Origin of the sequence: Croceibacterium xixiisoli (assembly GCF_009827305.1) — a bacterium.
GTDB classification, from domain to species: Bacteria; Pseudomonadota; Alphaproteobacteria; order Sphingomonadales; family Sphingomonadaceae; genus Croceibacterium_C; species Croceibacterium_C xixiisoli.
The window spans coordinates 455,296-512,966 of the sequence record NZ_WTYJ01000002.1 but is presented as its reverse complement, the minus strand read 5'-3'; the positions used below and the strand labels follow the sequence as shown (position 1 = coordinate 512,966).

The window sequence follows — 57,671 nt, the reverse complement described above, 5'->3', positions numbered from 1 at the left end:
CGTTTCGTCAGCCTGCGCGGCGCGCAGACCAGCTGGACCACGATTTCCTTCGATGGGATCAATGTGATCAGCCCGGCAGGCCGCACCACCCGTTTCGACACCATCCCTTCCGCGATCGCCAGCGCGGTGATCGTGCGCAAGGCCGTGACCGCCGACATGCCGGGTGAAACCGTGGCCGGCAATATCGACGTGCGCACGCGCGGCGCCTTCGATTACCCGGGCTTCAACCTGGCCGGCGATGTGGCGCTGGGCTACAATGATCTGGGCGGCGGGCTGCAGTACAATGGCGCCGCGCATATTTCCGACCGGTTCTTCGACGATACCTTCGGCGTGCTGCTGTCCGCTTCGCGTTACGAACGCGACATGGTGACGGACAATTATGAAGGTGGCTGGACCCTGCGCCCCGATGGCCAGGTGTGGAACAACAACAGCCAGAACAAGCTCTATCGCCTGACCCGCAGCAACATGGCCTTCAGTGGCCGGCTGGACTGGCGCCCGAGCCCGAACCATGAATTCTTCTTCAATTCGGTCCACACCGAATTCCGCGACGACGAAATGCGCAGCGCCTATGTGTTCGACGTGGACGACAGCCGCAACGGCCCCGGCTGGGCCAATTCGGCCACCGGCAACACGCCCTATGAAGGCACAATCTATGGCGTCGAAATCGATTCCACGCTGAACAGCAACTCTTCCCGCCAGCGCATCTTCACCAACACGCTGGGCGGCAACCACGATCTGAATGCCTGGGACGTGAAATGGCGGCTGAATTACACCCGCGCGCAGGACGACAGCCGCGGGCCGTTCGGTTCCACCTGGCGCAGCCCGACCAGCCAGTTGCTGCGCCCGTCGATCGTCTATGATCTGACCGATCGCACGATCAACAATCTGCGGCTGTATGAAACCATTCGCAATGCCGATGGCACCTACAGCCTGGGCAATGAACGCCCGTCGATCACCGGCACGGAACTCGATTACGTGACGATGACCCGCACGGTCAGCCGCGCCCAGACCGATGCCTATACGGCCAAGTTCGACGTGACGCGCGACCTGACCCTGTTCGGCAGCGACACCAAGCTGCAGTTCGGTGTGCAGTTCGACGACCGCACCAAGGAAGCCAATCGCCTGACGCTGGAGGCGCGCCCCGCCGATCTGGCAGCAGCCGGGATCACGGCCCCGACGATGGATGATTTCGCCATCAACGAGCCGTTCAAGGGCCGCATTCCGCTGCGCTACAACTTCCGCTACTTCTCCAGCGACGCCGGTGCCGCGCTGTTCGACAGCTTCATCGCCAATGGCGGCACGCGGGTGCAGCCGGGCACGACGGAGACCAATTTCTACAAGGTCAACGAACGGGTTCTGGCCGGCTATCTGATGGGCACCAGTTTCTTCGACTGGGGCAATATCGTTGCCGGGGCGCGGCTTGAAAACGTGCGCAACCAGTCCGACGCCTTCGTGCAGACGACGGTGGACGGGGCCACGGCCTTCCTGCCGGCAAGCGTATCGTCTTCGCAGACGATGGTGTTCCCGAGCATGCACATCAACTGGGACGTGACCCCGGACATGAAGATGCGCCTGTCGTTCAACACCGGCGCGGCGCGGCCCGATTACACGGATCTGCGCCCGAACCTGTCGATCGACGACATCAATGAAACGGTTTCGGGCGGCAATCCGCTGGCCAAGCCGGAAAAGGCCAAGGGCGTCGACCTGTATTATGAATGGTACATGCCGTCGCGCGGGTTCTTTTCGATCGGTGCCTTCTACAAGGACGTTACCGATGTGCTGTTCGACATCGAATACAACCAGTTCGGCCTGACCGATTTCGACACGCCGGAACTCAAGCGTTCGACCTATATCTATTCGACCATCGGCAATGGTGCGAGCGGATCGATCAAGGGCATCGAAGTGGCGTTTTCGCAGCCGCTCGAAGGACTGGCCCGCAGCCTGGGCCTGCCGGACTGGATGGGTGGCTTCGGCTTCCAGACCAATCTGACGCTCAACGACAGCGAAGCGACCACGCCCGACGGCCGCACGGTGGCGCTGCCGGGTGCATCCGATGTCGTCTATAACGTGTCCGGTTACTACGAGCGGGCCGGTTTTTCCGCCCGTGTCAGCTGGCAGGAACGGTCTTCCTGGATCGACTCGCTCGGTTCCAACGCCGTGGTGGGTGACAATTACTGGGATCGCGTCGGCCGGCTCGACGTGTCGATGCGCTATGCCATCAACGACAATGTTGAATTCTATTTCGACGCGAACAATCTGCTGGACGAACCCGGCGTGCGTTATGTCGGCGACCGTGCCCGCGTGATCGAACACGAAACCTTCGGTGCGCGCTACATGTGGGGTGCCCGCTTCAACTTCTGATCGATCCGAGGTTAACGCCGGGAGGGCGGGATATTCAGGGGATATCCCGCCCCTTCTTTATCTGCGGAGAGGGAGTTTCGGCGCGGTCCTCGATCTTGTCATCCGGAGCCCGCTCTGCCCGAAACTGGCGGAGCACCCGCTTTTCGAACACGCCGAGCAGGGTCAGCATGATCACCGCCACGATGGCGCCGAAGGCCACCAGCGGCCAGAGCCCCGCCCCGCAGGCAATGCCGATCACCGTGGCCAGCCAGACATGGGCGGCGGTGGTCAGATGCTTCACCTCCCCCTTGTTCACCACGATCAGCCCGGCGGCGATGATGCCGGTGAAGGCGGCGGTTCCTTCGATCACGCGCAGCGGATCGATATTCGATTCCAACCCACCCATCTGGTAATAGAGCGCCAGCGCCGCGACGGTGACGAAGGCGGCGGAAAAACAGATCAGCCCATGGGTGCGCATGCCCGCCGGCATGTCCCGCAATTCGCGATCCACGCCCAGCAGCAGACCAAGCACGGCGGCAGAACTGAGGCGCGCGAGCATATCCCAGTCCAGCATATGCAGCCCGGTTGGAGGGTTGAGTATCATGCCTGGTCCCACGAATACCCTGACCGCAGACCGGCCCGAGAGTGCGGAAACAACGGCGGCAGCCCCAATCTGTTCCGGAATCGTCACGCGTCGGCGCGCGCGGAACCCGGCCCCGAAAAGCACGTTCCCATCGGCATGATAGGCCCGTCAGAAGGAGCGTCTGTGCCGCAAAAGCCGCCGTCCGGTCAGGAGAGTGTTTTTCGTTCCCCCCTGTCTCAGGACCCGGATGATCCGGCAACGGATGACAAGGTAAAACCCCGCCCCCAATGGCGGGCCATCCTTGCGGCGACCCGCCGGATCAAAGGGCGGGCGCCGCTAATCCGCCGCCGCGATGGGTCAGGAAAAGACTGATGCCCGACGAACCCGCCCTTCCCCAAGGCATAGGTGAAAGCCATAGGCGGATCCGCCCCTGGCATCGCCATGCCAATCCGGCGATGCTGATTGCCCTGGCTACGCTGCTGGGCCTGGCCCTGGCCGGTACATTCGGTGGAGGGCCGCATCCTGTCCGCGTGGTGGAAACACCCGCCATGCGGCTGTCGGTGAATTTCCCCGAAAGGCTGCGCAATGGCGAATTTTTCGAAATGCGCGCCGAGCTGACCGCCAAGCAGGAGATCGGTGATGCCGGTCTGATCATCCCCGCCAGTTACTGGCGGGATCTGACCATCAACGCCATGATCCCCGCCCCGGCGGAAGAAAAGCCCGCGCCCGGAGGCTATCAGCTGAGCTGGGGCCCGCTGGAGGCTGGCGAGACCCTGATCATCAAGATCGATGGCCAGATCAACCCACCGCTGGTGGGCGGCACCGCCGGGGAGATTGCGGTGACCGACGGGGAGCGCGAACTGGCACGCTTCCCCGCACGGCTGAAGGTCTATCCCTGATGGATATCGTCATCCGCGCCGCCATCATGTTCGTGGTACTGTACGGCCTGCTGCGCCTGATGGGCAAACGCGAGCTGGGGCAGATGACCCCGTTCGAGCTGGTGATGATGATCACCATGGGCGATCTGATCCAGCAGGGCATAACCCATAATGATTTCAGCATGACCGGATCGCTGCTGGCGATCGGTACCTTTGCTTTCCTGGCGCTGTTGCTCAGCTGGATTTCCTATCTGTTCCCCCGCATCGAACGCGTGCTGGAGGGACAGCCGCGCGTGCTGATCAGCAATGGCGAGCTGATCCGCGCCAATCTGAAGCGTGACCGGATCACGGTTTCCGAAGTGGAAAGCGAGATGCGACTGGCGGGCATTGCATCGATCCAGGATGTCGCCTGGGCCATTCTGGAACCGCAGGGCAAGATCAGCTTCATCCGGCGCGATGATGCGGGAGAATAGTGACGCAACCCTTGGCGCGTGGCCTTCGACGAGCTCAGGCTGAGCGGGCGTGGGTGCGATTTGGTCGTGGGACTTGGGCCGAGTCGTTTCACCACATCCGCTCGTGCTGAGCTTGTCGAAGCACTGCCACGGGCTTGGCGCCCTTTGCAACCCTCGGCGCGTGGCCTTCGACGGGCTCAGGCTGAGCGGGCGTGGGTGCGATTTGGTCGTGGGACTTGGGCCGAGTCCTTTCACCACATCCGCTCGTGCTGAGCTTGTCGAAGCACTGCCACGGGCTTGGCGCCCTTTGCAACCCTCGGCGCGTGGCCTTCGACGGGCTCAGGCTGAGCGGGCGTGGGTGAGATTTGGTCGTGGGGCTTGGGCTATCCCCGCAACGCGATCAGCTCAGATGTGACAGCACATCGCCGATCGGCGCGGTCGCAAAGCCGATCGCGCTGTCGGAAATGCCATAGGGCATGAACAGCGTATCGCCGACCATCATCGCGCCGCAGGTGTAGACGACATTGGGGACATAGCCTTCGCGGTCATTGTCCTTCGCGGCCAAAATCGGGCGTTCGCTGCGGGCCAACACCTTGGTCGGATTGTCGCGATCCAGCAGCACGGCACCGATCGCATATTTGCGCATGGCACCGACGCCATGGGTCAGCACCAGCCAGCCCTCATCACACAGGATCGGCGCGCCGCAATTGCCGATCTGGATGAATTCCCAGGGGAATTTCGGTTCCAGCAGCAGCACGCCATCATCGTCCCAATGATCCATGGTGCGCGATGACAGCAGATAGAGGTTTTTCCCGTCCTGCCGGCCGATCATGTAATAGGATCCGCCGAATTTCTGCGGGAACAGGCCAAGCCCCTTGTTGCGACCGGCGCGCCCTTCGACCGGGGTCATGGTGAAATTGCGGAAATCGCGCGTGCGCAGGATTTCGGAGCGGATTTCGCGCCCGTCATAGGCCGTATATGTGCCGACCCATTCATAATCCTTGTTCCCATGATCGAAGCGGACCAACCGCAAATCTTCCAGCCCGTTGCGCTGGCGTTCGGTCATCGGGAAGACCACTGATCCGGACAGGGTGCATTCCGGGTGCCGCTGAAACCGCACCTCGCCATCGTCGCTGGGGGCGGCGTCGGATGACAATTGCGCGGCTGTGGCGACGCCGGGCTGGGGCCAGAGGCGGAAACTGCCATCGGGGTGCACGATCCCTTCGCGAAAGGCGATCGAGCTGATGTGCCCTTCCCCCACCGCGCGGACCGACATGATGAAGCGCATGGCGCCGCCGCGCAGCCCCGACTGATCAGGATGCGGAACCACGCTGGGGTTCATCAGCGCCGCCGCGGCATAGCTGTATTCGTGGCAGAAATAGGCGCCGATCAGCCGCTTGCGCGCCGGCGAGAGATCGAGCGGCAGGTTCAGCGTGTTGGCAACCTCGACGAAGCGTTCTTCGAACACGCGTTCCGTCTGCCAGTGACGTTCCGAAAAATCTTCGAGGATGGCGGCATATTCGCTTTCCACCACGATTTCCGGCAGCCCCATGACATCGGACACCAGCTTGCCGCCGCGCGACGAGCTGGTGTTGGTGCCCTGCCAGCCCAGATGGAACGGGCGGATCACCACCCGCGCCGGATTGGCGGACAGTCGCCGGGCGTGGATGGTGAAAACCTTGTCGGACAGCGGGGGGCCCGCGTAATCGGCAATCGGGGCGGCAAGCCCGTTATGAGCGTCAGTGTGGTTCGGCGCTGCCGATGACATGGCATGTTCCCCTGGATTGTTCGGCATGATCCCGCAAACCGGCATAGGCATAATGCGCCAGGTGATAGGCAAGCAGCGATTCCGCGCCGCAATTGCCATTGGCACCATGCCGGGTAACCCCGTCCAGACAGATGCCGGTGCGCGGATCGGCCAGCACGGCCTGGCGATCATTATCGCCCAGGAACCATTGCCAGGTCCGGGTCGCATAATCGAACCACGGCGCGCTCCTGTCCCCCAGGCGGATCGCCGTCACACAGGCATCGATGGTGGCCCAGGCTTCGAGCGGCTGCTGATCGAAGGGCAGAAATTCACCGGGCTTGCCAAAGCTGTCCGACCCGGCCGGGCGATACATGCCGCCGACAACCCCATCGGGGAATTGCCGTTCCATCAGCCAGCGCAGGCTGTCGAAACCCAGATCCACCCAGTCGCTGTGCCCCAGCACATGACTGCATTCGATCAGCGCCTGCGGCAGACGGGCATTGTCATAGGCAATGACATCTTCGAACCAGACCCATTCCGGGCGGCTGGCATCGGCCAGCAGACCGCTGAGCATGGCGCCACAACGCACTGCCAATTGGTGAGCCAGTTCATGATCTGGCCTGACACGCAGAACGGCGGCAGCGCCCAGGCCGGCAAAGCAGACGGCGCGGGGCGAGGTGAGATCACGGGCCATTTTGGCGTAGCTGTCGAACCCATGCAGGGCCCATTCCCGCAGGCCGGCAACGCGGGAGTTTTCGAATGTATCGCCCAGTGCCCAGATCGCACGGGCGTTGCTGTCCGGCGATCCTTCATCTTCGCACCAGCTGCGATCGTAATTCATGAAATTGCGGAACACCTGCCGCTCCGCATTCCAGGCATGCTGGAGGAAGGATGCGAAGGGGCTGGACATGCGCAAGGCGGCATTGTCATCCAGCCAGTACAGCCGGTTGACCAGCATCAGCGCCCGCACATTGTCGTCCAGGCAATAGCCATGGTTGCGATCGGGAATGATTCCCCGGCCATGCTGGAGCATGCCGGTGCCATCGCACAGCGCCTCGAACGCGGTCAGGCTGGGATGCGCCGGCGCGGGGCGAACGGGCAGGGAAGCCACTGCATGCGGGGCCGCCTGGTTGAGCAGGTTGCGCGCGCCATCGGCGAAATGCTGCCACACGGTCGATCGACCGCGCTGATATGTCCGCGTCTGGAGGTCGGCCAGCCGTTCGGGATCGTCGAGCAATTCGTTCACAGCAGCAGAAATGCCGACGGGGTCATGTGGTTCCACCAGCATCCCGCCAATATCGCCGAGCAGTTCCCTGGCGTGGGCGTAGGGAGTGGAGACCACCGCGCGCCCCAGCGCCACCGCATAGCTGAGCGTGCCGGAGGTGCTTTGCTGCAGATTGGGATAGGGGGTCAGATAGATGTCGCAGGCTTCGAGCATGTCGACCAGGTCCGGCGTATCCACGAACCGATCCACCCATTCGATATGATGGGCCACGCCCAGCCTGTCCGCCAGAGCGCGCAGGCTGTCGCGATAGGCTTCGCCATTGTGGCGCACTTCATTGGGATGGGTAACACCCACGATGCGATAGATGACTTCGGGATGACGGGCGACGATCGCCGGCAATGCCTCAATCGCGGTTTCCAGCCCCTTGCCCGGCGACAGCAGGCCAAAGGTCATGAGGATCCGCGGCGTGCCCGGCACCGCCTGGGTGCTGAGGCGGAGCGGATGATCGGGCGCGCCATGTTCGATCACGCTGACACGCGCCGGATCCTGGCCATATTTCTCGATCAGCAAATCGCGGCCACCCCGGTTCATGACCATCACCTGCGACGCGCAGGCCACCAGCCGGCGCATGATCCGTTCCTGCCCCGGCGAGGGATCGCGCAGGATCGTGTGGAGCGTCAGGACCAGCGGCGCGGCAATGCGATCAACCAGATCGAGCACATATTCGCCGTCGGGGCCGCCGAAGATGCCATATTCGTGCTGCAGCCAGACCATATCCGGCTGGTCCCGGTTGATCGCCTGCGCCAGATCGGCATAGGCGGCCCGGTCATCCTTCAGCAGTTCGGCAAACATCGCGTCATGCGCGACGGGATCCGTGCTGTTCTGGATAGCACAATTGCGCAGCGTAACCTCTGGATGATACCGGGCCAGGGTTTGCACAATGTCGTCGGTAAAGGTGGCAATCCCGCATTTGCGCGGCGGAAAATTGCCGATGAGAGCAACGGTCAGCGGCGCATTTGCCGCTGTGACCGGCACCATTGGCATGGCTGCAATGCCCTTTACAGCCGCACGGGCGGCCCTGGACGCACCAGAATGATCGCGAAGAGCCAGCCCGTCATCATTGACGGGCTGAGGGTTCGGGAAATGAAAAGCGTTGTTGCTGGACACTTCGAGCATGATGGATCGCCGCCTGAATAGTTCGAGTTATCCGGCCGCAGATCACCTCCCCACCGCGACGTGGCGGCAGGCGAAACTGCTTTTCATGACCGGTTTGCCTGCAGCTTGATCCCGTCGCAGGACTGCCGCAGATGCTGCCTTAACGTGGGCTGCACGCCTCGGTTCCGAACGATTAACAAAAGTAACAAAGTTTGTCTGGAACTGGCGTGGAGCGATTTCCAGGCGGGTGGATCAACTGCCGACCTGGAACTCGCAAAAACACGTCGCGCTAGAGCAGCTGCGGTGGTGTTTCCGGAATATGGGGCGATGGCTGATCGTAATCCGGGCCGACGGGAATAACCTCGGGCGGTTCCTGCAGAGGTGCTTCACCCGGCGCAGGATCATCCGGGGATTCGGGGGGCGACTGCGGCTCGATGATGTCAGGCTGGGGGGCCGGCGCCGGATCGGGCGCAGGCGTGGTCACGGGTTCATCGGGCGTGGTGGCGGATGCTGCTGGCATGGTCGCTCTCCTCGAACATTGTCGGTTGATTTCCGTCGCCATTGCGATGGCGGATCGTCAATCCAGGTTCGGGATCAAAACCGTTCGCAAAGGCATCTGTTCCAGCAGTGACACCGCCTGGCTGCGGCTGACGATCAGTCGCGGTGAAAGAATGGGGGCCGCCCGTTCAGCACATTGCGGGCCATTTCGCCGTGATCGTGCCGAGCCAGTGCGCCACCGGGCCAATCGTCATCCCAGAAATCCGCCTCTGCATATTGGCGCAGGGCCGCCTCATAGCGGGTGAGAACATCGCCCAGCCCGCGCAGGGCGGCCGCCGCGCTGCGTACCTCGGGAAAATCATCCCCTTCCCCCGCAGCGACCAGCGCGGCGAGATCATCGCGCCCGGTGGCGCGCAAATAGACGATGGCACCATCGCGGGCGATCTGGCGCGTGACATCCGAAGCGCAGTCCATGGACGGGGCGACCTTTCAGGCGAGCCGTTCAGATTTTTGGTTCGTCATCCTGGCCATGCAGCTTTTCCCACAGATGCTCTGTCCCTGCTTCCTGCGCGCGATGGACATATTGCGATGCCACCAGCCAGGCCTTGATCGGTTGAAGCGGCAGAACACAACCGATCAGCATCAGCGGAAACGAGGTGAGCAGATGCACCCAGAAGGGCGGTTCGTGCACAACTTCGAGCCAGACGACGAAGAACATCAGCGGAAAGGCGACGATGCAGAGGGAAAAGAACGCCGGCCCGTCATCGGGCGAAGCGAAGCGATAGTTGAGCCCGCAACTGGGGCAGACATCGCGCAGTTTCAGGAAAGACTGGAACATGCTGGCCTTGCCGCAGCGCGGGCACAGCCCCTTCCACGCGGTGCGCAGGATCCAGCGGTTCTTTTCCTTCCCGCCAGCCTGCTGCGGGCCCGGCTGCGCCCGGCTGGGCGGGCGGGCGCCGGTGGACAGTTCTGCCGGCGCATCATCCGTCTTCGCGACGACGGGCCTGCCGGTTTCCGGACCGGGCGTTTCGTCAGGCGGGGTGTTGGACATCGAAGCAGAACCTCATGCTGCGGTCATGCCGACAAAGGCATGGCCCGGACGCCCTGCATATAGCTCTTGTATGCATACATAATCAATGCAAAATGCAGACAATAAAGAAGGGAAGGCAGATCCGACGCATGCCAATGTGGGTGCCCGAAATCCATGACGTGGCCGGGCCGCGATATCTGGCCATCAGCGCCGCGCTGGCGCGCGATATCGCCGCCGGTCGGTTGCGTGCGGGGGACCGCCTGCCGGCGCAGCGCGATCTGGCGGAGGCGCTGGCGCTGGATCTGGGCACCATCACCCGTGCCTATGCCGAGGCGCGACGGACCGGGTTGATCGATGCCGATGGCCGGCGCGGCAGTTTCGTGCGCGCGCCGGTGGCCGGTGCCACGCAGCCTGCATCGGGCGCAGGCCTGTCAGCCGAAATCGCGCCCTTCGACACTGGCATGAACCTGCCCCCGCTGCCGGCCGACAGCACTCTGGGCGCGCGTTATGCCGCATCGCTGCAGGCCATTCTGGATGGGCCCGCCGCCGCGAACCGGCTGCAGTATCAGCCGGCGGGCGGTGCGCAGGTGGATCGGGTGGCCGGGGCACGATGGCTGGGGCTGCGCGGCATTCCCGCCGATGCGGACACTGTGCTAGTCACCAGTGGCGGGCAGAATGCGCTGCATGCGATTGCAACCGCCCTGCTCAAGCCCGGTGATGCGGTGGGTACGGGCTGCGTGACCTATCCCGGCTGGCTGGCGATCGCCCGGCGGCGCGGGCAGCGCGTGGTGCCATTGGCGATGGATGAGGAAGGAATCTGCCCCGATGCGCTGGACCGGGCCTGCGCGGCGGAGGGCTTGCGCGCGCTCTATCTGGTGCCGGGGAATGACAACCCGACCACCGCCACCATGGGCGCTGAGCGGCGGGCGGGGATCGTGGAGGTGGCCCGGCGGCATGACATCGCCGTGATCGAGGATGATGCCTATGGCTGGCTGAGCGCCGCCCCGACCGTGCCGCTGGCGGCGCTGGCACCCGAACGGGTGTGGCATGTGGCAAGCCTGGCCAAGATCATCTCCCCCGCCTTGCGCATCGCCTATCTGCGGGCGCCGGATCTGGGGCATGGCTGGCGGCTGGGCGCCGATATGCATGAAACCGCGATCATGCCCCCGCCGCTGAACAGCGCGATCGCCACCCAATGGCTGGAGGACGGCAGCTGGGCCCGGCTGGTGGAAGAGGTGCGGCAGGAATGCCATGCGCGCCAGCAGATCGTGCGCGAGATCCTGCCGCCGGGTAGCTATCGCGCGGCGAAGGATGGCTATCATCTGTGGGTGCCCCTGCCCCCCGCCATGCCCGCCCATGCGGTGATGGCGGCGCTGGCGCCCACGGGGCTTTCCGTGGTGAGCGGGGAAGGTTTTGCTGCCGGGCCCGATGTGGCGGCGGCGCTGCGGGTGTCGATCGGCGGGAGCTTGAGCCGCGAGCAGCTGGCGCGGGCGCTGGCGCTGCTCGATACGCTGTTGCACCATAGCGGGCCGAGGCTGGCGCCGCTGGTGTGAGGGTGGGCGGCCCGGCAAGCAAAACCATGGCCACCCCGACCCCGAATTCAAATCCAGCACAACATTGCCAAGCAAACGGGTGCCATTTATTTGGCCGCGTTGGCGTCTGTAGTTGACCGCTCCATGATCGGCGTGGCATGTTTCACCCAACAGGGGGAAATAAAATGCGCAAGTTCATGCTGGTCGCAAGCACGGCCGCTATTGCCATGTTGAGCGCATGCGGGGGATCGGGCGGCCCGAGCAGTACCCCGGCGCCCCCGCCAACTCCTGCGCCCACCTCTCCGGCGCCGTCCCCTGCCCCAACTCCGGTGCCTACGCCGGCTCCCACTCCGGTTCCTACGCCTGCGCCCACTCCGGCGCCCACCCCCACACCGGTAAACAGCGTGCTGTATCCAGACCGGGACCGCAGTTTCACGACCCGCAGCGCGAACAGTGATCTGACGTTCGATCTGACGGCTGGCACCGCCACCGGCGGCACCACACGACATTCATCCCTTGCCATCAGTTATAATGCCGACAGCCAAAGCTACACTGTGGCCAAGGGTGAGGTGAGCTCCAGCTTTGGCCAGGCGGATATTGTCGCCGACAACGCCGACGAGCTGGTCTTCTATCGGCAGATGGGCGACATCAGGGAGTATCTGACGCTGGTTCGCCGACCGTACAGCGGATTACCGGAACGCAAACATGTCGCGCTCGGCTATTGGCAGAGGAATATTGTCTCTTCTGATCGGCAATCCATGGATCTGGCCACATTCGTCTATGGCCTGCCGACTTCGACCGGCAGCATGCCGCGCAGTGGCAGCGCCGGATACAATATCGATGCCTTCGGCGTGGTATCCCAGCCGGGCAAGGAGCCACGGACCCTGTTCGGCCTGGGCACGTTCAACGCCGATTTCCTGACGGGTGACTTTACCACGAAGGCCGATGTGTTCGAACAGTCGCTGGCATCCGAAGAGCACAGTTCAGGCGTCAATTTCCATATGTCGGGTGCGGGGCAGATTTCTGCCACCAACTCCACCTTTGCTGGCACGCTGCGCTACGATGGGCTGTATGGCACCGCCGTTGGGGCGCTGGAGGGGCGGTTCTACGGCCCAGGCGCGGTTGAGCTGGGCGCGGCCTTTTCCGCCAGCAATGCCGATGGGATGACCGTTTCGGGTGCTCTGACCGGGCAGCGCGACGACGCCGTGCCGATACGCAATCTGGCATTGACCAATCTGCAGCCCGGCGTGGCGGTGGACATTCTCGGCACGGTTTACCCCGAAGGCAGCATCAGCCTGAATACCGATGGCAGCATCAGCTTTCGGGCAACCGAATGGGACTATCTTGGCGGCACCTTCACCGACAGGGACCGGGTTGCCGCGCGCAACGTCAATTTTGACGCTTGGCGCATCAGCAATGGCGGAAGGGGGCTGGCACGCGAAGATTTGACGGTAGAGCTGTACCGACCTGGCGCAGACAATACCGAACTTGCGCTCACCTATGCCAGTTTCGGCGAATGGCAGCTGACCTATTATGATGCAGCGCGCGATGAACATTTTCCGCAGCAATTCATCTATGGCATCGAAACCCCGGCCGGCCTGATCGCAGCGCGAACCGGAACCGCCCGCTATGATGGCGTGGTGCTGGGTACGGCCAGCAACGCAGGACAAGCCTATCAAGCGAACGGGACATCGCGCTTCGACATCAATTTTTCGGACCAGTCCTTCGCCGGGCAGCTCGCCATTGCGGCTACACACGGTAGCGACCGCATCGATTTCGGCAGTTTCGATCTTTCCGGCCGGCTCAATGCCCTTGGGGCCGACAGCGAGGCATCCATCAACATGGCCGGTGTGGACCATGGTCTCGGCACGCTCATGTTCCGCTTCTATGGCCCATCAGCACAGGAAATCGGCGGTCGCTTCACCATTGGCCTGCCTGAGGGAACCGCCAATGCAGGTTGGGGAATTACCGGCGTAACCGTGGCCAAGGAACGATAAACGCCGGCCCTTCTCGGAAATCTGCCATTTGCAACGGGCGACGAGCTTGGGCACCATGGGCCTGACAGCTTGCAACCAAGCGTAGCATTACGAGAGGATATCCCATGCGCCTGCCCACCCGTTCGCCAATGATGCGCCTTTCCTGCGTTGCGGTCATCGCCATCGCGCTGGCGGCCTGTTCAGAGCAGGCGGAGGAGCAGCCCGAGGCGGAGAATACGGCGGCGGCGCTGCGGTCGGTCGATCTGCCGGGGGATCGGCTGTTCCCCGAAAGCCTGGCCATTGGCCCGGACAACACGGTGTTCGTTTCCGGCATGAACGGGCAGATCCTGCGCGTGAATATGGCCGATGGCACGGTGGCGGAATGGGTTGCGCCGGGCAAGTATGGCAACGGGCCGCTGTTCGGTGTGCTGGCAGACACCCGTAACGCCATGCTCTGGGCCTGCAGCAATGATTTCAGCGCGCGCGGCGTCAGCGTGGCGGGGGGCGATGCCGGCAGCTGGCTGAAGGGCTTCGATCTGGCCAGCGGCGAAGGCAAGGTGAGCCTGAAGCTGCCGGGCGGGAGCGCGGTGTGCAATGACATGGCGGTGGGGCCGGATGGGGCGCTCTATGTCACCGACACGGTCAAGCCGCGCGTGCTGCGCTGGAAGCCGGGCGCGACGGCGCTGGAAGTCTGGAAGGAAGATGTCAACATGGGCAAGGAAGGCGGGGTGGATGGCATCGCCTTCGGCAGCGATGGCCAGGCCTATGTCAACAATGTCCGCACTGGGCAGCTGTTCCGCATTCCACTGGGCCAGGATGGCGCAGCGGGCGCCACTGTCGAGATCACCCCTTCGCGCCCGCTGGTCGAGCCTGATGGCATGCGCCCGATCGACGACATGCGCTTTGCCCTGGCCGAAGGTGGCGGATCGATTTCCGTGCTGGAGATTGCCGGCGACAAGGCCGAAGTCACCACCCTGGCCGAGGGTGTGGCCCAGCCCACCGCCGTCGATGTGCGGGACGGCACGGTATGGTATGTGCAGGGCCAGCTGACCGCGATGTTCAACCCGGACAAGCCGCAGCCGAGCCTGCCCTTCAAGCTGAGTTCGGTGTCGTTGACGGCGACGCCGGGTGCTGGGGCTGCGGGGCAGTAAGGGCTTCGTGAACCTTGGCGCGTGGCCTTCGACGGGCTCAGGCTGAGCAGATGTGGAGCGGGGTTTGGAAAAGAGGTTGATGGCCGTCCTTTGTTGAAAACCATCTGCAACACCCGCTCGTGCTGAGCTCGTCGAAGCACAGCCACCAGTCTGTGTCTTTTACAAGGTCAGGCGCTGAGCGGGCGGGTGTGGAGCTGTGATGGTGCTTCAGCCGCTCTGAACCTCTTCCAGCACTTCGCCGGCCAGTGCCACATCGGCCAGCATCGCCTGCCAAGCGGTTGAGCCGGGTTCGCCGCCGGATCGGAGCAGATAGCTGGGATGGGTGGTGACGATCAGGCGGCTGCCGTCGGCCAGCGTGCTCACCTGGCCGCGTTCGCGCTGGATGCTGGGGGTGCGGCCGAGCACGGCGCGGGCGGCGCTGGCGCCCAGGGCGAGGATGACGCCCGGGGTAACGAGGCGGCGTTCGTGATCGAGCCACCAGCGGCACATGTCGATTTCGCCCGCCGTGGGGCTCTGGTGCAGGCGCCGCTTGCCGACCTGTTCGAATTTGAAATGCTTGACCGCATTGGTCAGCCAGGCACGGCCCCGGTCGATGCCGGTCTCCCCCAGCATGGTGTCCAGCACCTGGCCGGCGGGGCCCACGAAGGGCCGGCCGGCCAGTTCTTCATTGTCGCCCGGCTGTTCGCCCAGGATCATCAGGCCTGATCCGCCCATGGATGCCCCCTCCCCCGTGACCGCTGTCGTGCCGTTGCAGCCGATCGCGCATCGACGACATTGGCTGACCCGCTGCGCCAGTTCGGCCAGCGATTGTGGCGCGGGTTCGTCGAAACGGTCGGCGCCGGCATCGACCATCGCCGCCTCCCGCGCCTGGGCGCCGGCGATCAGATCGGGGATCAGCCGCGCTTCGGGCAGGTTCTTCCAGTAACGGCGCGGCATTTCGCGCACCATCATCTTGGTCTTCAGCCGGGCGGGATTGAAGATCGCCGCGTAATAGGCATTCCACAGCGCCTCGCCGCTGGTTTCGCTGTCCGAACCGCTGACCAGATCGCTCATCGTATCTTCAGCCGGGGCGTCTTCCTTGCGCGCGCCGGGCTCTTCGCGCAGTTCACCATCCTGCCACACCAGCGTCAGATCGGGGGTCAGGATCGCCCAGTCATGCGCGCCGAAGCGGTTGATGAAGAATTTCGCATTGTGCCGCAGGGTGAAATAATCGGGTTCGAACCAGGCGACATAGAAGGGCGCACCATTGCCGCCCGCATCGGGCCGCCGGGTCAGGCGAAAGCGGACGAAAGCGCGCATCTTGTGAATGTCGCGCCGCACCTGCCGCAGCAGGGCGGCAAGCGCGTGAACATCGGGATCGGCGGCATTGGCGAGCAGACGGGGCTGCGCGCGGCTGCGCCAGAGCAGGCGATAGAGCAGCGCAAAGCGGTTGGGATCGCGATGCAGGATCGCGAGCTTCGCCTGAGCGATGAATTCGCGGCTGACGCGGATTTCGCCCTCAGGTTCAGGAGAAGCCGGCGCCGGAACAGCGAACAGATCGCCGGCGAACAGGTCACCGCCCTGCCCCAGTCCCTGGTCCGCCTCACCGGCGGTCCAGAGCACGCGATCCGGCGCCACCCCATCGCGCAGCAGATCGCGCGCACGGTCACGCCATTCGGCAAAATCATCCGCGCGCTGCAGATGCACGGCGATCATCCGATCCGCGTGAGATGCGCGCGTGGCCATCAGCCGAACAGTTCCAGCTGCTTGACCGGCGGGGCCAGCCGGCTGCGCAGATCGGCGCGATCGATCAGCCCGGTGGGGCGCCATCCTTCGGCAATGATGAAAGGCCGCAGCTTGTCGATCGAGCGGGTCAGCCGGGCCAGATCTTCCAGCCGCAGCCGCTGCAGCCGCCGGCTCTGCACGATCTTGTCGACCGCCTTGGTGCCCAGCCCCGGCACGCGCAGCAGCATATCCTTCGATGCGCGGTTGATGTCGACGGGGAAGCGTTCGCGGAAACGCAGCGCCCAGGCAAGCTTGGGATCAATATCGAGCGGCAGCATGCCGCCATCATCCATCGCTCCCTGCACTTCCGTCGGCTGGAAGCCGTAGAAGCGGATCAGCCAGTCGCTCTGATACAGGCGATGTTCGCGGATCAACGGCGGGCGCGACAGCGGCAGCACGGCGCTGGCGTCAGGAATGGGGCTGAAAGCGGAGTAATACACCCGCCGGAGCCGGTGCTTGTTGTAGAGCCCGCTCGCGCGCTGGACGATGGTCGCATCGCTCGCCCCGTCCGCGCCGACGATCATCTGGGTCGATTGGCCGGCCGGGGCGAATTTGGGCGCGTGGCGGAAATGCTTCTGCGCGTCCTTGTTCTCGGTGATGCGATCCCCAATCATGCCGATCGTGTTTTCGATCTGCCCGGCCTGCTTGTCCGGCGCCAACCGGTCCAGCCCTTCGCTGGTCGGCAGTTCGACATTGATCGAAATGCGATCGGCCCAGAGCCCGGCCTCGGCGACGAGTTCGGGATCCGCCTCCGGAATGGTCTTGAGGTGAATATAGCCGCGAAACCCGTGATCGCGCCGCAGCCGCCGGGCGACATCGACCATCTGTTCCATCGTGGCAGAGGGAGACCGGACGATGCCGGAGGAGAGAAACAGCCCCTCGATATAATTGCGGCGATAGAAGCCGAGCGTCAGATCAACGACCTCCTGCACGGTGAACTTGGCCCGCGCGACATTGGAGCTCTTGCGGTTGACGCAATAATGGCAGTCGAAAATGCAGTGGTTGGTCAAGAGGATCTTGAGCAGCGAAATACAGCGCCCGTCCGGCGCATAGGAATGGCAGATGCCCATCCCCTCGGTCGAGCCCAGCCCCTTGCGATCCTTGCTGTTGCGCTTTTCGGTGCCCGATGAGGCGCAGGAGGCATCGTATTTCGCCGCATCGGCAAGAATCGATAAACGCTCTGTAAGACTGGCAGCGGGCATATGTTCACCATATGTTTCAATCGTCACCAGCGCAAGCGCCGCCTGGTCCCGCGCCAAACGGGGACAACACCCTGCAGACAATTGTTGCAAGTTCACGGCAAACGCGAGATATTCCATCGCGTTCCGGGCTGATCCCGAGCGAATATGCGGCATATCGATAGAAGCTATCGATGTCCGTCCCAAAAAATCCCGTGCCCGCCGGGGGCGCCCACCCTATTGTCAACTGATCCAGTAGATAAACCCCGGCAGCCAATCTGGGCGGCGGGGCACGATAGGCGGGACGGTTGATGACGAAACTTGGTTTGGCAGCGGGGACAAGCCTGCTGGCCTTGATGGTGTTCACGGGCCAGGCGGCAGCGCAGGATGCGGCGCCGGAGGAAAGCGGCGAGATCATCGTGACCGGAACCCGCCTGCGCGGCGTGCGTGCGGCCGACAGCGCCGCCCCGATCCAGATCGTCGGCGCCTCCACCTTCGAAAAGGTCGGCCAGCCCGATCTGACCCAGGGGCTGCAGCAGAACCTGCCCTCTTTCTCGGCCCAGTCGATGGGTGGGGATGCCGGCAATTTCACCCTGTCGGCGGCGCTGCGCGGACTCAGCCCCAATCACACGCTGATCCTGGTCAATGGCAAGCGACGGCACCCCACCGCCAATCTGCAGGCATCGCCGGGCTCGGGGCTGTATCAGGGATCTTCCAGCGCCGATCTCAACCTGATCCCGGTCAGCGCGATTGCGCGGGTGGAGGTGCTGCAGGATGGCGCCGCCGCGCAATATGGCACCGATGCCATCGCCGGGGTGATCAACATCATCCTGAAGGACGATATCAGCGGCGGCAGCTTCACCGCCACGGCCGGGCAATATTATCGCGGCGATGGCGAAACCGCCAATGCGCAGCTCAACTATGGCTTCAAGCTGGGCGAGAACGGATTTCTGAATCTGACCGGCGAAGCGCGGTTCCATGATTACAGCCAGGTCGGCGGGATCGATTACCGCGCCTTCAACCCCGATGGCACGATCCGTTCCGGGCTGAGCCCGCTCGACAGCGCCGGTCTCGCCAATGCCGATGGCGCGCCCTATGTGAACAAGGCCATGGGTGACGCGCGTTATGCGCTCTACAATGTGCTGTTCAACGCCGGATATGATCTGGGCGGCACCCAGCTTTATGCATCGGGCACCTACAGCAATCGCAATGCCTCCGCCTTCCAGAACTTCCGCCTGCCGAGCGCGGTGACGAAGGTGGAGAATGGCCAGACCATTGCGCTCTATCCCAATGGCTTCAGCCCGCGCCAGGCGTTCTATGAGGAAGATTTCGGCTTCACCGCCGGGATCAAGGGCGAAGTGTCCGGCTGGGCATGGGATCTGTCCACCACATATGGTCGCAACAGTTCGGATATCTGGACGCGCGATTCCGCCAATGCATCGCTCTATGTCGATACCGGATCGACCCCGACCGATTTCTATGACGGCCGTTTTGCTGCGACGCAGTGGACAAACAATATCGATATCAGCCGGGAGGTCGAGGTCGGCCTCGCCAGCCCGCTGAACATCGCCTTTGGCGGGGAATACCGCCGCGATACCTATGCCATCACCCAGGGCGATCCCGCATCGATCTACAAGGAAGGTGGCCAGGGCTTCCCCGGCTTCCAGCCAAGCGACGCGGCATCCCATTCGCGCAGCAATGTCGCCGGCTATGTCGATCTGGCGGCCGATATCGTCAGCGGGTTGCATCTGGATCTGGCCGCGCGGGTGGAAGACTACAGCGATTTCGGCTCCGCCGCCGTGTGGAAAGCCACGGCGCGTTATGATGTGAGCCCGGCAATCGCCTTCCGTGGCACGGTCAGCACCGGGTTCCGCGCACCGACGCTGGCGGAACAATATTATTCCTCCACCACGCTGACGCCCAATTATGCCATCGTGCAGCTGCCGGTGAATTCGGCGGCGGCGGCATCGGCCGGTTTCAGCCCGCTTAACCCGGAAAAATCGCGCAACTTCAGCCTGGGCACGGTGCTGCACCCGGCCGACGGGCTCTCCATCACGGTCGATGCCTATCAGACGACCATTCGTGACCGGATCATGGCCACCGGCTATCTGCTGGGCCAGGTCGGCCCCAATGTGGTTTCCCAGGGCGTGCTCGACGCGATCAGCGACCATGGCAATGTGCTGGGCCCGGGCATGGGCTATGTCGCGATGATGCTGTTCACCAATGCCGCCGACACGCGCACGCGCGGCGTGGATGTAACGGTGAATTACGATCAGGCACTGGGTGACTGGGGCCGTGCGGCCTGGTCACTGGGCTTCAACGCCAATCAGACCAAGGTGCTGAGCCAGGCGCCCCTGCCCGAACAGGTAACCTCCGAGCCCTTCGGCCAGGTCGCCCTGCTGGGCCCGGGCGCGCTGAGCACGATCACCGATTCCACCCCGCGCTGGCGCCTGACCCCGGCGGTGACGATCACCCATGGGCCGCTGGGCGTGAATTTGCGCGGCAACATCTATGGCAAGGTGTCCGGCCTCGCCAGCCTGGATGGCACGGGCATCGGCGGGATGGTGCTGGAAATGCCGGTGACCGCGATTGCCGATCTGGATGTCAGCTACAAGGTCAGCCCGGCGCTGACGCTGAGCGCCGGGGCGAACAATCTGTTCAACCGCAAAGCGCCATCGGTGCCCAATGTGACCGACAGCGACGGCGTGGTCCGCCCCGCGACCGGCACCTACAACTATGGCGCGCCGCTGCTGTTTTCGCCCTATGGCATCAATGGCGGTTATTATTACGCCCGGGTGAAGGTCAGTTTCTGATCCGGCCTCTCACCCCTGTACGGAATACCCCCAGGCACGGCGTTGCGGTTATCCGCAGCGCCGTGTCCGGCCGTTTGCCATCCGATGATTTTCCCCGCGACTGATGGGAACCTTCATGCCGCAGAACCTTGATAAACCGCAGGCCGAGCCCGAAGCCGGGGGATGGACCACCCTGTCCATCTACACGCTGGCGATGCTGACCATCACCTATGCGTTCAACTATTTCGATCGCCTGCTGATATCGCTTCTGTTCCCGCTGATGCAGCCGGATCTTGGGCTGACGGATACCGAGTTCGGACTGGTGACGGGGGTCGCCTTCGTGCTGATCTATGCCACCATGGGCATCCCCGTGGCCCGGCTGGCCGACCGGGGCAGCCGCAAGCTGATCATCGGGATCGGCTTTTCATTCTGGAGCGTGATGACGTTCCTGACCGGCTTCGTCACCAATTTCTGGCAGCTGGCGGCCACGCGGTTCCTGATGGGCATGGGGGAATCCACCGCCAACCCCTCATCCTCTTCCCTGCTGACCGATCTGTTCGAAAAGCGTCGCCGTGCGATCGCCTTTTCGATCATGGTTTCGGGCACGTCGATATCCTCTCTGGTGCTGACTCCGGCCGCCGGCTGGATTGCCCAGACGCAGGGCTGGCGCACCGCCTATCTGCTGGCGGGCGGGATCGGGCTGTTCTTCGGCCTGCTGCTGATGTTCACGGTGAAGGAACCGCAGCGCGGTCGGTTCGACCCGCCGAAGGAAAAGCCGGTCGAAAAGACGCCATTCCTGGAAGCGTTTTTCTATCTGATCAGTCGGCGGACCTATATCTACACCACGCTGGCCGCATCGCTGCTGATCATATCCTTCTACGCCTATATTGTCTGGAGCACGACCTTCCTGGTGCGCGTGCACCAGATCGATGTGGCGCAAAGCGCCGCCCTGTTTGGCCCGATCCGTGGCATCGCCGGGCTGGCCGGCGGGCTATCATCCGGCCTGGTGCTCAACTGGCTGTTGAAGCGTGACGAGCGCTGGCAGTTCTGGCTGCCGGCACTGTGCTTCGTGGTGGTGGGCGTGGCGCAGTACATTTTCATCTTCGCCTCCAGCATCTGGATGCTGGCGGTGGGTTCGGCGATCGACAGCTTCGCCGTGACCATGGCCGTGCCGCTGATCAGCATCCTGCTGGTGCAGATCATGCCATCATCGATCCGCACGCTGGGCATGGCGTCGTACTTCCTGATCAATTCCCTGCTGGGCGACATCCTGGGCCCGCTGGGCGTGGGCCTGCTGAACGATCAGTTCAATGCGATCTGGGGCGATGAAGCGATCCGCTATTCCATGGCAATCACCGCCTGCTTCGCGCTGCTGTCCGGCCCGGTGCTGTTGCTGGCCGGCAAGCACTTCAAGGCCGACCGTGAGGCGGCGGGGCGCTGGGTGCCGGTGGACCAGCGGGGGTGATGTGTGTCTGCTTGCGCCATCTGCCAGGTAACATTTGGCAGATGGCGCAGGGTATGAAACGAGCTCTGCCATTGGCCTGGGTGAAGCACTGATTTTCGCCATTGCCGATGTGCTCGGGGCAGGCAGTCGGAACTGGCCAAGCACCACTCGGCCCACCCCACGCGCCATGCCGATCGGCCGCAAAAGCCGTCACGGCGGGATCAATTCACTCCTTCCCCGTTGTAGGCGTGCAGGACACCGGGCTCGCGTCTCATGCCTCTTTACGAGCCCCCATCGGTCCGCAGGAGATGATGATGGCAGACTGGCTCGAGCACCTTGTTGGCGAATGGACCTGTGACGCGGACTCGATCCCGTCCGATCCGCAAGGCCAGACCACCGGCACGGAAACCGTCGAGCGACGAGGCAAATGGGTCGTGATCGAGAGCGATGATCACGCGCGCTTCCAGCTGGTTTTCAACCCGCAGACGGGCCGCGTCTTAGGTGATTTCCTGAATTGGCACCACCCCGGTCTCTGGATTTATGACGGCGCGCCGGATGGCGACCGCCTGGTTCTCGACAACCGAGGCCCCCGTATGGACGGTGGTGAGGGAGAAACCGATTACCAGGATATCTGGACGATTTCCTCCGCCGACGAGCGAACGACAATCGGTCGCTTCCGCGACGACAGCGGGGAATGGCGCGATTTCAACGTCACCCGCTATCGCCGAAAGGTTTGATAGTGGCCACCGGCCGTACGAGGTTCGGATCGGATTGCTCACGCGCCAACTTCCGCCAACATTGAAATTTTGCCACATCTATGTATATGCGCATAAGCATATAGATGGAGAGCATGATGTCTTCGGTACGCTGGAATGTCGTCGTGTCACCCGATACCGATCAGGCTGTACGGATGTTTCTGGCCGGGCAAGGCGGGGGCCGCAAAGGGGATCTTTCGCGCTTCATAGAGCAGGCAGTGCGCACCTATCTGTTTGAGCAGGCTGTGGAACAGGCCAAGGATACGACCGCCAATATCGACGAGGCAGACCTCTCCGATCTGATCGAAGATGCGGTTCAATGGGCGCGCCATAACTGATGCGCGTGATCCTGGACACCAATGTCCTGATCGCTGCCCTGATCTCCAGACACAGCCCGCCAGAGGCGATCTATCGCGCATGGCGCAGCGGGCGCTTTGAATTGGTGACAAGTCGCCAGCAGATCGATGAGTTGCGACGCGTCAGTCGCTACCCCAAGTTGAAAGAAATCCTGCCCAATCATCGGATTGCCGCCATGATCAACAACCTGGATCGCGCGGTGATACTGGATCAGCTACCGGATCTGCCCGAAGGCATGGGATCAGCAGATCCCGACGACGATTTCCTGCTGAGCATGGTTGCCGCCAGCAATGCGGATTTTCTGGTCACCGGAGACAGGCGCGCAGGGATTCTGCAACGTGGCAGTTTCCAGCGCGCCCGCATTCTCAACCCTAGCGCTTTCTGCGATGCATTGGGTTTAGCTGGCAAGCAGCCGCTACGCTGAGGCGCTTTCCTGCATCACCCCGGCCATGCGCTCCACAATCTCCGTCAGGATCGGCAGCGGCGTTGCCAGGATCACCCGCACGAAGCCTTCATAGCCGGCGCCGCAGCTGGCGCCGTCGGTCAAATGGACGCCGGCCTGCGCCTTGAACAGGGCGGCCGGGTTCACCGGTGCGGCGGTGCCCCGGAAATCGAGCCAGGCGATGTAGCTGCCTTCGGGGCGGGCGAAGCGGACGCCGGGCAGTTTGTCAGCCACCATGGCCGCCAGCGCCTCGGCATTGCGTTGCAGATAGGCCAGCACCTGGTCCAGCCAGGGAAAGCCGTCGCGATAGGCGGCGATGTTGGCGGTGACGCCCAGATTGCTGGTGCCGTGGCCGGCGAAGAAGCCGATCTTCTGCCACAATTCCTGATCCGCCATATTGCTGGTGATCACCTGTGCGCATTTCAGGCCGGGCAAGTTCCACGCCTTGGAGGCGGAGATGGCGGTGATGGTGTGGCCGGCGGCGGCTTCGCTGACGCTGGCATAGGGCACATATTTGTGGCCGGGGAAGACCAGCGGCGCCCAGATCTCATCCGCAAAAACGCGGCCCTGATGCCGCTCCACCACCTGCGCCACGGCGGCCAGTTCTTCCTGCGTGAACACCCGGCCGGTGGGATTGTGCGGGTTGCACATCAGCAGCAGATTGCCACCATCGGCAAAGGCGCGGTCGAGCGCGTCCAGATCATAGCTATAATGGCCGCCGTCATCCAGCATCGGCACCTGGATCACCTCCCGTTGGTGGAACGGAGGGATCAGCAGGAAGGGCATATAGGCCGGGGTCGGCACGATCACCTTGCTGCCCGGTGCGGAATGGTGGGTGATCGCCAGTTCCAGCGCCTTGATCACATCGGGCACGGGCCAGACCTGGGCGGGCGGCACATCCCAGCCATGGCGCGCCTGCAGCATGGCGGCGGTGGCCTGGCGCAGATCTTCGGTCAGCCGGGCGGGCAGATAGCCAAACGCGCCCTCATCCACGGCAGCATGCAGCGCCGCCGTGATCGGCGGGGCGATGCCGAAATCCATTTCCGCCACGAAGGCGCCGATGGAGCCATCCTCCGCCGCCCATTTGGTGGCGCCGGTGGCGCGCAGGGTGTCGAGGCTGATGGCGTCGAAGGCCTGGGTAAAGTCCATGCCGATCAGCCCTGCACCACGAAGGGTGCGGGATCGCCGTCACGCAATTGCAGGCCGAAGATCGGGTTGAGGCCGGGATGGCGCCCCAGCCCGCCAAACAGATCGAAGCCGCGCTCAATCCAGTCACGCAGCGGATCGTCATCGGTCAGCCCCGGCGTGCGCGCGACCGAGGCGAGCCAGAGGAAAACCGAGAGGGCCGAATAATCGGCGAAGTTGGGCGTATCGCCGCCCAGCCAGGCGCTTTCCCGCAGCTGTTCGCGCAGCGGCTCCAGCGCCGGCGGCACCAGCGGCAGGCGGTCTTCGCGCCCGGCCTGCACCTCTTCCAGTGTGGCGCCGCCGAGGAAATCGCGTTCCCGGCTTTCGCGCACGGAGGGGCGGTCTTCGGGCAGACAACGGTCGTGATAATCGAGGATGTAGCAGCTGAACCACGGCTTGATCGACGCCGCCCAGAGCCAGTTGTCGAGGAACTTCACATAGTTGCGCTGATCGGCATTGGCGAAGAGACGCGGGCGATCCGGGTAGGCCGCATCGAGATAATCGGCAACGAGGAATTCGCCGCTGCGCAGGCTTTCGAACACCCAGTGATCGCCATCGCGAATGCCCGGGCGGTGTTGCGAGCGGCCGTCCGTGCGCGCGGGCAGGCTGGTGAAGCCACCGGGAATGATCTCCGCCTCGATCTGCTTGTGCGCCAGGGCATATTTGGCCTGCCAGACGAAGGGGCTGATCGTGCAGCCCGCTTCGAGCTGGAGATCGAGCACGGCAATTTTCGGAGTATCGGTCATGGGAAACTTTCAGGCCGGAACAGGGGGATGGACGGGATGCGGCGCCCGGTCAGGCGGCACCGCGGGCCTTGGGCAGCGCAGGGTCGGCGCCCCATTCTGTCCAGCTGCCGTCATACAACGCCACATCGTGCTTCCCGATCCGGTCCAGCGCCAGGGCCAGGGCGCAGGCGACCACGCCGCTGCCGCAGCTGGTGACGATCGGCCGGTCGAGATCGACCCCTGCCCCGACGAAGGCCGCGCGCAGGGCATCATCATCCTTGAAGGTGCCATCCGCCTCGAACAGATCCCAGAACGGCACGTTGAAGGCGCCGGGCACATGGCCGGCCGCGACCACGGGGTTGGGATCATCATCCTGCCCGGTGAAATGCGCCGCGCCGCGCCCGTCGACCAGCTGCTCGGCCTGGCTGTCGATATTGGCCAGCACATCTTCCTTGCTGCGGAAGAACACCGGATAGGCGGCGGCGGTGAAGCTGCCCGGGGTGACCTGCGGCAGGCCCGCAGCGAGCGGCAGGCCATCGGCCTTCCACTTGCCCAGCCCGCCATCCAGCACGGCGACATTCTGCCAGCCGAAGGCGCGGAACAGGAACCAGGCGCGGGTGGCGGTCTTTACGATGCTGTCGTCATACAGCACGATCCGTTCATTCCCGTTCAGGCCCAGATCGCGCATGCGTTCGGCAAATTGCTGCGCCGTGGGGGCGGTGTTTTCAATTTGCGAGGCCGGATCGACCAGCGTGACCATGTCGAGGAACAGCGCACCGGGAATATGCCCGGCTTCGAATTCCGCAGAAGAGCTGCGTTCCGGTTCGAAATGGTGGCGCGTCGCATCCACGGTACGCAGATCGGCAGCGTCCAGATTGTCGGCCAGCCATTGCGTTGAAACGAGACTTTCCATGCCAGTCCTTTCCCATCGGGCGACAGCTGCGCAGCGCACAGCACCTATTGTCTACCTGATAACATGAGAAAGGAGGTTGCCCCAGCGGGCGGGGCCAATAGCGCCTATCGATCCCGTTCATAGGCAGATAGCCTCTATGAGTGATGGAAGATTTTGTTCGTATGAGCAAGACCGTATTGCAGGTATGAATCGTGCACATATCCGGTGCGAGGACCCTGCGCGTGGCGAAAGAAAAACTCCGCGATCTCGATCTCAACCTGCTGATCGTGTTCGATGCCCTGCTCCGGTGCGAGAATGTGTCGCGCGCGGCGGATGAGCTGGACATGTCGCAGAGCGCGGTCAGCCATGCGTTGAAGCGCCTGCGCGACCAGTTCGACGATCCGCTGTTCATCCGCGCGCGCGATCGCATGGTGCCCACGCCCAAGACGCTCGCGATTTCGGACTATATTTTGGAAATCATGCGGCTGACGCGCAGCACCTTGTTGCCGTCATCTTCCTTCGATCCGGACAATGCCGACTGGACGCTGACCGTGGCGCTGGGGGACGTGGGCGATATGGTGATCCTGCCCGCACTGGCGCGGCATCTGCGTGCGCATCAGGCACAGGGCCGGCTGGTATCGGTGCCCGCCACGTCGGACGAAGCGGTGGACCTGCTCGCGACGGGCAAGCTGGATATCTATGTCGGGATCATGGATGCCTCTTCATCCGATATCCTGTGCCAGAAGCTGTATGACGATCATCTGGTCTTCATCTGCGCGCAGGATTGCCCGCTGCAGGAAGAGATCAGCTTCGAACAATATGAGGAGATGGATCATATCCTGCTCCAGTCCCGATCATCGCCCAAATCGGGGCAGTTCATTTCCCAGGCGCTGCAGCGCAACCACTCCCCCCGTCCGCCGAAAATCGAAACGCCCTATATCTCTTCGGTGCCGATGATCGTGGAGGGGGACAAGGATATCGTGGCCGTGGTGCCCCACTCGCTGGCGCAATATTTCTGCCGCACGGCCAAGGTGCGCATCCTGACGCCGAAATTCTATCTGCCGCCGATCGCGATCAACCAATATTGGCACAAACGGTTCGACAAGGATCCCTTCATCGTCTGGGCGCGGCAGACGCTGCGCAAGATCCTGAGCAGCAGCGAAATCTCGCTGCATTGAGTGGGGTTGCTCCCTCACCGGCGCTGGAAGAATTCCACCGGTGTCATCCCACGCAATTGCATGAGCACAGCTGGCGGCAAGCCAACCACACACCCCGAGCCCCTCACCCCAATTCGCGCTGCAGAAACGCCAGCAGTTCCGCCTTCGCATCCTCATTCATCAGCCCGCCCATATAGCGATGGCTGGCGCCCCTGATGATGCGCAGTTCCGCATGGTCCTTCACCGCTTCATACAGCCGGCGGGTTTCTTCGGGCGGGGTTGAGACATCGTCTTCGCCGCCCATCACCAGTACGGGCGCGGTCACCTGTTTCACCGCCGTCACGGGGGACAGATCCGATGGCCAGGCGCCGTAACGGGGCATGGTCTGGAAACTCAGCAGCGGTTCCATCAGCCCCGCGCCCCAGGGGTTCAGCTGCGCGGCCAGGCGATTGTGGATGGCGTGGCGGATGTCGGGATAGACGGCGAGCAGCGCCAGCGCATCGGCGCGCACCGGGCCGTGATCGCCCAGCACGCTGGCCGCGCCGCCCAGCGAATAGCCGACCACGCCGATCTTCGCCCCGGGTTGCCGCTGCCGCAGCCAGGCGAAGGCGGCATGGGCATCGTCCGCCTCCGCCAGGCCGAAGCTCTTGGCCGCAGGGGTGGATTCGCCATGGCCGCGAAAATCCACCGTCAGCACGCCAAAGCCATGGCCGTTCAGCCAGCGGGCCAGCCGGAACATGGAATCGCGGGTGTTGTTGTTGCCGTGGAGCAGCAGCACGGCGGGATCGCTGGGCCGTTTGCTGGGCCAATAGGTGCCGGCCAGGGTGATGCCGTCGGTGCTGGCGATGGCAATGGTTTGCGCCGGAGCCTGCACCGCATCGACCGTGCGGTTGGTGGCGGCGGTCAGCCGGTCCCCCACCTGCCACGCGCCGCCCATTCCGCCCAGTGCACCGGCGGCCAGGACCAGGGACAGCAGTGTGCGCTTGCGGGGCATGGCGGCGGTTGTGGCCGCGCGCGAATGTATCGCGCTTGAATGGGCGGGGATGGTCGGCACCCCCGCCCATATTGTCAGAACCAGGCCCGCAGCCCGATCAGGAAGGACCAGCCCCGATCGCCATCCCCGGCCGCCCGCCGCAGCCGCGCCGTTTCTCCGAAGCTGTGTTCATACTGCACCCCCACATAGGGGGCGAATTCGCGCTGGAATTCATAACGCAGACGCAACCCCGCCTCGGCCGAGGTCACGCCCGATCCCAGCCCCAGCTCGGGGATTGCCTGGGCTGAAAGTTTCAGGCCCACCGCCGGTTGCAGGATCAGCCGCTGGGTCAGCCGCTGATCATATTCCGCCTCCGCATGGGCGGTCAGTTCACCTTGGGTGGACAGGAACAGCGCCCCTTCCACTTCGAAGAAATAGGGCGCCAGGCCATTGATGGCGACCACCGCATGGGTCCGTTCGGGGCCGGATCGCAGATCCTGCCGCGCGCCGGCCTGCAGGTTGAACCAGGGGCCGATCGCATGGCTCCAGAGCGCCTGCAATTCCACGCTGTCCAGCTGGCCGCCAAAGGCGCCCTCCCCATTGGCCTTGATCCACAGCCGATCGATATCGCCGCCGAACCAGGCATCGGCTTCGAAGCTGTAGCCTTCGCGACCCTTGCGCAGCTGCGCCTCCAGCCGATCGATCATCACCACCCCCATGGCCATGCCGCCATGTTCGCGCCGCAGGACATCGCGCGCGCGCTGCATCTGCGCCGGGTCGAAATCGGCATCGGCGGCATATTGCGGCCCGGCAAAGGCGCCGGGCGGCGGCGGGGCCACCGGCGGATTGGGCGGGGCGGCGGCATGGCCCATGCTGGAATGATCCATGCCGGAGTGATCCATCTGGCTATGGTCCATCTCGCCATGATCCATCTGGCCGTGGTCCATCTCACCATGATCCATGGTGCTGTGATCCATGGCATGACCGGAATGATCCTGCGGCGTCGCCTCCTCGGCTTCGGGGGGCGTCATGCGGTGCCCGGCATGGGCATCGCCCGCCTGGCCCAGCGCCGGTTGAGCAAGCACGATCAGCGGCAGCGCCGAAAGGCAGAGCAGCCGTCTCATGCGCCTTCTCCTGCCATCGGGCGGACGGAAACGACGCGGAACATTCCGGCATGCATGTGCAATTGCAGATGGCAGTGAAATGCCCAATCGCCCGGCGCATCGGCGGTCAGGTCGAAGGTCACCTTGCCCCCCGGGAGCACGTTGACCGTGTGCTTGCGCGGATGGCTGCCGGTATGGCCGTTCACCAGTTCGAAGAAATGGCCGTGCAGATGCACCGGATGGGTCATCATGGTGTTGTTGATCAGCACCACCCGCACCCGCTCGTCCCGTTCGAAGCGGATCGGCTCCACCCCTTCGCTGTATTTCTCCCCATCGAAGGACCACATGAAGCGTTCCATATTGCCCGTCAGATGCACCTCCACCGTGCGGGTGGGATCGCGCGGATCCGGATTGGGCGTCAGCGCCATCAGATCGCGATAGGTCAGCACGCGGTGGCCGACATTGTCGAGCCCCAGCCCCGGTTCGCCTGTGCGATCGACCGGGTTCATCGCCACCATATCCACGCCGGGTCCGGCGCGGACATGATCCGGCAGCAGCGATGTGTCGCGCATTTTCATGCCTGCCATCGAATGGCCGCTGTCGGTTGCGGCTCCATGATCCATGGAGCCGTGATCCATGGAGCCATGATCCATATTGCCGTGATCCATTCCGGCCATCCCGCCATGATCCATGCCCATATCGCGCATGGTCAGCGTTGGGCGCGGACGCAGCGGAGGAACTTCACCCACCATGCCCATGCGCGGGGCCAGCGTGGCTCGGGTCAGGCCCGAACGGTCGATCCCTTCCGCCACGAAGCTGTAGGCACGATCTTCCGTGGGGCGGATGATCACATCATAGGTTTCGGCATTGCCGATCTGGAATTCATCCACCGCCACCGGGTGCACGGGCAGGCCGTCGGCCGCGACCACGCTCATCTCCAGCCCCGGAATGCGGATGTTGAAGATCGTCATCGCCGCCGCATTGATGATGCGCAGCCGCACCCGCTCGCCCGGCTGGAACAGCCCGGTCCAGTTTTCCGCCGGGCCATGGCCGTTGATCAGATAGGTATAGGTTTCCGCCGTCACATCGCTGATGTCGGTCGGGTCCATCCGCATCGCGCCCCACATGGCGCGATCGGCGGCAGACATCGCCTCTTCCGGATTGCCGCCCGCCTGCAATTGCCCCAGCAGCGTCTGCCGCTGGCGGTTGTAGTATCCGCCCTGCGCCTTCAACCGGTTCAGCAGCATATGCGGATGCATGAAGGTCCAGTCGGACAGCACGATCACATGTTCGCGGTCATAAGGCGCCGGTTCGGCATCGGCCGGATCGATCACCAGCGGGCCGTAATGGCCCATCTGCTCCTGCATCCCCGAATGGCTGTGATACCAATAGGTGCCGCTCTGGATCACCGGGAATTCATAGGTGAACGAACTGCGCGCGCGGATCCCGGGGAAGGACAGGCCCGGCACGCCATCCATCGTATGCGGCACCAGCAGCCCGTGCCAGTGAATGCTGGTGTCTTCATCCAGCGTGTTTTCCACATGCAGCCGCACCTGCTGCCCTTCGCGCAGGCGGATCAGCGGCGCGGGCACCGTGCCGTTGATCGCCACCGCATGGCCGGTTCGCCCGCCGGTGTGGAACGGCGCATGGCCGACCCGCAGGTGAATATCCTCGCCCGACAGCGTGCCCGTCACGGCGGCGGGTACCTGATGGGTGCCATGGTGACCCAGCCCATGGGTGCCGCTCTGCGCCCAGGCGGGAAACATTCGGCCCAGACCCAGGCTGGCCAGACCGGCCGCCCCGCCGCTCAACAGCATGCGGCGGTTCAATATCGCTTGCATCACATGATCCTCCGGCCCCTGCACGTGCAGGCGGCCGATCAGCGGGCACTCAGGCCCGGATTATACCTGCCCCAGGCATGCCGGGGCCGTGCAGGGAAATCAGGCGCGGCTTCGCGGCGGGCGGGCTTCGGGCAGGCTGGTGATGCCGGTCAGTTCCGGCATGGACGCCGCATGCGGCACGGCATCCAGCCGCGCCGGCGCATGGATCGCCAGTTCCATCGAAGGCGCCACCGCCGCGCAGGCCAGCGCGCAGATCAGCTGCTGCATGGCCGAACGCGGATGGGACGGTTCGCCCTGCCCGGCATCCGGTGATCCCGCCTGTGCGTGACAATCGGCCATCTCGCCGCCGTCATGCGGCATGCTCGCCTGCTGCATGCCATGCGCTGGCATCGGCATCATCGCCAGCGGCACCAGCGCAAAACCCAGCGCACACAGCAGCATCAGCACCAGCCGAACAGGCAGGCGCTTTTGCAGGCGTGGGGATGCGGGCTTGGTGGCCATAGGGCGATCATAGCGGATCGGCGCCACGGTTGCAGCCGGAAACTGCCATTCGCGCCGGATCGCTACTCTGCGGCGGGCAGGATCAGTTCCACCACCAGCCCGCTCCCATCCCTATCGCCCAGCGCGATATCGCCGCCGTGCCAGCGGGCCACGGCGGCGGCCATCGGCAGGCCCAGGCCGGATCCCGGGCGGGTGCGGCTGCGGTCCATGCGATAGAACCGGCGCAGCACCTTTTCCCGCTCTTCTGCCGGAATGCCGGGGCCATTGTCGGCCACGGTGAGCACAATATCGTCACCCCGCCGCTGCACCCGCAGGGCGATCGCGGGGGCGCCGGCAGCACCGGCGTGGTTGAGCGCATTGTCGAGCAGATTGGCCAGAGCCTGCGTCAGCAAGGCCGCATCGCCGGTTATGCGCAGGCCTGCGTCGGCCGACGCATCCAGCGCCAGCGTGCCGCCTGCATCCTCTATCACCGGACGATAGATTTCCCCCAGCGAGGCGGCCAGCGCGCCGGCATCGAGCGGCACCGGCTGCGCCGCTGCCCGGCCGCCTTCGACCTGGGACAGGGTCAGCAGAGCTTCGAACAATTCGGTGATGCGGGTGATATCGAGCACGGCAGCATCGATTTCCGCCTGGCGCCGGGCGGGATCATCGCCGACCTGTTCGAGATCTTCCAGCCGGTTGCGCAGGCGGCCGAGCGGCGTGCGCAGATCATGCGCGATCCCTTCGGATACGGTCTTGAGCGCTTCCATCGCCGCTTCCTGCCGGGCAAGCATGCGGTTGAGATTGCGGGCCAGATCGTCGAATTCGCGGCCGAAGCCGATCGCCGGCAGACGTTCGGCCGTGTGGCCGGAAATGATCCGTTCGACCGTGTTGTTCACCCCTTCCAGCCGGCGCAGGAACAGCCAGCCGATGGCCAGGCCTGCAGTCAGCGCCAGGGTGATCAGGCCCAGCCCGCTCCACAAGGCGAAGCTGCGCATGCCGCCGCGCAGTTCTTCCAGATGCTGGGTGTCACGCCCGATGGCGAGGAAGGTCCCGTCATTGGCCGTCTGGCTGAGCACCAGCATATTGGGTTTCTGGTCCGGCCAGCGCGCGGCGCGCGGCTTGTCACCAATGTTGCGGCGGAACCCTTCGGCATTGGCGGCGGCGCGGGTAAGACCGTTGGAGAAGGTGCGCCCATCGGGGGTGATGACGAGGAAGAGATAGCGCCGGCCATCGCGGTTGCGGGCCTGCGATTCGAGCATTTCGACCACATGATCGCCGCCCATGCCGGCCACATCGGTACGCATGATCGCCATCTGATGCTGCAGCCCTTCGCGCACCTCCGCCTCTGCAAAGCGGACGAAGCCGAAATCGACGATCGTCACCATGGCCGCACCGCCCAGGCCGAACAGGGCGGCAAACAGCAAGGCAAACCGCAGGCTGGCGGTGGACCAGAGGGCGCGCAGGTTCATGGGATGATCAGCCGACCAAGCCCTGTCGCAATCCGTTGCGGCTGTGCTTCGACAGGCTCAGCACGAGCGGATGTGGTGCAGCATCCAGCATGAGCATCCACCTTTGCCAAGTCGACACGATCACCAACCCCGCTCACCCTGAGCTTGTCGAAGGGTAGCCACCACCGCCCCGCCATCAGCGCGGCTCCTGCAACACATAGCCAACCCCGCGCACGGTGCGGATCAGTTCCGTATCGAACGCCTTGTCCACCTTGGACCGCAGCCGGCTGATATGCGCGTCGACGATGTTGGTCTTGGGATCGAAGTGGAATCCCCACAGGGCTTCGAGCAGCATGGTCCGCGTCACCACCTGGCCGGTGCGGCGGGCGAGGAATTCCAGCAGCTTGAATTCATGCGATGTCAGGTCGATCAGTTGGCCAGCGCGCGTCACCCGGTGTGCGCCGGGATCGACCGCCAGATCGCCCACCAGCAGCACATCGGCCTGGCGCGATGCCAGCGGCGGGCGGCGTTCGAGCGCCTGCAGGCGGGCGAGCAATTCGCTGAAGGCAAAGGGTTTGACCAGATAATCATCCGCCCCGGCATTCAGCCCTTCGACCCGATCTTCTACCGCCCCCAGCGCGGTCAGGATCAGGCAGGGCGATGCCACGCCGGCTTCGCGCACGGCGCGCAGAATATCCAGCCCGGCCATGGCCGGCAGCATGCGGTCGAGAATCAGCACGTCATAGGTGCCGTCCAGCGCCAGATCGAGCCCGGCATCGCCGCTGGCCGCCTCATCCACCACATGCCCCGCCTGGCGCAGCCCGCGCACGATGAAGCTGCGGGTCTTTTCATCGTCTTCAACGACCAGCGCCTTCACCGGAATGCCTCCTGCACGGGCCACTGTCCCATGCCGGGGTCATATCCGCGCGGCATAAGGCCCATCCACCGGCGATTTAATGTTCTCGTCATCTTGCGCGAATGTTTCCCGGTCTAATGACCTTAGCAAGTTAAGAATGCGAACCATTCTCATCGATCGGACGGTCGATAGTAAAAAGGACGGCCAATGCAAGCGCCTGCTTCCCCTGCCGGTTCCGATTTCCGGAACAGCTCCGCCCAGCGGGGCGCCCTCGGCGGGGAATGGGCTGGCATGGTTGCAGGCAGGATCGGGACCTTCCGGTGAAGATGATGATGAGAGACTATGCCTCAGGCGAAGCGAATGCCAACAGCCTTGATGCCCATGGCTTTGCCTCCGGCAGCATCGACGTGGTGAGCGATCCCCTCCCTGTGCCTGCAACGCCGACGGCAGACGCTGCCCTGCCCTGGGTCTTCGCCCTTTCGGCTGTGGAACGCCGGCTGTTCGCCACCGGATTGCAGCGGCGCCTGACCGCCGGCCCGGCCGCCACGCTGGGAGATCGGGTGCGCGCCTTCTTCGCCGCCCTGCCTGCGGACAGCCAGGCGCCGCAGGTGCTGGTCGGCGCCTTGCCCTTCGATCGCACGGCCGATGATCTGTTTTTCCAGCCGCAATCGCTGTCGGCCACGCCATGGAATGTCGCCGGGCAATGGCGCGCGGATGATCGCCACTGGCGCGTGCGCGGCGAACCCGACCGCAATGGCTATCAGGCTGCCGTCACCAAAGCCCTGGCCACCCTCGCCCAGGCGCGGGAAACCGCCGCCCCCGGCGAAAGTGTCATGACCAAGCTGGTCCTGTCGCGCAGCCTGCTGCTGGCCGCCGACCAGCCGATCGATCCGCTGGCCCTGTCCGTGCGGCTCACCGGCGATCCGGGCGCGGTGCGCTTCATCACCCCCACACTGAAAAGCCAGGCCCATCCGCAGACCGATGCCGATATCCGCCATCTGGTCGGCGCCACGCCCGAACTGCTGCTGCACAAACAGGGCGCCCAGATCCTGTCCCACCCGCTGGCCGGATCATCGCGCCGCAGCGCCGATCCCCGCGCGGACCACGCCGCCGCCGATGCGCTGCTGCATTCGCGCAAGGATCACCGCGAACATGGCTGGGTGGTGGAAGCCATTCTGGACGGGCTCGCCCCCTTCTGCTCCACGCTGTCCGCCCCCAGGGAGCCGGAACTCGTTTCAACGGAAACCATGTGGCATCTCGGCACAAGGATCGCGGGCACGCTGCGCCATCCGGACGATACCAATGCTGCCGAACTTGCCGCCGTGCTCCACCCCACCCCCGCCGTCGGCGGCACCCCGCGCGATACAGCGGTCAAGCTGATCGGCGAACTGGAAGGCTATGATCGTGGCTTCTACGCCGGGGCCGTCGGCTGGACCGACGCCAGCGGCGACGGCGCATTCTACGTCTCGCTCCGCTGCGCCGAAATCCACGGTCAGACCGCGCGCGTCTATGCCGGGGCCGGCATCGTCGAAGGATCCGATCCGGTGGCGGAAGCAGAGGAAACCTCCGCCAAGCTGCAGGCCGTGCTGCGCGCCCTGGGAGTGGACGAAACCGGCCGCCCGATCGATTGAGGGGGCGCAGGCGTTGTGGCTGTGCTTCGACAAGCTCAGCACGAGCGGATGTGGGAAAAGCGCCCAATGTGCTCTACGCCCGCCCTCCTCTCACCCCACTCACCACCCCCCGCTCAGCCCGAGCCCGTCGAGGGCCACGCGCCAACACCGCCCCCTTCCCTTTCCGTCCTCCCCACCCCAAGAGCATCACCATGACCACGCCCCCGCCGCGCCGCCTGCCATCCATCGCCACCTATGATCTGCCGGCAGAGGCGGATCTGCCGCCCTCGCGTGCAGACTGGCAGCTGGATCCGGTCCGTGCGGCGCTGCTGGTGCATGACATGCAGGCCTATTTCGTGGATGCTTTCGTGCCGCAGTCGGCGCCGATCGCGCCGGCCACTGCCGCCATCGCGCAGCTGATCGCCGGCGCCCGCGCGGCCGGGGTGCCGGTGTTCTACACCGCGCAGAATGGCGATCAGGATCGGCGCGATCGCGGCCTGCAGGCCGATCTCTGGGGCCCGGGCATGCGCCATATCGCCGAACATCAGCCGATCATCGAGCCGCTGGCGCCGGAGTCCGGCGATTTCGTGCTGACCAAGCATCGCTACAGCGCGTTTCAGCGCAGCAATCTGGAAACGCTGATGCGCGCACGCGGGCGCGATCAGCTGATCATCTGCGGGGTCTATGCCCATATCGGCTGCATGCTGACCGCCGGCGAAGCGTTTCAGCGCGACATCGAACCCTTCTTCGTGGCCGACGCGCTGGCCGATTTTTCGCGGGCCTGGCATGATGCCGCGCTGGATCAGGTGGCCGATTGCAGCGGCGTGGTGCTCTCCACGCGGCAGACGCTGGCGGCGCTGGATAAAGCGCCGCCAGAGCCGAAATAATCAGTCTTCCTGCGTATCGGCCGAACCCGGCTTCTCGATATCCTTGAGCAGAGCGTCCACCCCATCGACCAGGAAATTGAGGATCCGCTGATCGGTCAGCCGACCCTCGGCGATCTTCTCATGCACGGCGGGGATCACCGCCTGCGGATGCAGCACCTGGCGCACGCCGATGGCGGCCAGGGTTTCGTTCAATTGCGCATGCGCCCGCGCACCGCCCACGCCACCGGGGGATGAACTGAGCGTAAAGGCGGTCTTGCCCGCCAGCGCCGCCTTGCCCATCGGCCGCGATGCCCAGTCCAGCGCATTCTTCAGCACGCCCGAAATCCCGTGATTGTATTCGGGCGAAGCGATGATCACCCCATCCGCGTCCTTGATCGCCTGGCGCAGCTCGGCAACGCCGGCCGGCGCTTCATCGGTGTCGAGATCCTGATTGTAGAGAGGCACATTTTCCAGCGTCAGCACGCGGATATCGATCCGGTCGGCCAGCTTTTCAGCCAGCGTATGCAGAATGGCCGTGCTGAACGATTGCGAACGAATGCTGCCGGAAAGGGCAATCAGTGTGGGGCGCGACATAGGCTTCCTTGTGTCTGGCGGGAATGGGATGACTACCCATCATCATCGCAGATCGTTCCGACAATATGACTCTGCAACAAGACGGGGCAAGCTAGAGTTCGTAGGGATTGCCCGGTTCAAGGCGCATGTCCAACTGTTCCAGCGGGCGGCCATTTTCCAGCAGCTGGATTCGATCGCCTTCGATCACGATGCCGACGCAGTCGTTTCTCGTCCGCTTCCCTCCCGGCGGAAGGATGCACAGCAGTGTCTCGTCCTCGATCCACCATTTGGCCTGTTCAGCCTTGGCGCCCTGTCGGCCTTCACGCCCGACCGCCGTGCCATCCGGCCGCAGATACAGCAGGGCCGGCGGTTGATCGGAACCCAGATTGGTCTGGGTGGCCACCAGCGTGTTGCCGATCAGCCGGTCGATCGCTTCCCCGCCCACAATCCGCAGCGGTGGCGCCTCGGCAGGCGGAGCAATGACGATCTCCCCAGGCGGATCAACCGCACCCTGTGCGCCGGTTGGCAGCAGGGCTATCAACAACGACGCCACGCCTGCCGCGATCCCGGTCCCAATCGGCTGCGAGGCCATCACAGTTCGTAGGGATTGCCGGGCATCAGCTTCAGATTGAGCCCGAATTTTTCCGTGCCCTGGGCCAGTTCGACCTGATCGCCGATCACGGTCACGCCCATGCAATCATTGCTGTCGGGCTTGTCGCCCGGATCGACTATGCACAGCGTATCGCCCTCACCCACGGACCATTGACCGGGGCGGGTCTCGCCATCGCCCGTGGTCGAACGCGCCTTGGCCGTCCCGTCGGCGTTCAGATAGAATACCACGCCAGGATCGGATTCGGCCTGGCCCTCCACGGTGCCGACCAGCGAATTGCCGATCACCAGATCGATCGCTGCCCTGCCACTCACCGGGCCACTCACGGGAGCGGCGGCATCCTGCGCCTGGGCTGGCAGGGCGGTCAGCATCAGGCCGGCGATCGCGAGCAGGGTCATCTTCATCAGTTTTCCAATCGCAACATGTTACAATTTATAGGGATTGCCGGGCAGGATCTTCAGCGTGATCAACCGTTCGCCGTCCTCCAGCAAATCGGCGTGATCGCCATTGACCACCAGATCGAGGCATTGGAGCGTCGGGTCTTTATCCCCGGCCAGATTGGCGCACAGCTGACCGTTTTCGCCGATCTGCCAATTGCCCCGGCGCGGCTTGTCCGCCCCGGATTGCGCCCGTGCCGCCGCCCGGCCGCCTTCCGCGAAATGGAATATCACCGTGTCTTCGGGATCGGTCTTGCCATCGGGCGCGCCGATCAGCGTGTTGCCGACAACCCGTTCCACCGCCGCCCGCCCGGTCAACCCGCCAGAAGCCGGCGGCGGAGCAACCACCACTTCGGACCGTTCGCGGGGCGGCACGGGCATCGGCGGATGCGGCAGGTCGGCCCGTGCGGGCGCAGGAACCTCCACCGTCAGGACCGGGGGATCTTTCGACGCCTTGCCAGCCTTCTGCGCCTGCGCGGGGGTGCTGGCCAATGCGCCAGCCGCCAGACCGGCAGCAGCAAGCAAGGGACGGCAGATCAATCGCATTCGTCACGCTACCCGGCCCATCGCGCCAACTCAACTGTTGGGCGGGCATACCCACCTCGCCCCGTCCCGCCGCCGCAACGGACCGCCCTGGGACCGACAGATAACCGGGTATAACCACGCCATGGCCGGTTTTGACCCGCATCAAAGCGCAGCGCCCGCCACCCTGCCACAGCATCCGGGCACCGGCCGCCATGTTCCAGCCCCGGCAGTTGGTGCGACTTCCCTCCCTCACTCCACCCCGCTTCGGCGGGGTTTTTTCTGGCCGCAGACGTGCCAACTGCCGAAATGTTGTATCGCGGGCTGGGCCCAGACATGGAACCACTGCTCCATTCAGGCGCTGACAGGACAACACGCGGGGGGCATCACACGGCAATGATCAGCGGCAGGATCGCAAAGCGGCGGGCTATCGGCTACCGAACGGCATGATGCTGGCACTGCAGATCATTATCGGCCTGGTTCTGCTGCTGGCGCTGGCCGGGCTGGTGATCCGCGTGTCGCACCCTCTGCCCCCGCTCGAACCGCGCCCGCACAGCCGGCACTTCACCGACACCGTTGATACCCCGCTGGGCCAGTCGGTGACGCGGGCGCGGCAGGGCCAGCCCGATCATTGTTCGGGCGTGCATCTGCTGGAAAACGGGCGCGATGCCTTTGCCGCGCGCATCCTGCTGGCGCGGGCGGCGGTGCGCAGCCTGGATGTGCAATATTACATCTGGCACAATGATCTGTGCGGCACGCTGATGCTCGAAGCCATGCGGCAGGCGGCCGATCGCGGGGTGCGGGTGCGCCTGCTGCTGGATGACAACGGCATCGCCGGGCTCGATACGCTGCTGGCCGCGCTCGACCATCATCCCGAAATCGAAATCCGGCTGTTCAACCCCTTCGTGCTGCGGCGGCCCAAGATGCTCGGCTATCTGGCCGATTTCTTCCGCCTCAACCGCCGGATGCACAACAAATGCTTCATCGCCGATGGCCAGGCCGCGATCGTGGGCGGGCGCAATATTGGCGACGAATATTACGATGCCCGCGATGACGGGCAGTTTTCCGATCTCGATGTGCTCGCGATCGGCCCTGTGGTGGAAGACACGGCCCGCGATTTCGATCGCTATTGGGACAGCGAGAGCGCCTATCCTTCCGACCGGATTTTGCCGCCTGTGCCGGCGGAGGATCTGCCCGCGCTGATGGACCATGCCCGGCAGCTGGAACAGACGCCGGCGGCCAAGCGCTATATCCAGGCCATCGCCGACGAGCCCTTCATCGCGCAGATGCTGGGTGGGCAGCTGCAATTCGACTGGGCGGCCGTGCGGCTGATCAGCGACAATCCGGCCAAGGGCGTGGGCAAGGCCGGGCGCGACGGCATGCTCACCACCGCGCTGCTGGCCGCAATCGGCGAACCGCGCCGGGTGCTGCGGCTGGTGTCGGGCTATTTCGTGCCCACGGCCGATGGCGCCCGCAGCTTTGCCGAACAGGCGGCCAGCGGCGTGGATGTGGCGATCTTCACCAATGCCTTCGAAGCGACCGATGTCTGGGTGGTGCATGCCGGCTATGCCGAACGGCGCAAGGCCATGCTGCGCGCCGGCATCCGCCTGTTCGAAATGCGCGGGCCGGATCAGGATCTGGCCCCGAACGAGCATGCGGAGGCTGAGGCGGGCACTGTTCCGCCCGAAGAAACGGCCATCAGCGGTTTTCGGGAAAAATGGCGTCGCCGCCGGTTCCGCCATCGCCACCGCCGCCACCATCCGCGCCGCCGGCTGATCGGCACCGGCCCGGGCGGCGGCGGGCTGCGGCGGCGGGGCATTATCGGCAGCGGCGGGATAGGCGGCAGCGGTGGCCCCAACCCACGCGGCCAGGTGCTGCGTTCCAGCGCGACCACGCTGCATGCCAAGGTCTTCATCGTGGACGAGGAACGGCTGTTCATCGGATCGTTCAATTTCGATCCGCGATCGATGCATCTGAACACTGAACTCGGCTTCCTGATCGAAAGCCCTGCCCTGGCCCGCAAGGCCGCTCACAGCTTTGAAACCGAAACACCCCAGCGCGCCTATGAAGTGGTGCTGGCCGATGACGGCCGGCTCAACTGGATCGAACGCTGCCCCGATGGCCGGCAGGTGGTCCATACAACCGAACCGGGCATGAGCCTGTTCCAGCGCAGCGGCATCCGCCTGCTGTCGCATATGCCGATCGAGTGGCTGCTCTAGCCTTTCGACGCTCAGACCCGATACGCGCAGGTAGGGCGCACGGATGCGCAGGCAGGGCGTGGGCTGGCGGCCGCTCAGCCGGTGAAGAATTCCACCTGCACGGTCAGCTCGATCTCATCGGGTCGGTCGTCCGGAATCGCCGGCAGGGGTTGCGCGCGCTGCAGCGTGTCCAGCGCGGCGCGATCGAGCATCGCCGCCCCGGCGGAGCGGCTGACCCGGCTGGCCAACACCCGCCCCGCCCGGTTCATGCGGAAGGTGACATGGGCCACACCCTGCAACCGCCGCGCCCGCGCCGCCGCCGGATAGCGGCGATGGCGTTCCAGCTGCGCCATCACCAGCGCCTCCCAGCTCGCATCCTGGGCGCTGGACACTTGCCGCGCGGGCGGCGCGGGGGTGGATCGGGGGGCGGTCGTTTCCGGCACGGGATCGGCCGGCGCCACGGGCGGCACGGGCGGATTTACCGGCTGCGTCACCGGGGAAAGGCGCGGCAGGACGATGTCCGGCAGCGGATCGCGCCGCTCCGGCTCCACGATCTGGCGTTCCTGCTGTTCCACCTGATGCGGCCCTTCGGGCACCTCCCGCATGGGTTCGGGCGGGGCCTCCTCCCGGTCGAGATTGATGGCAATCATGGCAACGGGCGCCGCCATCGGCTGCACGATGCGCCAGGTCACCAGCATGACCGCCGCCAGCAGCATGAACAGCCCGACAGTGCCGCCCGCACCGGTGGCGCGGGTGCGCCAGCCGGTCGGCCGGTCGCTGTAACGCAGGGCGGCGGTGGTCATGCAGGCGGCTCAGCCCAGCCGGGCATCGGCCAGCGCCTGCACCCGCGCAAAGGCGGCATTCGCCCCGGAGATGACGCGCGCATCTTCCTCATCCGTCAGGGACACCGCATTGAGCGCCGCGGTAAAGGCCCGCCAATGGGCTGCCGGCCCTTCCTCCGCCGGGGCCAGATGGCGGGCACCGTAATCGTCCGACAGGCCGATCTTCGCCACCGCCTTGCGCAGCAGGGCCGCCCCCATGTTCGACCCTTCGGCAACATAGAGCCAGCCGAGCGCAGTCGGCCCATCCACCGCCCCGGCCGTGAAGGCCGGGACATCATCGGTTTCGGGCAAACCGCGCCCAAGATCGCGCAGATCCGCGGCGATCAGCCCGGACCGGCGACGATCCGCCAGTCCGGGCAGAAGCGCCTGCAGCCCCGCATCATCATAGAGCGCGTCAAGATCGCGGTGGAACAGATATTGCACCTCCGCAAAGCGGGCATAGCCTTCCACGCTGTCAAAGGCGGCGGCGGCCATGATCGATGTGTCGAGCCGATCATGGGTGTCGTGGGTCAGAACCTTCAGCCGTGCGGCGCGGCTGTCTGACCGGGTTTCCGAAACACTGGTATTCATGGGACAAACTCTCTCAGGAGGGTATTCATCAGAAGCGATAGGCAAAGCCGATACGGATGGCCTGGGTTACGGTCTCGCGGCTGGCCACGCGCCCTTCGACCACCGAGGCCGATCCGGTGACCTGGGTTTCGACCAGCTGGTATTGGCCGGTTTCCGGATCGAGCACATTCTGCCGCAGGACGTGATCCATGATCGCCCCCTTGCGCGCATCGGCAAAGCTGTAATCCTTGCTGCCGAAATCGCTGCGCAGATATTCACCGCGCACCGACCAGCGATCGCTGATGGCGAATTGCCCGCCCAGCCCGGCGACCCAGCCCAGATGGGTGCGGCTGTCATTCTCGCTGAACCGGAACGCGGTGCGGGTGGGCGTGGGAGAGGCGGAGCTGCCGATAAATTGATCGCGCTGCAGATCGTCGCGCCGGATGGCGAGACCGCCGGTGGCATAGAGCAGCACGCGGCCAAAGCCCTGCCCAATCCGGCCACGCAAGCTGCCATGCCAGTCATTCTGACTGCGATAGACCGCCTCCACGCTCTTGTAATTGGCCAGGCTCGTGGTTTCGGAGGAGATCAGATTGGTGCTGCCTTTCGACGTGTTGAGGCCAAAATCGCCCTCCACACCCAACACCAGGCCACTTGCGCTCTGCCAATTGTAGCCAGCGAGCAGGACGTGGGAGAGGCCGCTGTCGTCGAAGCTCTTGCTTTCCTGGGTCGCGGCACCCGCCATGGTGACCACGCTGATATCGCTGCTGGCATCGGCATAACCCGAAGCCACGCCGAGATAGAAGCCCGACCAATCCTTGCCGAAGACGCCCAGACGCGATTGATGCGGCAGTTCGGCGCGTTCCCGCTGGCGATCCGGCCCGCCGAAGCGACCGGTGACGCTGAGCCGGACGAGCCGCCCCGGCGAAGGCGTGCGCGCACGGCTGAGCGCATCGAGATAGAAGCGGTTGGCGATGTTTTCCGCGCTGGCGCTAACGGTCACATAGTCGGTGATGTCGAGGCTGCCGAACAGATCGAACACCGCATAGGGGTTCCATTCCGATGCCACGCTGCTGCCGCCATAGACGGCCTGCCGCCCGACTGCACGCTTGCCGGCAAACACCGTGCGCGCGCCCAACGTCAGCCGATCATCGAAGAAGCGCCCGCCCAGCGTGACCGCGCCCGAATATTTCGGCGGCACGGCTTCGGACCGGTAATCTTCCCCGCTGGTGAAACGCCCGCAGGGCAGGAAGCTGTTTTCGCCCGTGGGCGCACAGAACTGCACATCGGTGTAGTAATTGACCTGGCCTTCCAGGAACCAGCCGCCGATGTTGTAATCCAGCGATGCCTCCACCCCGCGGAAATGGACCTGGGGGATATTGGTATAGGTCCGGTAATTGGTTTCCAGCCCGAAGCTGGTGCCATATTCGCGCATGATGAAATCGGTGTAGCGATTGTCGAAATAGACCAGCTTGGTCTGCAGCCGATCATTCCCCAGCACGCCATCCTGCAGCACATTGATGCCATATTCGATATTGCGTGATTTTTCCGGCCGCAGCGAGGGATTGGGCCGGATCAGCGTATCCATATCGAGCAGGGTTTCGCGCAAGGTCGCCGGGCGCCAGCCTTCCGAATAGCTGGCGAAGATCTGGATACCATCGGTGGGTGTCAGGGTGAAGGATGCGCGCGGGTTGAGCCGGCTGCCATCGAGCCCGAGTTCTTCGGTGTTGCGCCAGTTGTCGCCACGCGTGCTGAAGAATTCATAGCTGAGCCCGCCGGACAGGCGCGCCCAATCGTTGAGATCGAGATCGGCATTGGCATAGACGCGCCCGAGCTTGCGCACGCCGTCGAAGGTCATGTTGTCGCCCCAGATCGGTGCCGGATCCTGCCGGGTGGAGCCATCTTCAACCGAATATTGCCCGCCGTAACGCAGCGCCAGTTCACCGATGCCGGTGCCGACGAGCGAGGTGTTCCACAGATCGAAACCCTTGGTGACGGATTCGGTGCGCAGATTGTAAGCGCCCCAGAAATCTTCCACATCGCTGATATAGGCTTCGGCCCGCAGATCGATCAGATCATTGCCGGCCGGATTCCAGCGATATTTGGCGGTGTAGATGTTCGACACGACATCGCTGAGCGCTGCCTGTTCGATCCACGACCACTGGCTGAAGGGGTTGTTTCCATCAGGATATTCTTCCCCATGGACACTGTCATAACGGACATAGCCGAGTTCCAGCGCATGGCCGTTGCCGAAACGGGCGGTGCCCTTCACCAGCACGGATTGCGTATCGCGCGAGGTGTTGAAGATCTCCCCACCCTTGCCATAGAGCGAGATCGGATGTTCGGTGGCAACGCCGGTGCGGCTGACCAGCGAGGTCCGGTCATTGCCCACCGTCCCGGCGGTGTAATTGCCATTGCGCCGTTCCACGAAGGACCCGACCAGTTCGAACACATCGCCCCGGTAGGCGGCGGCGATGGAAAGATTGCGTGCGTCGGTGGTGAGCCCGCCGCGTTCGAACCGCTGGGTGCGGGTCAGCGCGGCCGGTGGTTCCTGGCTGTTGTCGGCAATGCCGGCCTTCACCCGCACGCCGAAGCTGTTGCCTTCCCCCACCAGATCACTGGCCACCAGCGTGCGCATATTGACCACGCCGCCCATGGAACCCGCGCCATAGGCCCCGGCCGACGGCCCCTTGCTGATATCGATCCCGCCGATCAGATCGGGATCGATGAAGCTGCGGCTGCTGGTGCCGCCATAACCGCGATACATGCTGGTCTGCTGCGATGCGCCATCGATCAGCGTGGCCACCCGGCCCATGCCCTGCATGCCGCGAATGTTGAGATCGAGCGACTGGCCATTGCGGTTGCCGGCGGATATGACGCCCGGCGTGCTGAGGAAGATATCGCCGGTGGAGGTGGGCGGCACGCGATCGATCTGTTCGCGGCTGACATGGGCGACGCTGCCCGGCGTGCGATAGGGCGCGATGGCAGCGGCGGCGCGATCATTGTCGCCATCGCCCGCAGTGCCGGCCGCGCCGGCGCTATCGCCCGAACCTTCCACCCGCAGCGTGCCGAGCTGGACGGCGTTTCCCGCCGCAGCCGGCGCCGGTTCCAGCGTGAAGCTGTTGCCGCCGGTCTGGCGATAGCTCAGCCCCGTGCCTTCCAGCAGGCGCGAGAGCGCGGCCACGGGGGATGCCACGCCCGATACCGCCGCCGAACGCTTGCCCGCCGACATATCGGCCGGATAGCTGACCACCACGCCGGTCTGCGCCATCAATTGCCGGATCGCTGCATCCAGCGGCTGCGCGGCGATGGTGATCGTCTGCCCCGCAGTGCGGCCCTGACCCTGCGCCTGGGCCTCAACGGCAGGCAAGACGATGCCAGCAGTCCCGGCCAGCAACGCAGCGGCCAGGTGTACGCGCGACGCGATCATGAATTTCCCCTTTGACCGACCGCATCGACCCGTCGTCAACGCTATTGCAAGTCAGTCTCGTAACAGGAGACGCAAAGCCACTGGCGATCCTGCAAGAACGACCGGGATTTTTATGCAAACCGGTCAGCGCAGGATCAGCACCCGGTCGCTCACCCGCGTCAGCCGGGTGCCGGAAAGGCGCGCCAATTCCTCCATCGCGGCCACCGGGTCGGAGAGATTGAGGCCCCCGCTGATTCGCACGCCCGCGGCCCGATCATTGGCGATCACGATCCAGCCCCGGTGATACCGGCGCAATTCATCGGCCACCGCCGCCACCGGCTGGTTGGAGAAATAATGCCGCTGCTGCGTCCAGGCGAAGCTTTCCAGCGTGTTGATCGCCCGCACCGGCGTGAGTTGCCCAGCCACCAGCGCCCCCGCCTGCCCCGCGCGCACGATCCGTGCGCCGGCAGCGGGCGTGCCGATGTCCACCACCCCATCGGCCACGGCGACATGTTCGCCGGCATCATCGCGCATCACCGAAAAGCTGGTGCCGATATCGCGGATCTCCGCGTCGCCGCTTAGCACCCTGAGCGGCCGGTCATCGGGCGCCACGGCCACGAACACCCGCCCGCGCAGCACGCGGATTTCGCGGCCCTTGTCCGTCATCACCACATCGATGGCCGATCCGCTGTCCAGCGTGACCGTGCTGCCATCAGCGAGCGTGGTGGCGGCGATCTGCCCCACCCATGTGGCGTGATCGGCCGGCCAAGCCAGCGTGGTGCCGGTCAGCCGCAAGCCGGCCCCCATCCCCAGCGTCAGACACAGGGCCAGCCCCAAGGTGGTGGCCGCAGCAACCCCGCGATGGCGCGGCCGGGCGCGCTTGGCAGCGCCGGCGAAGCTGGCTGAACCCCAGAGGTTTTCGATCCTTGCATAAGCATCGCCATGGCGCGGATCGGCGGCCTGCCAGCGGGCAAAACCGGGGGCATCGGCATCATCGCCGCGATTGGCGACGAACCAGGACAGCGCCGCCTGATCGATATCGGAAAGCTGTTGCGGCGCGGTCATCCCATCCCCTTGCGCAGGCGTCTTCCGACCAAGACGCATGGAGGGGGCCAAAGCTGCAACCGCATTCATGATTCATATCCGGCCAACAGGATCAGGCACTGCCCGATCGCGCGTTCGAGATCGTTGGACACTGTGCGTACCGATATGTTCAGTTCGGCCGCGATGCGCGGATAGGTCCAGCCTTCCACCCGGCTCAACACCAGCACCCGCCGCGCCCGCGCGGGCAGCTGACGCAATGCAGCGACGAAGATCTTCTGCTGTTCCGCCGCAAGCAGCTGCGCATCGGCCAGCGGCGCATCACCCGCCACCTCCAGCGCGGCGGCGTCGATGGAGCCCGCTTCCAGATGGGCACGCACCTTGCGCCGGCGCAGATGATCGATCGAAAGATTGGCGGCAATCCGGTGGAGATAGGCCTTCAGGCTGCGGATCGGCGCCTTGCCCTGCGGTTCCGCCTCCGCCAGCTGAGCCAGCGCGCGGATCCACGCTTCCTGAACGATATCTTCCGCATCACTGCGCGACCGCACCCGCCGCTCCACACTCGCCACCAGCGCATGCTGATGATCGCGAACGAAGGGCGTGATGCCGGAATCGCTCAAGCAGCGATCGCAGGATGACGGACGGAGTGCATGCCCCATGGTTAGTGATCATGCGAATTGGTCGCAATAAGAAATTTCTCATGCGTCTGCTTTGACGGTCGGGCGGCCCTTCAACAGAGCCGCCCTCCTCTCATCACCCGATGAAGCGCAGCAAATCCGCATTCAGCCGCTCCGGCGCGGTAGCGAACAGGCCGTGTGCTTCGCCTTCATATTCGATCAGCTGCGCGCCGGGGATGCCGGCGGCGGCGGCACGCGCAGTCGCGTCGATGGGCACGGTCTTGTCATCCGTGCCGTGGATGATCAGCGTGGGCACGGTGAAGGAAGCCAGATCGGGGCGGAAATCTGTCCGGCCGAAGGCATCGACGCAGGCGATCGTCGCGCGCGGGCTGGCCATGCAGGCGAGCAGGAAGGTCCAGTCCAGCACACCCTGGCTCACCGGCTTGCTGACCCAGCCTACGCCATAGAACTGCTTGGCGAAAGTCTGGAGGAAGGCGAAGCGATCCTGCCGGATTTGCGCCTTCATGTCTTCCAGCACGCTGTCGTCGACGCCATGGGGATTGTCGTGGGTTTTCAGCACATAGGGCACGACAGAACCGATCAGCACCACATTGGCGACCCGGGCGGCGCCGTGGCGGGAAAGATAGCGGGCGATTTCGCCGCCACCCATGGAAAAGCCGATCAGGCTGGCCTGCTGCACATCCAGTTCGGTCAGCACTGCAGCCAGATCATCGGCGAAGGTATCATAATCATAATCGCCGGCGACATGCTCTGACTGGCCGAAACCGCGCCGGTCATAGGTGATCACGCGGTATCCCGCTTCCAGCAGCGCCAGTGACTGATATTCGAACATGTCGCCGGTCAGCGGCCAGCCGTGGATCAGCACGACGGGGCGCCCCTCACCATTGTCCTTGACGTGCAGATGGGTGCCGTCGCGCGATGTGATGGATGGCATGCGGTTTTCTCCTGCGGGATTTGCGGGGGTCGGTGCCTGCTCAACATCCCGGCGGTAAAGCCGTTCCCGTTGATGGGTGGCAGCGATCAACCGGCGACCGCCGCCCGCGTGCTGGCCTCTATCGCCCGCTGCAATTCCGCCTGGTTGAACGGTTTGCCCAGCCGGTGGACCAGCGGGCCATCGCCCACCGGCGTTTCTCCATAGCCGGTGGCCAGGATCACCGGGAGATCGGGCCGGTCGGCGCGCAAATGCTGGATCAGCTGGCTGCCGGTCATCCCCGGCATGGCCTGATCGGTCACCAGCAGGCTGACATCGGGGCGCGCCTGCATGATCTGCAGCGCCTCTGCCCCCGAAGATGCCTCCAGCACCTCATGCCCCAGATCTTCGAGCAGCGCGGCGGTATTCATCAGAATGATGACATCGTCATCCACCGCCAGCACCACCTGCCTGCTGCCCACCGGCAATTCCGCTTCGCTATCAGCCGGCACCAGCGCCGGGCTCTGCGCCTTGTCCGGCGCCAGCCAGATATGCGCAAGCGTGCCACGCCCCAGAGTGCTTTCCAGCTGCAGCGCGCCGCCCAATTGCCGGGCAAACCCATGCACCATCGACAGGCCCAGCCCGGTCCCCTTGCCCACCCCCTTGGTGGTGAAGAATGGGTCGGCCGCGCGGGCCAGCGTCGCATGGTCCATGCCCCGCCCCCGATCGGCCACGGTCAATTGCACGAAAGGGCCCGCCCCCAGATCAGGAACATCGCCGGCAGCCAGTTCACGCAGATCGGCACAAATGTCAATCGTGCCACCTTCGGGCATGGCATCGCGGGCATTCACAACCAGGTTCAGCAGCGCCATTTCCAGCTGATTGGTATCGGCATGCACGCAGGGCAGGCCGGGCGGAAAGCGGGTGCGGATATCGAATGCCGGGCCGAGCGAGCTTTGCAGCAGATCCATCAGCCCCAGCACCAGCTGACGCAAATCGACATCTTCGGTCTGCAGTTCCTGCTGCCGCGCAAAGGCAAGCATCCGCTGGGTCAGGGCGGCACCCCGTTCGGTCGCTTTCAATCCGTTCGCGATCAGCCGTTCAACTTGTGGATCGGACTCGATCCGCTTGCGGATCAGTTCCAGCCCGCTGTGAACAGCCATGAGTATATTGTTGAAATCATGCGCCACACCGCCGGTCAGCTGACCGATCGCCTCCATCTTCTGCGATTGTCTCAGCGCGTCTTCAGCCAGCGCCAGTTGTTCCAGGCCGCGCTTCTGTTCGGTGATGTCACGGCCATAACCATAGGCCAGGCCATCCTCCATGGATGTGTGCCAGGAAATCCAGCGACATCCACCGTCCGCCGTGCGGAAACGGTTTTCGTAACCGGTCAGATCGCCCTCATGGATCGCCTCATCCAGGGCCTGTGCGGTGGATGAACTGTCATCCGGCAGCACGAAATCATCGAAATGCCGCCCGATCACATCGGCGACATCATGCCCCAGGATCCGGGTCCATGCCGGGCTGACGGACTGGAATATGCCATCCGTCCCCACGACCACCATCAGATCGCGCGCATGCGACCAGACCCGATCGGCGCGTTGCCTTTCCCGGTCAAGCGTGGCGGTGTTGGCCAGGGCCCCGCCGATCTGCGTTGCCAGCAGCGTGGCGAAATCGCCGATCTTGCCATCTCCCATACGATAGGGATTGAGGCCCAGGATCAGCGATCCCATCGCTGGCTGGTCAGGAGCGCCGGGGATGGGAACGATCATCGCATCTCGCGGCGCAATCGCCCACGGGCCCGCAGGCCAATCCGTTTTCGCATTCAGCGGGAAGACCCGACCATCGGCCGGATGATCCCATTCCAGTGACCGCAGGCCATCACTGTCAGGGTGGAAGCTGATCGCCCCCTTTCCGTCCGCCAGTTGCATCAGCGCGAAGGGAAAATCACGGCGATCCAGCCCCAGCACGGATTGCACTGCCTGGATAACCGCCGCCTCATCCGTTTTCCCCGCCAGCGCCAGGCCGAGCCGGCGCAGCGTGTCGAGGTGGCGTTCGCTGATGACGCGTTCGGTTTCTTCGGTGACGATGCAAAGCAGCCCGCCCACAGAACCATCGGCGTCCTGCAACGGACTGTAGGAGAAGCTGTGATAGGTTTCTTCCGGAAACCCGCTGCGTTCCAGCAACAACAAGAGGGCCTTGTTCCAGGTCGCTTCGCCGTTGCGGACCCGTGCCACCTGATCGGCGACATCTGCGTAAACCTCCGACCACACTTCCTGCAATGGTCGGCCCAGCATTACCGGGTGCTTGATGCCCAGCGTCGGAATATAGGCGTCATTGTAAAAGAAATTGAGCTCGGGCCCCCAGCCCAGCCACATTTCGAAACGCGATGTCAGAAGCATCCGCAGCGGGATCTTCAGACCCTCACGCCAGTTGCGCGGATCGCCCAAGGGGGTGGCGGCCCAGTCACGCCCGCGCATTTCCCGCGCCATTTCACTGTCGCCGGGGAATATATCGCGCAGGTCGGATACCGCTGCGGCCATGCCATGCTCCTGTCCCATCCAGACCACCAACGAACGCGCCGGGGATTGGTTGCGGCTGTGGCCGGGTTTCAGACGCCCGGCTGCGGATAAGCTGGCACTGTTGCCCGCTGGCACCTTTGCCGCCCGCCCGCTCTGCCCTATGGGGGCGGCGTGAGCGCATCGATCGTCATCGGCACCGGCCCCAATGGGGCGTCCGTCAAAATGGACATTGAAGAACTGCTGGCCACGCGCCTGCTGGTTCAGGGCAATTCGGGTTCGGGCAAATCGCATCTGCTGCGCCGCCTGCTGGAAGAAAGCGCCCCGCTGGTGCAGCAGGTGGTGATCGATCCCGAAGGGGACTTCGTCTCGCTGGCCGAACCCTTCGGCCATGTGGTGATCGATGGCGCCGACTATAATCAGAACGAAATCGTGCAGATGGCTGCGCGGATCCGCCGCCATCGCGCATCCGCCATTCTCGCGCTCGACGGGCTGGAGCTGGAAGCGCAGATGCGCTGCGCCGCGCAGTTCATGGCCGCGCTGTTCGATGCGCCGCGCGAACAATGGTTCCCCGCACTGGTGGTGGTGGACGAAGCACAGATGTTTGCGCCGGCCGCCGCCGGCGATGTGTCGGACGAGGTGCGCCGGCTGTCGCTGGCCGCCATGACCAATGTCATGTGCCGGGGCCGCAAGCGCGGGCTGGCCGGGATCATCGCCACGCAGCGGCTGGCCAAGCTGGCCAAGAATGTCGCTGCAGAGGCGAGCAATTTCCTGATGGGCCGGACCTTCCTCGACATCGATATGGCGCGTGCTGCCGATCTGCTGGGGATGGACCGGCGGCAGGCCGAACAGATCCGCGACCTTGAACGTGGCGAATTCCTGGGCTTGGGCCCGGCCGTTTCCCGGCGGGCGATTTCCGTGCGCATCGGCGAAGTGAAAACCTCGGCGCGCAATGTCGTGGGCGGGCTGATGCCCATGCCATCGGCCCCGACCGAGGATCTGCATGCGCTGATCCATGCCGAATGGTCCGACGAGGAACAGCCCGGCCTGTTCGGCAGCGGCGGGGCCCGTGTGGAGCCACGCGTTGATACGGGCGAGCTGATGAACCGCATCGCCGATTTCACCCTGGCGCCCGTGCCGGGAAGCGAGAGTGCAGAGCCGAAAAACAGCGAATCCGGCGGGGACGATCTGTTCCGCGCCGCCGCCGTGCCCGCCCCGCCCAGCCTGCCGCCGGATGAGGTGCGGGTAATCCTGTCCGAAATCCTGGCCGATATGGCGGCGGAAGAAGATGCGACCTTCCAGGGCGCGCCGACGCTGTTTCAGGATTTCACCCTGCGGTGCCGCATGCGCCAGATCGGCGCCCATGTCGGCGATGTCGCCAAATTCCGCCGCCGTTTTGCCGTCGCCATCGCCGGCATCAACGATCCCGACGCGCCCGAATGGGCCGCGCTGATGGGTCTGGCCGAAAGCGTGCCCGACGATCTGCTCGCCCCCTTCCTCGTCATCGCCCATGCGGCGAGCGAGGGCGCGCCCTGCCCCGAGGATGAAGTGCTCGCCCGCGCCTATGGCACGCGGTCATCCGGCCGCATCCGCCGCCTGCTCGAACATCTGGAGAAGAGCGGGCTGATCGTGGTGCGTACCGATTTCCAGGGGCGCCGCTCCATCGGCATTCCGCACCTGGGGCTGAGCACGGCGGCCGTCTGAGGCTCCCGACGGCATGTGTCGCGACCAGCGTTATTATTCTGGTGTGTGCGATGCCAGCACGGTCAAGACGCCACCCGTGGTCTGCGGGTTTATCGGCGATTGGGTGATCAGCACGGTCGCGCCCGGAGTGATGGCCCGCAGCAGATGTTCGCGGAAGGCAGGGGGCATGCGGGCGGCGTTCAGCATGCCGATGTCGGCCGGCTTCCCCTGCTCCCCCAGATGCCCGGGGACGCCCGCATAGATCCAGTGCGGGTCGCTGTCCGTCGCCCCGGAAGCATAGGTCAACACATGGGTTTCGAAATCCCGGTCCGGCAAGGCAATCCGGGCGCGCCCGATCTCCGCTCCGTTGCGCAACGTGATAAGCCGCTGATCACTGCGCGATATGATGATGGTCAACGGTCCTTCCGGGGCCTTATGCGGTTCCCAGCGGAAGGGTTCGCCGGGAGCCAGCGGAACATGCTCGGGTCCGCTCTGCTGTGGATCGAGCACACCCGCACCCGCGCCTGCGGTTGGCCTGCCCGCCTGGCCAGCGACGATCACCGTCCCTCCCAGATCAGTTATACCGAACAGCAGGCGCGAGAATTCCAGCGGCAGATGGATACAGCCATGGCTTTCGGGATAGCCGGGCAGACCGCCAGCATGCAGCGCCACCCCGTCCCAGGTCAGCCGTTCCTGATAGGGCATGGACGCGTTGTTGTAGGTGCTGGACCGGTGTTTGGCATCCTTCTGCAGGATGGTGAACACGCCGGTGGGTGTTTCATGACCGGGCTTACCCGTGGAAACGGTGGACACGCCGATCCGCACGCCATTACGATAGACAGTTGCAGTCTGGGCAGAAAGATCGACATAGACGGTCACCGGCCCCTGCGGCGCAATGGCGGGTGCCCAGACCCATTGGCCGGGTTGCAGCCGCTCCGCCTGGCGTGCCAGTTCGACGGCCGAGCTGACATTCGCACCCTGCGCCAGCGCTTCCCCAGCGCAGGAAAGGAGCAACAAAGAACCAAGAACCACGCGCCCGATCATGGATTCTTCCCTTGTTTCCGATGGTTGTTGATTCGCATCGCCCCCTGCTTCCCCAATCCGCAATATTTGTTCGATAGAGGACCATTGTTACGCTTGGCTGTCGAACCTTCATGTGACAACCTTGATACTGATACAAGAAACGGGGGAACCATCATGCGCAAGATTCTTGGCTGTATCCTGTCGATCTCGCTGTTGGCGGTTCCCCTCCCCCTGTTGGCCGATACGCCAAGCGGGGTATCCGATCTGGTAGGCGCGCGCGGCGCAGGCGGCGAAACCCAGCTGCAGGAACGCGGCTATATCCACATCAAGACGGACAGGGGCGATGACCGTGCCTGGAGCTATTGGTGGCAGCCGCAGCGCAAGCAGTGCCTGTCAATTGCCGTGGTAGAAGGACGTTTCGATTCCATCACAGAAACGCCCGCACCGGATTGCAACCAATCCGCATCGAGCGGTAGCGGCGACAGGGCAGCGGCGATCGCGGTGGGTGCCGCCGCGCTGATCGGAGTGATCGCGCTGGCGCATCAATCGCATCATCATGACGACGGCCAGCACGCCGGGGACGAGGCGAGCGATGCCGCCTTCGAACGCGGATATCGCGACGGGCTCTATTCGCAGGATTATCACAATCCCGATCGGTCGGATCAATATTCCAGCGGTTACGGTGCGGGTGTGAACCAGCGGCAGCGGGAGACCGAACATCGCGATCAGGATGGCCGGGGCGCCGCCGGCTATGCCCCCAAGGTCAATCTGAACGATCTGCTGACCGCGCGCGCACCGGGTGCGGAAACGCAGCTGAGCCAGCGCGGCTTCATGAATGTCTATGGTTATCAGGTTACCGATACGTCCTATACCTTCTGGTATAACCGTGCCACGGCACAATGCGTTCAGGTGGCGGTAACAGACGGACGGGTGCGGTATATCTCCGCCATTCGAGAGGCGTCCTGCCAGTCTCACCAGCGCTGATCCCGATCACGGAACCAGGGCATGGATTTTCTGAAGCTGATCCGTTCGTTCGGCGATCTGCTGTTCGAAGTGCTGAGCTGGCTCATCTATTATCCGCGCACACTCTGGTTGGTTCTTATCCACCCTCTGCAAATGATTGATTATTCAAATCATGAGCAAGGGGATAGTGAGGAAGAACAATACACGGACACACTGGCTCCGCCCCTACTTCTGTTTCTCACGATCCTTGTTTTGCATTTCCTTGCATTGGGCTTGGGGCGAAGTGAGCATATCGCTGCGGCGAACGACACCGTGCAGACCATGGTGAATTCCGACCAGAATCTGGTTCTGCTTCGGTCTTTCCTGTTCGGATTGCTGCCACTTTTCGCCGCGCTGAACTATGTGCGGAAACGCAAGCTGCCGCTCGAGCGCAAGCACCTTCGCCCGCCCTTTTTTGGACAATGCTACCTCGCCGCTGTGTATGCTCTCATGATCTCCACTTCCATGGGTGTCGCTCGGGCCCATTTCAGTGGCGCGGCCTTGGCAGGCGCCGGAATGTTCTTCGCAGGCACAGTCTGGTACTGGGCTGTTCAAGCGACCCAGTTCCACCGATCTCTGGGTATTTCATGGCTGCATGCCCTCGCAAGCGCCATATGGGTGTATCTCGAAGCGCTGTTCTATCTGGTAGTCGTTGCTATCCTGTTGGCTGGCGGAATCTGATGGTCCTCAGTCGAATTCTTCCACAAGTTCCACCACTTCGAAATCATGCCCCAACCATCCGCGCTGGCGCGAAGCCTCGGCCGTGGCGGCTTTCTTGCCGGTCGCCTCTTTCAGCGATCGGGCGTGGCCCCAAAACACCTCAGTCTTGCCGTTTTCCAGCTGGGCGACGATGCGCCAGTAATGGGTAAAGGGCGAAGCGGTAGGGCCGATTTTCTTGACATAGCCATCCGCCATGGTCGCAATCAGATAGCGTTTTCTCTTAGCCATGGCCGGCTGATAGCCCAGACTGCCGGTCGGCGCACCGTCGGCGCATCGGACAGTTGCCGATTGGACAATCCGCGCGGCACAGGCCAAGGGCGCTGCATACACCCTTTTCATGCCGGAGGCCGTCATGGCTGATCTCTATCTCAAAGCCCTGGAATCCGAACGCAAGCGGTTGTGGGCCGAATGCCGGCTGAAAGGCCTGGCAAAACACACGCCGGAGCGGCTGCGCATTGCCGAGCTGGATGGCCTGCTGGCCGCACACAAGGCCAAGAAGGAGGGCAAGGCTGGCTGACGCCAGCCCTGCGCTGATCTTGTCCCTTACCCCTGATGCAGCACCGGCTGCTCCGGGGTGACGACATATTGGGCCAGCGTGCTGATCTGCCCACCCTGCTGTTCGACCTGGTCCATCACCTTCACATCGGTGCGCCATTCCTTCTCGTTGATGTCGAACAGCTGGTAACCGCGCCGGTCGGTGTAGAGTTCGAAATGCGGGTTGTGCCGCAGCATATGCTCCAGCCCCGCCGTCCCCTTGCCATTGCCGTTTGAGGTGATGGAGGCGGCCTGGAACTCCACCGCCACCTTCTCCCCATCGGGCGCCTCGTCATTGGCGGGCACGCTGCCGACCAGATGGCGGTGATGGTCGCCGGTGGCGATCACCACATTGGTCAGTTCATGGCGGCGGATGCTGTCGATCAGCCGCTTGCGTGCCGGGCGATATCCATCCCACAAATCGGTGGCGAATTTGCCCTCGGTCGCGTCGGCCGCGCGGAAATCGACCGGCATGACGATGATCTGCTGCGCCAGCAGGTTCCAGGCTGCGCCATTGCCCTGCGCCGCGCTGAGTCCATCATCCAGCCAGCGTTCCTGCGCGCGGCCAAGCACATCGGGTGAATTGAGCATCTCCCGCGGGCAAGGCTGGATCTTGCCGTCATTGCAAACCTGATCGCTGCGATAGGACCGCGTATCCAGCACATGCATCCGCATCAGCCGGCCGTAATCGAGCCGGCGATAGGCGGTCAGCCCGCCCGTGGTCGGGAATTGCGCGCGGCGCACCGGCATATTCTCATACCAGGCCTGCAGCCCGGCATAGCGGCGCAGATGGAACACCGCCGGATCGCTGCCATCCTGATCGAAATCGCTGACCCAATTGTTATCGATCTCATGATCGTCGAACGAACAGGCGAAGGCTACAGCGGCATGGGCCGCGCGCAGGGCCGGATCGCATTTATACTGGGCGTAGCGGCGGCGGTAATCCTCTATGCTGTAGATCTCGTTGCCGACATGCTGCCGCGCGGCGGTCCAGGTGCCTTCGCGCGGGCCAAGCGGGGTTGCGCCGCTTTCATAGATGTAATCGCCATAATGGAACACCAGATCGAGATCGGGTTCGCGCGCGATGTGCCCCCAGGCATCGTAGAAGCCCATTTCGAAATTCTGGCAGCCGGCCACGGCGATGCGCAGCCGATCCACCGCCGCCCCCGCCGCCGGCGCCGTGCGCACGGTGCCCACTTCGCTGACGTCCGAACCGGCGGTGGCGAAGCGATAGAAATAGGGGCGCTGCGGCGCCAGCCCGCCGATTTCGACATGCACCGAATGGCCCAGTTCCGGGATCGCCATGGTTTCGCCCCGGCGCACCACGCGTGTGAAGCCCTGGTCCTCGGCCACTTCCCACAGCACCGGCACGCGCGCCGCAGGCATGCCGCCATGTTCTTCCAGTGGGCGCGGCGCCAGGCGGGTCCAGATCACGAAGCCATCGGGCCACGGGTCACCTGCCGCCACGCCCAGCGTGAAGGGATCGGCGCCCAGCGGTCCGCGAAACACCGGTCCGGTGAATTCCTGCGCCATCAGCAGGCGCGGCGAAAGCGCCGCCAGCAGGCCCAGCCCGGCGGCCGCCTTCAGCAAATCGCGACGATCGGTAACCAGGGAATTTTTCATGACGCAGCGCCCGTTTGTATCGGGCTTTTGCCCTGTTGGCCGCCGCCATGGCCGTGCTGTGTTGCAGTTTGGGGAAAGCGTTTGATAAGACCGGGCAATGATCAGGGAAGGCCCTGCCTTAGGGAAGGATAGCCGATGATGTCACGCCCGCTTCGTTCCGCCATTCTGGTGCTGGCTTTGCTGGCATCCCCGACCGCCGTCGTCGCGCAGCCCGCCGGCACTCCCCCTGCCCAGCGCGATCCGGCGCTGGATGATGATGCCGCGCTGCTGGAACAGGCGATCGCCCGGCTGGAAGGCAATTATGGCGATATCCTGTCCGATGTGGGCTGCGATGCGCCGACCATCACCGCACACAAATTGCTCTGCGATTCCGCCGACAATCCCAATCTGCTACTCTGGC

Annotated in this window: 51 protein-coding genes (2 of these 51 only partly in view); 20 read left to right on the top strand and 31 right to left on the bottom strand. The window is 64.3% G+C overall.

Going from position 1 to position 57,671, the window contains the following annotated elements:
* Nucleotides 1-2,361, top strand: the 3' portion of a protein-coding gene (locus GRI97_RS11495; protein WP_161391315.1) for a TonB-dependent receptor. The gene continues 615 nt to the left of window position 1, outside the view; 2,361 of the gene's 2,976 nt are visible here — the last part of the coding sequence; its start codon lies off the left edge, out of view; it ends in the stop codon at nt 2,359-2,361.
* A gap of 34 nt (nt 2,362-2,395) precedes the next feature.
* Here GRI97_RS11495 and GRI97_RS11490 read toward each other — a convergent pair whose 3' ends face one another.
* Nucleotides 2,396-2,944, bottom strand: coding sequence for an MgtC/SapB family protein (locus GRI97_RS11490; protein ID WP_161391314.1), 549 nt, complete (start codon nt 2,942-2,944; stop codon nt 2,396-2,398).
* A 350-nt stretch (nt 2,945-3,294) separates the two neighbouring features.
* Between GRI97_RS11490 and GRI97_RS11485 the strand changes: the two genes are divergently transcribed.
* Nucleotides 3,295-3,822 carry a hypothetical protein gene (locus tag GRI97_RS11485; RefSeq protein WP_161391313.1) on the top strand — a complete coding sequence of 176 codons (528 nt, stop codon included), beginning with the start codon at nt 3,295-3,297 and terminating at the stop codon, nt 3,820-3,822.
* Entirely contained in the window at nt 3,822-4,274 is a 453-nt protein-coding gene (locus GRI97_RS11480; protein ID WP_161391312.1) for a DUF421 domain-containing protein, read from the top strand. The genes GRI97_RS11485 and GRI97_RS11480 overlap by 1 nt, the downstream gene beginning before the upstream one ends.
* 379 nt (nt 4,275-4,653) lie before the next feature.
* Here the strand turns inward: GRI97_RS11480 and GRI97_RS11475 are convergent, their stop codons facing one another.
* The 5 genes from GRI97_RS11475 to GRI97_RS11455 form a co-directional block, all read right to left on the bottom strand.
* Nucleotides 4,654-6,021, bottom strand: a complete 1,368-nt coding sequence (locus GRI97_RS11475; RefSeq protein ID WP_161391311.1) for a glycoside hydrolase family 130 protein — start codon at nt 6,019-6,021, stop codon at nt 4,654-4,656.
* Nucleotides 5,993-8,269: a glycosyltransferase family 4 protein gene (locus tag GRI97_RS11470; RefSeq protein ID WP_235917774.1), complete on the bottom strand. Its 2,277-nt coding sequence runs from the start codon at nt 8,267-8,269 to the stop codon at nt 5,993-5,995. Before GRI97_RS11470 ends, GRI97_RS11475 begins: the two co-directional genes overlap by 29 nt.
* 400 nt (nt 8,270-8,669) lie before the next feature.
* Nucleotides 8,670-8,900, bottom strand: a complete 231-nt coding sequence (locus tag GRI97_RS11465; RefSeq protein ID WP_202392720.1) for a hypothetical protein — start codon at nt 8,898-8,900, stop codon at nt 8,670-8,672.
* Nucleotides 8,901-9,034: 134 nt separating this feature from the next.
* Nucleotides 9,035-9,352: a hypothetical protein gene (locus tag GRI97_RS11460; RefSeq protein ID WP_235917773.1), complete on the bottom strand. Its 318-nt coding sequence runs from the start codon at nt 9,350-9,352 to the stop codon at nt 9,035-9,037.
* Nucleotides 9,353-9,380: 28 nt separating this feature from the next.
* On the bottom strand, nt 9,381-9,767 hold the full coding sequence (locus GRI97_RS11455) for a DUF983 domain-containing protein (protein ID WP_328598557.1): 387 nt from the start codon (nt 9,765-9,767) through the stop codon (nt 9,381-9,383).
* A gap of 290 nt (nt 9,768-10,057) precedes the next feature.
* Between GRI97_RS11455 and GRI97_RS11450 the strand changes: the two genes are divergently transcribed.
* From GRI97_RS11450 to GRI97_RS11440, 3 genes are all read left to right on the top strand, one after another.
* Nucleotides 10,058-11,461, top strand: a complete 1,404-nt coding sequence (locus GRI97_RS11450; protein ID WP_161391308.1) for an aminotransferase-like domain-containing protein — start codon at nt 10,058-10,060, stop codon at nt 11,459-11,461.
* A 308-nt stretch (nt 11,462-11,769) separates the two neighbouring features.
* Nucleotides 11,770-13,437 carry a transferrin-binding protein-like solute binding protein gene (locus tag GRI97_RS18910; RefSeq protein ID WP_202392719.1) on the top strand — a complete coding sequence of 556 codons (1,668 nt, stop codon included), beginning with the start codon at nt 11,770-11,772 and terminating at the stop codon, nt 13,435-13,437.
* 104 nt (nt 13,438-13,541) lie between these two features.
* Nucleotides 13,542-14,567 carry an SMP-30/gluconolactonase/LRE family protein gene (locus tag GRI97_RS11440; RefSeq protein ID WP_161391307.1) on the top strand — a complete coding sequence of 342 codons (1,026 nt, stop codon included), beginning with the start codon at nt 13,542-13,544 and terminating at the stop codon, nt 14,565-14,567.
* A 207-nt stretch (nt 14,568-14,774) separates the two neighbouring features.
* Here GRI97_RS11440 and GRI97_RS11435 read toward each other — a convergent pair whose 3' ends face one another.
* Nucleotides 14,775-16,292: a UdgX family uracil-DNA binding protein gene (locus GRI97_RS11435; protein WP_235917772.1), complete on the bottom strand. Its 1,518-nt coding sequence runs from the start codon at nt 16,290-16,292 to the stop codon at nt 14,775-14,777.
* Nucleotides 16,292-17,533 carry a putative DNA modification/repair radical SAM protein gene (locus tag GRI97_RS11430; protein WP_161391751.1) on the bottom strand — a complete coding sequence of 414 codons (1,242 nt, stop codon included), beginning with the start codon at nt 17,531-17,533 and terminating at the stop codon, nt 16,292-16,294. The genes GRI97_RS11435 and GRI97_RS11430 overlap by 1 nt, the downstream gene beginning before the upstream one ends.
* Before the next feature lie 287 nt (nt 17,534-17,820).
* Between GRI97_RS11430 and GRI97_RS11425 the strand changes: the two genes are divergently transcribed.
* The 5 genes from GRI97_RS11425 (at nt 17,821) to GRI97_RS11405 (ending at nt 23,281) form a co-directional block, all read left to right on the top strand.
* Nucleotides 17,821-20,322: a TonB-dependent receptor plug domain-containing protein gene (locus tag GRI97_RS11425; RefSeq protein WP_161391306.1), complete on the top strand. Its 2,502-nt coding sequence runs from the start codon at nt 17,821-17,823 to the stop codon at nt 20,320-20,322.
* A 115-nt stretch (nt 20,323-20,437) separates the two neighbouring features.
* Complete coding sequence (locus GRI97_RS11420; protein WP_161391305.1) at nt 20,438-21,766, top strand: spinster family MFS transporter; 1,329 nt, start codon at nt 20,438-20,440, stop codon at nt 21,764-21,766.
* A gap of 293 nt (nt 21,767-22,059) precedes the next feature.
* Nucleotides 22,060-22,482: a DUF1579 family protein gene (locus GRI97_RS11415; RefSeq protein WP_161391304.1), complete on the top strand. Its 423-nt coding sequence runs from the start codon at nt 22,060-22,062 to the stop codon at nt 22,480-22,482.
* 113 nt (nt 22,483-22,595) lie between these two features.
* Nucleotides 22,596-22,838, top strand: a complete 243-nt coding sequence (locus GRI97_RS11410) for a ribbon-helix-helix domain-containing protein (RefSeq protein WP_235917771.1) — start codon at nt 22,596-22,598, stop codon at nt 22,836-22,838.
* Nucleotides 22,838-23,281: a putative toxin-antitoxin system toxin component, PIN family gene (locus GRI97_RS11405; protein WP_161391303.1), complete on the top strand. Its 444-nt coding sequence runs from the start codon at nt 22,838-22,840 to the stop codon at nt 23,279-23,281. The genes GRI97_RS11410 and GRI97_RS11405 overlap by 1 nt, the downstream gene beginning before the upstream one ends.
* Here the strand turns inward: GRI97_RS11405 and GRI97_RS11400 are convergent.
* The 3 genes from GRI97_RS11400 to sseA are packed head-to-tail and all read right to left on the bottom strand — an operon-like array spanning nt 23,273 to nt 26,122.
* Nucleotides 23,273-24,448: a MalY/PatB family protein gene (locus GRI97_RS11400; RefSeq protein WP_161391302.1), complete on the bottom strand. Its 1,176-nt coding sequence runs from the start codon at nt 24,446-24,448 to the stop codon at nt 23,273-23,275. The two genes, GRI97_RS11405 and GRI97_RS11400, sit on opposite strands and share 9 nt — an antisense overlap.
* Nucleotides 24,449-24,453: 5 nt before the next feature.
* Nucleotides 24,454-25,230: a glutathione S-transferase C-terminal domain-containing protein gene (locus GRI97_RS11395; protein WP_161391301.1), complete on the bottom strand. Its 777-nt coding sequence runs from the start codon at nt 25,228-25,230 to the stop codon at nt 24,454-24,456.
* A 49-nt stretch (nt 25,231-25,279) separates the two neighbouring features.
* Nucleotides 25,280-26,122, bottom strand: coding sequence for a 3-mercaptopyruvate sulfurtransferase (gene sseA / locus GRI97_RS11390; protein WP_161391300.1), 843 nt, complete (start codon nt 26,120-26,122; stop codon nt 25,280-25,282).
* 221 nt (nt 26,123-26,343) lie between these two features.
* Here sseA and GRI97_RS11385 point away from each other — a divergent pair, with 221 nt between their 5' ends.
* On the top strand, nt 26,344-27,279 hold the full coding sequence (locus GRI97_RS11385) for a LysR family transcriptional regulator (protein ID WP_161391299.1): 936 nt from the start codon (nt 26,344-26,346) through the stop codon (nt 27,277-27,279).
* A gap of 103 nt (nt 27,280-27,382) precedes the next feature.
* On the opposite strand, the gene GRI97_RS11380 is transcribed toward GRI97_RS11385, so the two are convergent.
* From GRI97_RS11380 to GRI97_RS11355, 6 genes are all read right to left on the bottom strand, one after another.
* The gene (locus tag GRI97_RS11380) at nt 27,383-28,252 is read right to left on the bottom strand and encodes an alpha/beta hydrolase (RefSeq protein ID WP_161391298.1); all 870 of its coding nucleotides are present in this window, start codon (nt 28,250-28,252) and stop codon (nt 27,383-27,385) included.
* Between the two features lie 74 nt (nt 28,253-28,326).
* Nucleotides 28,327-29,355 carry a copper resistance protein B gene (locus tag GRI97_RS18825; protein ID WP_161391297.1) on the bottom strand — a complete coding sequence of 343 codons (1,029 nt, stop codon included), beginning with the start codon at nt 29,353-29,355 and terminating at the stop codon, nt 28,327-28,329.
* On the bottom strand, nt 29,352-31,175 hold the full coding sequence (locus GRI97_RS11370) for a copper resistance system multicopper oxidase (RefSeq protein WP_161391296.1): 1,824 nt from the start codon (nt 31,173-31,175) through the stop codon (nt 29,352-29,354). Before GRI97_RS11370 ends, GRI97_RS18825 begins: the two co-directional genes overlap by 4 nt.
* A gap of 99 nt (nt 31,176-31,274) precedes the next feature.
* Nucleotides 31,275-31,676 carry a hypothetical protein gene (locus tag GRI97_RS11365; RefSeq protein WP_161391295.1) on the bottom strand — a complete coding sequence of 134 codons (402 nt, stop codon included), beginning with the start codon at nt 31,674-31,676 and terminating at the stop codon, nt 31,275-31,277.
* Nucleotides 31,677-31,738: 62 nt separating this feature from the next.
* Nucleotides 31,739-33,127 carry a sensor histidine kinase gene (locus tag GRI97_RS11360; RefSeq protein ID WP_161391294.1) on the bottom strand — a complete coding sequence of 463 codons (1,389 nt, stop codon included), beginning with the start codon at nt 33,125-33,127 and terminating at the stop codon, nt 31,739-31,741.
* Nucleotides 33,128-33,302: 175 nt separating this feature from the next.
* Nucleotides 33,303-34,007 (bottom strand): response regulator transcription factor, encoded by a 705-nt coding sequence (locus tag GRI97_RS11355; RefSeq protein ID WP_328598539.1) that lies wholly within the window; start codon nt 34,005-34,007, stop codon nt 33,303-33,305.
* Nucleotides 34,008-34,291: 284 nt separating this feature from the next.
* Between GRI97_RS11355 and GRI97_RS11350 the strand changes: the two genes are divergently transcribed.
* Both GRI97_RS11350 and GRI97_RS11345 read left to right on the top strand, forming a co-directional pair.
* Nucleotides 34,292-35,593: an isochorismate synthase gene (locus GRI97_RS11350; RefSeq protein WP_235917770.1), complete on the top strand. Its 1,302-nt coding sequence runs from the start codon at nt 34,292-34,294 to the stop codon at nt 35,591-35,593.
* A gap of 191 nt (nt 35,594-35,784) precedes the next feature.
* Nucleotides 35,785-36,459, top strand: coding sequence for an isochorismatase family protein (locus GRI97_RS11345; RefSeq protein WP_161391292.1), 675 nt, complete (start codon nt 35,785-35,787; stop codon nt 36,457-36,459).
* Here the strand turns inward: GRI97_RS11345 and GRI97_RS11340 are convergent, their stop codons facing one another.
* The 4 genes from GRI97_RS11340 to GRI97_RS11325 all read right to left on the bottom strand — a co-directional run bounded on the left by GRI97_RS11340 (nt 36,460) and on the right by GRI97_RS11325 (nt 38,583).
* A complete protein-coding gene (locus tag GRI97_RS11340) occupies nt 36,460-37,032 on the bottom strand; it encodes an NADPH-dependent FMN reductase (protein WP_161391291.1) in 573 nt (190 codons plus the stop codon).
* Between the two features lie 91 nt (nt 37,033-37,123).
* The gene (locus GRI97_RS11335) at nt 37,124-37,564 is read right to left on the bottom strand and encodes a hypothetical protein (RefSeq protein ID WP_235917769.1); all 441 of its coding nucleotides are present in this window, start codon (nt 37,562-37,564) and stop codon (nt 37,124-37,126) included.
* Nucleotides 37,565-37,602: 38 nt separating this feature from the next.
* A complete protein-coding gene (locus GRI97_RS11330; protein ID WP_161391289.1) occupies nt 37,603-38,025 on the bottom strand; it encodes a hypothetical protein in 423 nt (140 codons plus the stop codon).
* A 21-nt stretch (nt 38,026-38,046) separates the two neighbouring features.
* Nucleotides 38,047-38,583 (bottom strand): hypothetical protein, encoded by a 537-nt coding sequence (locus GRI97_RS11325; protein WP_161391288.1) that lies wholly within the window; start codon nt 38,581-38,583, stop codon nt 38,047-38,049.
* 443 nt (nt 38,584-39,026) lie between these two features.
* Here GRI97_RS11325 and GRI97_RS11320 point away from each other — a divergent pair, with 443 nt between their 5' ends.
* Nucleotides 39,027-40,799, top strand: a complete 1,773-nt coding sequence (locus tag GRI97_RS11320; protein ID WP_235917768.1) for a phospholipase D family protein — start codon at nt 39,027-39,029, stop codon at nt 40,797-40,799.
* 74 nt (nt 40,800-40,873) lie between these two features.
* On the opposite strand, the gene GRI97_RS11315 is transcribed toward GRI97_RS11320, so the two are convergent.
* From GRI97_RS11315 to GRI97_RS11285, 7 genes are all read right to left on the bottom strand, one after another.
* Nucleotides 40,874-41,581 (bottom strand): energy transducer TonB family protein, encoded by a 708-nt coding sequence (locus GRI97_RS11315; protein ID WP_161391287.1) that lies wholly within the window; start codon nt 41,579-41,581, stop codon nt 40,874-40,876.
* Nucleotides 41,582-41,590: 9 nt separating this feature from the next.
* On the bottom strand, nt 41,591-42,190 hold the full coding sequence (locus GRI97_RS11310) for a biliverdin-producing heme oxygenase (protein WP_161391286.1): 600 nt from the start codon (nt 42,188-42,190) through the stop codon (nt 41,591-41,593).
* A 28-nt stretch (nt 42,191-42,218) separates the two neighbouring features.
* Nucleotides 42,219-45,599: a TonB-dependent receptor domain-containing protein gene (locus tag GRI97_RS11305; protein ID WP_161391285.1), complete on the bottom strand. Its 3,381-nt coding sequence runs from the start codon at nt 45,597-45,599 to the stop codon at nt 42,219-42,221.
* Between the two features lie 123 nt (nt 45,600-45,722).
* A complete protein-coding gene (locus GRI97_RS11300) occupies nt 45,723-46,643 on the bottom strand; it encodes a FecR family protein (RefSeq protein WP_161391284.1) in 921 nt (306 codons plus the stop codon).
* 65 nt (nt 46,644-46,708) lie between these two features.
* Entirely contained in the window at nt 46,709-47,278 is a 570-nt protein-coding gene (locus tag GRI97_RS11295; protein ID WP_161391283.1) for an RNA polymerase sigma factor, read from the bottom strand.
* 94 nt (nt 47,279-47,372) lie between these two features.
* The gene (locus GRI97_RS11290; RefSeq protein WP_161391282.1) at nt 47,373-48,191 is read right to left on the bottom strand and encodes an alpha/beta fold hydrolase; all 819 of its coding nucleotides are present in this window, start codon (nt 48,189-48,191) and stop codon (nt 47,373-47,375) included.
* An 86-nt stretch (nt 48,192-48,277) separates the two neighbouring features.
* Entirely contained in the window at nt 48,278-50,710 is a 2,433-nt protein-coding gene (locus tag GRI97_RS11285; protein WP_161391281.1) for a PAS domain-containing protein, read from the bottom strand.
* Between the two features lie 150 nt (nt 50,711-50,860).
* Between GRI97_RS11285 and GRI97_RS11280 the strand changes: the two genes are divergently transcribed.
* Nucleotides 50,861-52,390, top strand: a complete 1,530-nt coding sequence (locus GRI97_RS11280; RefSeq protein ID WP_161391280.1) for a helicase HerA domain-containing protein — start codon at nt 50,861-50,863, stop codon at nt 52,388-52,390.
* A gap of 33 nt (nt 52,391-52,423) precedes the next feature.
* Here the strand turns inward: GRI97_RS11280 and GRI97_RS11275 are convergent, their stop codons facing one another.
* The gene (locus GRI97_RS11275; protein WP_161391279.1) at nt 52,424-53,413 is read right to left on the bottom strand and encodes a L,D-transpeptidase; all 990 of its coding nucleotides are present in this window, start codon (nt 53,411-53,413) and stop codon (nt 52,424-52,426) included.
* 153 nt (nt 53,414-53,566) lie between these two features.
* On the opposite strand from GRI97_RS11275, the gene GRI97_RS11270 reads away from it, so the two are divergent.
* Entirely contained in the window at nt 53,567-54,376 is an 810-nt protein-coding gene (locus tag GRI97_RS11270) for a hypothetical protein (RefSeq protein ID WP_161391278.1), read from the top strand.
* A 21-nt stretch (nt 54,377-54,397) separates the two neighbouring features.
* Complete coding sequence (locus tag GRI97_RS11265) at nt 54,398-55,075, top strand: hypothetical protein (protein ID WP_161391277.1); 678 nt, start codon at nt 54,398-54,400, stop codon at nt 55,073-55,075.
* Nucleotides 55,076-55,081: 6 nt separating this feature from the next.
* Here GRI97_RS11265 and GRI97_RS11260 read toward each other — a convergent pair whose 3' ends face one another.
* A complete protein-coding gene (locus GRI97_RS11260; RefSeq protein WP_161391276.1) occupies nt 55,082-55,342 on the bottom strand; it encodes a hypothetical protein in 261 nt (86 codons plus the stop codon).
* 124 nt (nt 55,343-55,466) lie between these two features.
* On the opposite strand from GRI97_RS11260, the gene GRI97_RS18420 reads away from it, so the two are divergent.
* Nucleotides 55,467-55,631, top strand: coding sequence for a hypothetical protein (locus GRI97_RS18420; protein WP_202392718.1), 165 nt, complete (start codon nt 55,467-55,469; stop codon nt 55,629-55,631).
* 26 nt (nt 55,632-55,657) lie between these two features.
* Here GRI97_RS18420 and GRI97_RS11255 read toward each other — a convergent pair whose 3' ends face one another.
* Nucleotides 55,658-57,271 carry an alkaline phosphatase D family protein gene (locus GRI97_RS11255; protein ID WP_161391275.1) on the bottom strand — a complete coding sequence of 538 codons (1,614 nt, stop codon included), beginning with the start codon at nt 57,269-57,271 and terminating at the stop codon, nt 55,658-55,660.
* A gap of 138 nt (nt 57,272-57,409) precedes the next feature.
* On the opposite strand from GRI97_RS11255, the gene GRI97_RS11250 reads away from it, so the two are divergent.
* Nucleotides 57,410-57,671: the 5' portion of a hypothetical protein gene (locus tag GRI97_RS11250; protein ID WP_161391274.1), read on the top strand. The gene runs 197 nt beyond the window's last position; 262 of the gene's 459 nt are visible here — the first part of the coding sequence; its start codon is at nt 57,410-57,412; its stop codon lies beyond the right edge, outside the window.

Bases quoted from the DNA above. Each gene is read 5' to 3' on its own strand.
- GRI97_RS11295 (WP_161391283.1), bottom strand. From the start codon at position 47,278: ATGGGGCATGCACTCCGTCCGTCATCCTGCGATCGCTGCTTGAGCGAT.
- GRI97_RS11360 (WP_161391294.1), bottom strand. From the start codon at position 33,127: ATGAACCTGCGCGCCCTCTGGTCCACCGCCAGCCTGCGGTTTGCCTTG.
- GRI97_RS11475 (WP_161391311.1), bottom strand. From the start codon at position 6,021: ATGTCATCGGCAGCGCCGAACCACACTGACGCTCATAACGGGCTTGCC.
- GRI97_RS11380 (WP_161391298.1), bottom strand. From the start codon at position 28,252: ATGCCCCGCAAGCGCACACTGCTGTCCCTGGTCCTGGCCGCCGGTGCA.
- GRI97_RS11440 (WP_161391307.1), top strand. From the start codon at position 13,542: ATGCGCCTGCCCACCCGTTCGCCAATGATGCGCCTTTCCTGCGTTGCG.
- sseA (WP_161391300.1), bottom strand. From the start codon at position 26,122: ATGGAAAGTCTCGTTTCAACGCAATGGCTGGCCGACAATCTGGACGCT.
- GRI97_RS11465 (WP_202392720.1), bottom strand. From the start codon at position 8,900: ATGCCAGCAGCATCCGCCACCACGCCCGATGAACCCGTGACCACGCCT.
- GRI97_RS11365 (WP_161391295.1), bottom strand. From the start codon at position 31,676: ATGGCCACCAAGCCCGCATCCCCACGCCTGCAAAAGCGCCTGCCTGTT.
- GRI97_RS11425 (WP_161391306.1), top strand. From the start codon at position 17,821: ATGACGAAACTTGGTTTGGCAGCGGGGACAAGCCTGCTGGCCTTGATG.
- GRI97_RS11320 (WP_235917768.1), top strand. From the start codon at position 39,027: ATGATGCTGGCACTGCAGATCATTATCGGCCTGGTTCTGCTGCTGGCG.
- GRI97_RS11470 (WP_235917774.1), bottom strand. From the start codon at position 8,269: ATGCCAATGGTGCCGGTCACAGCGGCAAATGCGCCGCTGACCGTTGCT.
- GRI97_RS18420 (WP_202392718.1), top strand. From the start codon at position 55,467: ATGGCTGATCTCTATCTCAAAGCCCTGGAATCCGAACGCAAGCGGTTG.
- GRI97_RS11265 (WP_161391277.1), top strand. From the start codon at position 54,398: ATGGATTTTCTGAAGCTGATCCGTTCGTTCGGCGATCTGCTGTTCGAA.
- GRI97_RS11260 (WP_161391276.1), bottom strand. From the start codon at position 55,342: ATGGCTAAGAGAAAACGCTATCTGATTGCGACCATGGCGGATGGCTAT.
- GRI97_RS11300 (WP_161391284.1), bottom strand. From the start codon at position 46,643: ATGACCGCGCCGCAACAGCTTTCCGATATCGATCAGGCGGCGCTGTCC.
- GRI97_RS11345 (WP_161391292.1), top strand. From the start codon at position 35,785: ATGACCACGCCCCCGCCGCGCCGCCTGCCATCCATCGCCACCTATGAT.
- GRI97_RS11480 (WP_161391312.1), top strand. From the start codon at position 3,822: ATGGATATCGTCATCCGCGCCGCCATCATGTTCGTGGTACTGTACGGC.
- GRI97_RS11350 (WP_235917770.1), top strand. From the start codon at position 34,292: ATGATGAGAGACTATGCCTCAGGCGAAGCGAATGCCAACAGCCTTGAT.
- GRI97_RS11435 (WP_235917772.1), bottom strand. From the start codon at position 16,292: ATGGCCACGCGCGCATCTCACGCGGATCGGATGATCGCCGTGCATCTG.
- GRI97_RS11395 (WP_161391301.1), bottom strand. From the start codon at position 25,230: ATGACCGATACTCCGAAAATTGCCGTGCTCGATCTCCAGCTCGAAGCG.
- GRI97_RS11370 (WP_161391296.1), bottom strand. From the start codon at position 31,175: ATGCAAGCGATATTGAACCGCCGCATGCTGTTGAGCGGCGGGGCGGCC.
- GRI97_RS18825 (WP_161391297.1), bottom strand. From the start codon at position 29,355: ATGAGACGGCTGCTCTGCCTTTCGGCGCTGCCGCTGATCGTGCTTGCT.
- GRI97_RS11315 (WP_161391287.1), bottom strand. From the start codon at position 41,581: ATGACCACCGCCGCCCTGCGTTACAGCGACCGGCCGACCGGCTGGCGC.
- GRI97_RS11410 (WP_235917771.1), top strand. From the start codon at position 22,596: ATGATGTCTTCGGTACGCTGGAATGTCGTCGTGTCACCCGATACCGAT.
- GRI97_RS11310 (WP_161391286.1), bottom strand. From the start codon at position 42,190: ATGAATACCAGTGTTTCGGAAACCCGGTCAGACAGCCGCGCCGCACGG.
- GRI97_RS11430 (WP_161391751.1), bottom strand. From the start codon at position 17,533: ATGCCCGCTGCCAGTCTTACAGAGCGTTTATCGATTCTTGCCGATGCG.
- GRI97_RS11415 (WP_161391304.1), top strand. From the start codon at position 22,060: ATGGCAGACTGGCTCGAGCACCTTGTTGGCGAATGGACCTGTGACGCG.
- GRI97_RS11485 (WP_161391313.1), top strand. From the start codon at position 3,295: ATGCCCGACGAACCCGCCCTTCCCCAAGGCATAGGTGAAAGCCATAGG.
- GRI97_RS11400 (WP_161391302.1), bottom strand. From the start codon at position 24,448: ATGGACTTTACCCAGGCCTTCGACGCCATCAGCCTCGACACCCTGCGC.
- GRI97_RS11420 (WP_161391305.1), top strand. From the start codon at position 20,438: ATGCCGCAGAACCTTGATAAACCGCAGGCCGAGCCCGAAGCCGGGGGA.
- GRI97_RS11275 (WP_161391279.1), bottom strand. From the start codon at position 53,413: ATGATCGGGCGCGTGGTTCTTGGTTCTTTGTTGCTCCTTTCCTGCGCT.
- GRI97_RS11305 (WP_161391285.1), bottom strand. From the start codon at position 45,599: ATGATCGCGTCGCGCGTACACCTGGCCGCTGCGTTGCTGGCCGGGACT.
- GRI97_RS11285 (WP_161391281.1), bottom strand. From the start codon at position 50,710: ATGGCCGCAGCGGTATCCGACCTGCGCGATATATTCCCCGGCGACAGT.
- GRI97_RS11270 (WP_161391278.1), top strand. From the start codon at position 53,567: ATGCGCAAGATTCTTGGCTGTATCCTGTCGATCTCGCTGTTGGCGGTT.
- GRI97_RS11405 (WP_161391303.1), top strand. From the start codon at position 22,838: ATGCGCGTGATCCTGGACACCAATGTCCTGATCGCTGCCCTGATCTCC.
- GRI97_RS11290 (WP_161391282.1), bottom strand. From the start codon at position 48,191: ATGCCATCCATCACATCGCGCGACGGCACCCATCTGCACGTCAAGGAC.
- GRI97_RS11450 (WP_161391308.1), top strand. From the start codon at position 10,058: ATGCCAATGTGGGTGCCCGAAATCCATGACGTGGCCGGGCCGCGATAT.
- GRI97_RS11255 (WP_161391275.1), bottom strand. From the start codon at position 57,271: ATGAAAAATTCCCTGGTTACCGATCGTCGCGATTTGCTGAAGGCGGCC.
- GRI97_RS11330 (WP_161391289.1), bottom strand. From the start codon at position 38,025: ATGAAGATGACCCTGCTCGCGATCGCCGGCCTGATGCTGACCGCCCTG.
- GRI97_RS11340 (WP_161391291.1), bottom strand. From the start codon at position 37,032: ATGTCGCGCCCCACACTGATTGCCCTTTCCGGCAGCATTCGTTCGCAA.
- GRI97_RS11460 (WP_235917773.1), bottom strand. From the start codon at position 9,352: ATGGACTGCGCTTCGGATGTCACGCGCCAGATCGCCCGCGATGGTGCC.
- GRI97_RS11490 (WP_161391314.1), bottom strand. From the start codon at position 2,944: ATGATACTCAACCCTCCAACCGGGCTGCATATGCTGGACTGGGATATG.